Origin of the sequence: Psychrobacter phenylpyruvicus DSM 7000 = NBRC 102152 (assembly GCF_000685805.1) — a bacterium.
Classification (GTDB): Bacteria; Pseudomonadota; Gammaproteobacteria; order Pseudomonadales; family Moraxellaceae; genus Psychrobacter; species Psychrobacter phenylpyruvicus.
In genome coordinates, this window is the sequence record NZ_JMKP01000014.1 from 1 (window position 1) to 57,671 (window position 57,671).

Below are 57,671 nucleotides of genomic sequence, written 5' to 3' on the forward strand. Positions count from 1 at the left end.
TCACTGTATCTCTTAACTTTCTTAGTCATGGTAAACTCCTATTTGTCTTCTTTAGTTTACCAAGTTTTTGTCTACGGTTTTTTCAGCATACATCAAATGTTTTATATATTAGTAATACAAGTAAATCTATTCAATTATCTATTTTCTGGTCTTATTTTAATAAGGTGATATCTAAAAATGATTTAAGGCAGGCTGTTATGTATAATCTATATATAGGAAGCATAGATTAAAGACTATTGGCTTTATTACATTGGAAGTATTAATAACACTTAAGATAGGGATAGATGACATCATGGAAGATGATACTGTATTAAATGTAAAAGGAAATGTAACTCAACAAGAATGGCAGATGAGAGTCAATCTTGCAGCTTGTTATAGGCTTATCGCGCTATATGGTTGGGATGATTTAGTATTTACTCATATCTCGGCCCGAGTTCCAGGTACCGAAGATGAGTTCCTAATCAACCCATATGGTTTACTATTTGAAGAGATTACTGCATCAAGCCTTGTTAAGGTTAATCAATCCGGCGAAAAGATACTACCCTCAAATTACGACATAAATCCAGCAGGATTCACCATTCATAGTGCTGTCCATGAAGCTCGCAGTGATGCTCATTGCGTTATTCATCTACACACTAGTGATGGTGTTGCCGTCTCCACTCAACTGCAGGGCTTATTGCCTATTTCACAGCAATCACTGTTCCCGTTGTCTAACTTAGCCTATCATGACTATGAAGGAGTGGCTTTAAACCCTGAAGAGAAGGTACGCCTAGTCGCTGACTTGGGTGACGCTAACTTTATGATTCTACGTAATCATGGCTTGCTAACTTGCGCAAGTACCGTTGCTGATGCATTCTTATTTATGTATATAATGCAGAAAGCGTGTGAAGTGCAAGTAAAAGCACAAAGCGGCGGTAATGCCTTAATAAATATATCACCGCAAATCTTAGCAGGTATTCAAGCGGCATCAAAAGAAGTTACTAAAGAGGCTAATGGTGAGATTGCCTGGCCCGCTTTATTAAGAAAATTACGTCGTATAGATCCTTCATTTGAGGAGTAATAGTAAATGATTACTCTGAGTGAATGGAAGGAGCAAGGACAGTTCGAAACTATTAACAATCAGCAAATATTCACGCGTCAAGGTGGTGATAAAAATTCCTCTGTATTATTATTAATTCATGGCTATCCTAGCGCAAGTTGGGATTGGGAGGGCATGTGGAAGGCTTTGACTCAGTGTTATTACGTTATCACACTTGATATGTTAGGTTTTGGCTTATCAGCTAAACCCAAAAACGCACGTTACCTTATTACTGAGCAAGCCGACATTTTTCATAGTTACTTGAAGAAGCTAAATATTAGCCACTATCATATTCTGGCTCACGATTATGGAGATACAGTAGCTCAAGAGATGCTGGCAAGACAGGTCACCGTTAATAATAGTGCCGACCAGGATAGGCCGCGCATTGATAGTGTCTGTTTTTTAAATGGCGGTTTATTTCCTGAAACACATAGACCATTATTAATTCAAAAATTACTGTTATCACCATTAGGAGTTTTAGTTTCAAAATTGACTAATAAGCAGAGATTTGAAAAAAATTTACAGCGCATTTTTGGACCAGACACACAACCAACTTATGAAGTAGTTGATACATTATGGCAGCTACTGAATCATAACAACGGTTCAGCAGTGATGCATAAATTAATAAATTATATTCCTCAACGAAATCAACATCGTGAACGTTGGGTAGGGGCAATTATTAACAGTAATGTTCCCGTTAAGTTGATTAATGGCACTCAAGATCCTATTTCAGGTCAGCATATGGTCAATCGTTATCGCGAACTAATTCCCAATGCCGATGTCACAGAAATGCCAAAACTGGGACATTATCCACAGATTGAAGATGCTGAAGCTATTTGTGAAGTGTATCTGCAATTTAGAAAAACTATTCGTTGAATACTAACCTTTATTAGCAATATCACTTAAGAGAATAAACTTGATTTTATTAAATAAGTAAGTAATAGAATATATCAAGTAGTCAACTAGTGCTTCTTTACTTGAGTACAAGACAGCAGGATATAGTTCTAGTAGCTTGCGATTTCAGCTAACTGATACCAAATTTTAACACAGATTAATTATGGAATAACGTTCAGACCTCGACTATTTTAGGAATTTTAATGTTAATAAAAAACGTGAAATCAATTTTCAGAGGTCTAAGTCGAATCTGTGAGCTAAAAGCTGATAATAGACGTTTAAATGGAGTTGTTGAATGTTTGGAGCACGGGGAAATAATCAAGAAAACCAAATCTTACCATGAAAATAAAGTTGCTATTTTATTGTATGACCTATGCTCGATATTACTACACCCTGCGTCGTATAATCCAAAGAGTATTAAAAACTTTAGTTTTTCAAAATTATGGAGTTGTATCTCATTTATACCAAGATTAGTGATGAGCTTACTTAAAATGTTAGTAGCGAGAAATTAACTAGGTGTGTGTTTGATCTTCGTTTTATTTAAAGAATCAATAGGCTAGGATTCTACAGCTTTACTTTTATGAATTGCTTACAAGTAATGACTAACATTGATTACTGCGTCAGTTTAATGTTATTTTTTATCCAGAGTATACACTGCGTATATACCAGCATGATAAGTAAGCGATTGCTACTTTATTACAGACATTAAAAAACCCCTACAACCGTTTAGTTGTAAGGGTTTGAATTTGGTGGGCCCAGCTGGACTCGAACCAGCGACCAAAGGATTATGAGTCCTCTGCTCTAACCAACTGAGCTATGGGCCCTAATAACAAGCTGTTTAACTAGCTTCATTAGACGCATTATAATACCTGAAATTTATAAATTTGCAAGCGTAACTCGCTAATATTTGCCAGTTTTTTTTATTTTATTTCAGCAATAGCCTGCACTCTAGCTTGATGTATCGCCTCACCAATAGCACTACCTTTTAAGCCCTCATCGACATCATTAATGCTAATTCTGTTAAATGCTTGGACATACTGGTTAAATTGTAGCTGTTGATAGCTTAGCTCGACCACCTTATGCACTTGTAATAGCTCACCAAATTCAACCTCGCTTTTATCTGCTTTAGTTATAGTAATAAGCTTGGCTATATCCTCTGCGCTAAGCTGCGCGTAGTGAGTAAAATACGCAAAGCAAGTGATATAGGTCTGAGTAAACTGAGCAATTTTCTTAGGTACTTTTAATAATTGAGCCAAAGCTTTGGATTGATCAAGCCAATACTGGCAACTCTCCAAGTTTTTAGTATTGAAGTTTTGAGTTTTAATACTAGTGGTATGAGTATCAATATTTTCTTCTAACTGAGCTGAGCTTGTCAGTTGGGGCATAGCTTCTGCCGAGAAGGCCAGCATCAAAATAGCCCAGCGCTGAGCTAAATTTAAGTTCTGCTGTCCCGCTACCTGCAAAGCGTTAAATACCAAGTCCTTAACAGCCGTATTGGTCAATACTTCAGCCAAATTAGGCATGACATAGGGTAGGGAGCCGACATTCATCAAACAGTCGATATAGGCTTGAGGTGAGTTTTGCAATAAAGCCCGACTGGTTTCTTGCCATACCCGCTCTGCGGTTAAATGCTTGAGCTCGTTACTGTCATTTATGTCCCCAATCAAGGCAATGGTCTCAGGAGCAATAATAAAGTTGTGTTCAATATTAGGGTCATAAAATCGGCCATAGAAGCGAGCAATTCTTAATACCCTCAGTGGATCTTCGCTAAAGGCTTCAGAGACGTGGCGCAAGACTTTGTCTTTGATATCTTGTTGGCCGTTATATGGGTCAATAACTTCTCCAGTAATAGGGGTGTCATCCATTAATCCTTTGACTTCTATTGCCATAGCATTGATTGTCAAATCTCGGCGTAATAAATCTTCTTCGATAGTCACTTCAGGCGAGGCGTATACCTCAAAGCCTTTATAGCCTTTGCCTGATTTGCGTTCAGTACGGGCCAAGGCATACTCTTCTTTACTTTTAGGATGCAAAAATACTGGGAAATCTTCACCCACTTGTATAAAGCCTGCTTGCAGCATTTGCTCAGGCGTAGCACCTACTACCACGAAGTCTTTGTCCGTGTAAGCTCGATTAAGCAGCTTATCACGCACTGCGCCACCAACAATATAAACCTGCATAGTATTCCTTAATTTGTTATTTATAATTGTGAAGTTTACCAATAAAATTAGAGTACGGTGTACCTTAAATCCACAGTGTTCAAATATCCGCTATAGTCAATAAAATCTTAAACATCAAGCTGTAGAATTGATTATAATGCCTAACTTTTTAGTGATTTAACTACATTGGTATGGTTTCAATAAAGTTATTTATCTGCGTTTTATTTCACCCAATCACTATCGCCAAGCTAGAGTTTACAACTCTTGCCTAGTGACTCATAGCGGAGTTCTATGGAATGATTATTGCAAGTTATAACCACTTAACACAAGCATTGAGTGATTTTGAGGATGACGCCTTAATTAGACTTGTCTATGTCAGTAATATTAACAAAAAAAGCAAACTAGATCCCTCGCTGTTCGAGCATATTCGCAGTCATGCAGAAGACTACAATCGACAAAATAATATTAAAGGTATGCTTTGCAATAATCAGAAGTACTTTTTGCAGTGCTTAGAGGGCACCAAAGGGGCTTTATTACCATTAATGGATAGAATCTTTAAGGACAAAAGGCATAAAAAACTTAGAGTCATATTGTTAAAGCCTATTGATAGCTATAGTTTCGATGATTGGCGCATGCGGAGCTTAAATTTAGATAACAGACTGTGGTCTAAAGACTCACTTCAAGCTCAATCTCCGGAGCTAATAAAGTTTTTGCCTTTTAAGCCTCTTAAATGGTCAGAATGGTTTTTGGAGCATTTTTTAGAGACCATGCAGAAATTTGATGATGTTGATCAAAGCTATGAAGCACAGCAAAAAAGCTACAACGTAGTGCAAGACCCAAATACACAGGTAGCCCTGCTGTTGGACTCAAACCTATTGCATGCTTTTTTATTGGTGTTGGTGGTGACTGTGTTGTTAGCTGTATTAAAGATGAATGCTATTATTTAGCCTAAATGGCAATAGCTGACGAGTATATGATGTCAGTATAGTTCAGCTGCCCGATAGAGCTAATAATAGAGACAATAATTCTAAATACAAAAAAAAGCCAGCATAACGCTGGCTTTTTTATGGAGTGATAAATAAATTCTATTGATCTAGCTATTACTCGGCTTTTTGAGCTTCGATATCTTGAGCCTCAGTTACTGCTAAAGCGGTCATGTTTACGATACGACGCGCGGTAGCTGATGGGGTTAAGATATGAACAGGTTTGCTTGCACCCAATAAGATTGGACCGATAGACGCACTGCCAGTAGCAGTTTTCAATAAGTTAAAGGCAATGTTTGCCGCATCTAGTGTTGGCATAATCAATAAGTTAGCTGGACCATTCAACACACTGTGTGGGAAGTCTTGAGTACGAATACGGTCATCTAAGGCCGCATCGCCATGCATTTCACCATCAAATTCAAAGTCTACGTCCATTTCAGTCAATAGCTCATATACTTTACGCATTTTAATCGCACTATCACGATTTGAAGTACCGAAGTTTGAGTGTGAAAGTAGGGCAACGCGAGGGGTAATACCGAAACGGCGCATCTGATTTACGGCCAATACCGTCATTTCAGCCAGTTGTTCTGCAGTTGGGTCTTCATGGATATAAGTATCAGCAATAAATAGATTGCGGTTTTGCATTAATACAGCGTTCATCGAGTAGAAGTGCTTAACCCCTTCTAACTTATCAATTACTCTCTCAACGTAGTTTAAGTGCAAGTTGTAGTAGCTGAAGGTACCACAGATCATACCATCTGCATCGCCTTTTTCGACTAATAACGAGCCGATTAAAGTGGTCTTACGACGCACATCACGACGGGCAAGCTCAACACTTACGCCTTTACGCTTATTCTTCTCGTAGTAAGACTGCCAGTAATCTTTGTAGCGTGGATCATTATCTTGGTTAACAATTTCGATGTTATCACCAGTTTTAAGACGTAGGCTTAAAGCATTGATTTGTGACTCAATAATACTTGGACGACCCACTAAGATCGGCTTAGCTAAGCCTTCATCCACTACTACTTGTACCGCACGTAATACATCTGGATCTTCACCTTCACAGAAGACAATACGCTTAGGATCTTCTTTAGCACGAGCAAACAGAGGCTTCATAACGAAGGCTGAGTTGTATACGAATGCTGAAAGCTTTTGACGATAAGCAGCAAAATCTTCGATAGGTAAAGTGGCGACACCGGTATCCATAGCCGCTTTGGCTACCGCAGGAGCAATTTCAATAATTAGGTTTGGCTCTAGCGGTCCAGGGATTAAGTACTCTCTACCGAAGCTCTTGCTGGTATCTACATATTTTTGACCTTGTAGAGGCGTAGCTTCTACGTGTGCCATCGCTGCAATAGCGTGTACACAAGCAATCTTCATCTCTTCGTTTACCATGGTTGCGCCCACATCTAGAGCACCACGGAAAATGTAAGGGAAACATAGAGCGTTGTTAACTTGGTTTGGATAGTCTGAGCGACCGGTTGCCATGATGACGTCGTCACGCACCGCGTGAGCAAGCTCTGGCATAATCTCAGGAGTAGGGTTGGCTAATGCAAAGATAATTGGGTCACGCGCCATACGAGTGATCATATCTGGAGTTAGGATACCTGGCATTGATAGGCCTAGGAACATATCCACATCATCCATCACTTCAGTGAGAGAGGTGGCTTCAGTATCACGAGCATAGCGCTGCTTGCTTTCGTCTAAGTTTTCACGTTTGGTAGAGATGATACCGCGTGAGTCTGATACGATGATATTAGATTTTTTTACACCTAAGGCACAAATCAAGTCTAAACAAGAGATAGCCGCTGCACCTGCACCAGAACAAACTACTTTGATGTCTTCAATTTTTTTATCGATTAATTGTAGAGCGTTAATTAAAGCAGCACCAACAATGATTGAGGTACCATGCTGGTCATCATGGAACACAGGAATGTTCATGCGCTCACGTAATTCGCGTTCGATTTTGAAACATTCTGGGGCCTTAATATCTTCTAAGTTAATACCCCCAAAGGTTGGCTCAAGAGAAGCCACCGCTTCAATGAACTTATCAGGATCGTTTTGAGCAACTTCGATATCGAATACATCAATACCCGCGAATCTTTTGAAAAGAACGCCTTTACCTTCCATAACTGGCTTTGAAGCTAAGGGGCCAATGTCGCCTAAGCCTAATACAGCGGTACCGTTGGTGATAACACCTACCAAGTTATTACGGGCAGTATATTTTGCTGCAAGCTTTGGGTCTCTTTGAATTTCTAGACAAGGAACGGCGACACCTGGAGAATAAGCTAGCGCTAAATCGTGTTGGTTAGCAATTTGCTTAGTTGGAGTAACAGATATTTTACCTGGGATGGGATGCTCGTGATAGTGCAGCGCGGACTGCTCAAATTGCTCTTTATTCATCGCATTGATGTCATTGATTTCAGTGGAGTTTGGATTAGAAGTATTATCGCTCATGTTTAAGACCAATTATCTTTAGAAAAAGGAAATCCGCAAACGGGAGACTCAAAATTGTGGCATTTTACCCCGATATATTAGCACTTTATGGCACTAATTTTAGGGGCTTTAGTCACTTAATATTTTAACGTTATTAATGACGTGTGCAATGTTTAGATTTGTCTATTGCGTCAGTAATACTGTGATTATACAGATTCAGAGCACATATAGCTTGTATTACAGGCTTTGAACCTAGTATTTTGTATGAAAAATATTTGGTAAAGCCAAAAATAATTATGATGAACAGCTGATAACCAATGGTTTGGCGTCTTTGTCAGGAATAGCCGTGTCCTCAGATTTTGCTTGTTCATGCTGCTTGTAAGGCGTGGTTAATATTTGGAACACTCTATCTACCTCAGTAAAATCACCCGATTCAGCCTTAGTAATGGCACGCTGCGCCATACTATTACGCAGCACATAAACGGGATTGGTATCTTTGAGGCATTGAACAACCTTAGATCTGTTGGCGCTTATATTATCAATATGAGTCAAGTAGCGCTGCTGCCACTGACTCCAAACCGCTTGCTGCTCATTGTCCAGTTCAGCGTCTATTGCTTGTAGTAGCTCGGCTTCATAAGGGTTACTAGCGCTATCAATGATCGTCACTAAGGCCCTAAAGCTATTGGTGTAATCCAGCTTATTGGATTCCATAAATTCAAGAAGCTCAAAGGCTAATTTTAAGGTATTGTTAATAGTTTCAGTTACCGCAGTTACAGTTTCAGTGGTCGCGGTACTATTATCTAAACTGCCCCAAGGCAAGCCTAGTTTTTTGCAGATACCTTGCTGATAGTGACCCATAAAGCTTGATTCATATTTGGCAAGACACTGGGCCAAGACTTCGCGGCTAATGGTTTCTTTTTTGTCATTAAACAAAGCTTTGCCAGATAATTGCATGAAGTGCATCATCCACACATTTAAGTTCCAGTGACCAATGGCGGGCTGGTTTTGATAAGCATAGCGGCCTGAATAATCTGAGTGATTATTAATCCAAGCAGGATCAAACCTTTCTAAGAAGCCAAACGGACCATAATCTAAAGTGGTCCCGGTAATAGATAGGTTATCGGTATTCATCACCCCATGAGCAAAGCCAATCAGTTGCCAATCTGCGATCATGGTAGCGGTGGCAGTTACTACTGCAGTGATAAAGTCGGCGACAGGAGTCTGTGAAGTAGTGAGTTCAGGATAGTAAGTTTCTATCATGTATCGGGTAAAACTTGGCAATAAATCGGGAGCGAAGCTGGCAATCCACTCGACGTGACCTAAGCGAATGTGAGTGTCTGCGACGCGCATAAGTGCCGCACCTTGCTCTACAGTTTCACGTCTTACTGGGGTATCAGAGGTGACGAACCCTAAAGAGCTTGAGGAGCGAATACCCAGACAGGACATGGCATGACCACATAGATACTCTCGGATGGTACTTCGTAATACGGCACGACCATCGCCCATTCTAGAGTAAGGCGTTAGACCAGCTCCTTTTAAATGCAGGTCTATTAACTCGCCTTCGTTATCAATAACTTGTGCCATTAATAGCCCACGACCATCCCCTAATTGTCCGGCCCATTGTCCAAACTGATGACCTGCATAAGCCATGGCTAAAGGCTCAAATCCTTCAGGCACATATTGACCTGATAATATTTGCACCCAATTTTGCATTAAATCCGGATCTTGGTCCCAGCCTAAGCGTTTAGCGACAATTGGATTGAAGTGTCCCGCTCTTGGGTTGCTCAGTGCAGCAGGAGGCTGTAGGTTGTAAAGACGAGGATCTAATGTGGCATAACTGTTTTGATAATTCATGATTTTGGCTTTTTTTATTTTAAGGAGTGAAATTAGTCATATTCAAATTTAGCATGGTGTTTTTGAGTGATAGATTGTATCAAATAGTAGGATAAACCATTGTGGCTTCAATGTTGTTACAAAGGTTGTTACTGAGAGTATTACCTAGAGAACATAACCTAGGTAGTTAAGTATTAGCTAGATAGTCAAGACAGGTAAATAAAAAAATCCCCCTGACCAGAGGTAGGGGGTGGAGAAAACTTAGCGTTATTGTTACGAGGATTATGCGGATTATTTAAGTTTTGGTTCACAGCTTAGCTTAAGCGGTTTTAAAGCTTATCTCTTTAAATGCCTGCTTAAGATTATGATTGTGTTTTAGAATACGCTTTTCAATCATCTGGTATTGATCTTTTAGCGCCTCATCCACTTCATGTAAGCGCTCAGCAAATTCAGTTTTTTTCAGTTGAATGGCTTTTGCTTTAAGGGCTTGCCACTCTTTAACGGTTTCATTAAATAGCTGGTATTCAAAATGAACACGGTCACTAAAGTTTTGCAGACTACGCGATAAGTTGCTGTCAGTAATTAGCCCTTGCTCATCACTGAATTTTGCAATTTTATTTTGGGCGCGTTTAAACATCATATTCACTTCAGCATGCTTGATGGTCGCATCGTCTACTGTACGCAGGTCGGAGGCTAGCCCCACTTTTTCTAAAGCTGCAATTAACCATTTGGTTGGGTCATATTGCCACCATTTAACCCCATTACGATAATCGTATTGGAAGAAATGATGGTAGTTGTGATAACCCTCACCCCATGTCGGAATCGCCAATAAGAAGTTGTCTCTGGCGGTATTGGTATCAGTATAAGGACGCGTACCAATCATGTGACATAACGAGTTGATAAAGAAGGTAAAGTGGTGATTAATCACCAAACGTACCAAACCGGCTAATAATAAAGTACCCCACACATCACCGATTAACCAACCGATAGCCCCTATTAAACCTACATTAGCAACGACTACCCAAGCCCCATAATATTTGTGCTGAATTTGAAGGACTTTGTCTTTGGTAAGATCAGGGATATTCTTGTAATCAAAGTTACCGCTAGGATAGTTCTTTAACATCCAACCAATATGACTAAACCAAAAACCGCGTTTGGCTGAATAAGGATCATCCATAGGGTCATCAACATGTCTATGGTGAGTTCTGTGTCCAGAACACCAATCAAATGCAGAGCCTTGCACCGCAAGTGTGGCGCCCACTAAGAAAAAGTTACGTACTGCAGGATGCGCCTTATAAGCGCGGTGTGACATCAATCTATGATAGCCGGCGGTAATGCTCAAGCCGGTCCAAACACCAACCGCACCAAACGTTAACCATACTGGAGCGCTGACCTTGTGGGTGGCTAAATACCAAGGGGTAATCAGTGCTGCAGCAATCGGCGTGGCGACGAGAACTGCGGCTGGGATCCAGTTAATTGGAGCACGCTTAAAAGCAAGCTCTTTGGCCAGCTGCTGTTCTTCAACAGTTAATGAATCTTCCACAGTGATACTAACTGGATTGGTAGATAAGCCTTTTATTTTTTGACGCTCATCTTTAACAGTCTTTATAGAAGTAGCTGGAGAGATAGAGCTATCAGAGTTTAGCTGTTTATTAATCAGTTGAACTAAGGGCAAACGAGTCAGTGCCTCCGCCACTTTTTTGCTGGATTGAACCGCTTTGTGGGCGTTATGTACAGATTTTCGTCCGACAGCACGCAAGGAAGACAAAAGACTTCCATTTCTTATTTGCATTACTAAAGTATCCTTACTGAGATAAGTTTGGGAAATGTTGATATAAGTAGAATACCTTAAATAAATATTAAAGTGAACACTTATGCACTAAATTATTGTGGAGAAAGTCAGATTTTCGCTGATTTTTACTTTTATATAACAGTTAATTAATAGGGTGGAAACAAAATTAGAAACGGTCCTGTTATTGCTGGACTGGTAGGGTTTGAATTGGCTTTTTAAGCCGTTATTTAGGCATATAAAAAAGTGGCAGGGTAGTCTGTAATAAGGTAGTTAACCCCAAGCTTGGTAAGCTGTTTGGCAGAGTCAATATCATTAACAGTCCAAGCGGTGGTAGCAAGGCCATATCTTCGACATTGAGCCATAAAGTTTGAATCAAATAGAGGATAAAATAGCCCAATAGAGGAGCAGCCTAATCGTAAAGCAATTTGCACCGTATTGGCAAAAGGCTGCTTAGTGCTCATTACGGCATTTTTAATATCATTTGTGGTTATGCGGTCCTTAGTGGCAGGGAGGTGTTCAGAGTCATTGAAAGCTGGATTTGACATAAGCTTAAGGGTTAGCTGCGGGCAGGCAGGCTCAACCAATAAGCCTCGTTTAAATTGGCTAAGTACAGTATCTGCTTGTAGCCTCTGCAGCAAATGAATATCGAAGCTGGTTAAGGTAAAAGGCAGGTTATAAAGCTGTGGATCAACTAAGCACTGCTTTAATGATTGAATCAGTTGTTGATAGTTAGTGCGGTCGCAAGTTTTAACCTCTAGTTCAATGTGGCTGTAATCTTTAAGATATTCTGGCATCTGTTGTAGCAGTAGAATGGACTCGCTTTGATCGGTGCTTGCACAGCGACTGACACACCGTATTTGGTCAGCTGTTAATTGGTCGACTCTAGCTTGATGACCAAATAGCCTAAGCATTGTATCGTCATGGAATACCACTAACTTGCCGTCGAAAGTTAACTGCACATCGAACTCTATACCCGCCAGTTTGTTTTTTTGCCAAGTGTTAGTTGAAAGCTGACTTAGTTGCTGAGTATAGACAAAGCCGGCTTTACTGTTTTCTAATTGCTCACCACGAGCGCCCCTATGACCAACTAGGTAGCAATTGTGAGTGTCGAGTAAAGAGATCAACGAAGTCATAAAGTCTCTGTAAAAAGTTTCTTTTAGATAAATCAAAATCATTAAGCTGCATAAAGCAAAAAATATGGGTATAAGAGGGTTGTTTGAGGACGTTAGCTAAATTAAATTCTATATCTAAATAAGGGCAGTATGTCTAAATAATGGCAGATAATAGGCAGGATGAATAGCGGTTAATTAATCTACTTTACAAAGTATAGATATAAATTATGATAAGACTTCATTAGAATGCAATAACTTTAATATGAATTAACAAATATTTATGCTTTGGCGTATAATACGTAACAATAAGGGCTAACAGTTTTTAGGACGTATTTTTAAAAAAACCTATCATTTCTTTTTAAAAATATGGGTTGCCGTGCGATAGCCAAAGCGAAGCGGGTTTTATAAGAGGTTATAATGAAGTTAAGTTTTGATCGTGTTTCTCGTCCTACAAGTTTGGTAGGGGTGATGTTGCTATGCGGATTAACCGCTGTGGGTTGTAGCAAAAAAGAGGAGCCTACTGATAAATCAGATGAGGCTAAAGTTGAAGTAGTCACGACTGAACCAGCGGTGCAGTGTGATGATCAAGTTGCCTTAACTCAGTTGACACAAACTGTGCAGTCTACTTTAGGGACTCAATCACAAAGACTATTTAATGCTTATGCCGAGAGCAATGGTGAAAGCTTAAGTTTGACCAATGTCAACAATGCGGTGGGTTCAGTATTGATTGATGTTGCAAATCCAAGAGTGATGCAGCCAGCTAATGCCCAAGGTATGGTCACCTGTAGTGCTAGCCTAAGCTTAACTTTACCAAACCAAGATGTGAGTCGTGCCAATCGAGTATACACTCAGGTGGAAGACCGCACTTTGGCTGAATTATTACGCTCTGAAGGCATTGTGTTGAACAACAACATGCTGGTTAGCGATAACTTTAGCTATGTGGTAGGCATGCAAGGCGGTCAGTCTATTGCCCGAGTTGTGGGTCAGCCTGCTATCTTGATGGCAGCGTCAGACATTATTGCTAAGTCTCAGTACCAAGCTGTTATCGATGCGCGTCGTGCGGCTCCAGTTACCAAAAATCCAAGACCCGCTCCGGCTTTACCAGCTGAGCCAAGCCAACCTACGCAGCCTCGCGTTCGTCCTGAGCCAGAGCAAAAGCAAAGAGCCCCTGTGGATCAAACTCAGCCTGCACGTAAATCTGAAGCACAACCTGAAGCTCAACAAAAGCCAGCTGCTAAACCTGTTGAGCCTGCTGCTGAGGGCACAAACCAAACCGCTACTAAGCCAGTTGAAGCCCCAAAAAAGCTGAACGCTCCGAAAGATGAGAATATTGAAATGGTCATCATCGAAGAAGAAGGTACTTACTAAAGAAGGCACTTACTAAGGGCTATACCCTTAAGGTAAGTAAACTTCTGAGATAGTAGCCTATTAGTAAGCTCACAAAAAAAGGTCCAACAAACTGTGTTGGACCTTTTTTTATTGCTAACCGTTATCAGCTGTTAGTAAGTTATCTAGCTAAGTAAGTCGTCGAGTTCTTATAAATAGTTTATAGGACAAGGTTAGCTATCAAATTTATCCAGGATGGCTTTATTCCATAATACCTCTTTTGAGCCTTCAACTTTGGCGCAATATCTTGATAGAACAAACAGCCAGTCTGATAGGCGGTTTAATAGTTTAAGTGCACTTTTGCTAATGGCTTGATCGTTAATTTGATATAGGTTAACCGCTTGACGTTCAGCACGACGGCAGACAGTGCGAGCGATATGAACTTGACTCACTAAGGCAGAGCCTGCTGGTAAGATGAAGTCCTTTAGGGCAGGTAAATCTTGGTTAAAGGTATCAATTTCAGACTCAAGCCAGCTAATATGACTCTCAGTAATGCCTTTATATTCGGGCATAGCAAGTTCACCACCGATATTGAATAATAAATGTTGAACGGTGCTTAAGCTGTCAGATATCGCAGCAAATTTTTGAGATTTGTCGGCAGCTAGAGCTGATATCTGTGCCAAGATCATGCCGATATGGGCATTTAATTCGTCAACATCACCCATCACCACGAAGAGGGCATCTGCTTTACTGACACGACTACCATCTGCCATACCGGTGGTCCCATCATCTCCAGTGCGGGTGTAAATTTTGGTTAATCGATGGCCCATAAGGGGAGCTCCATTAAATTTAAGAGGTTTTTATTAAAATACTTAAGTTGTCATCATATCCTATGCCGATGAAATATAGCAATTTTAGCCAAGCTTAGGTAATATGAGCCTCGCTAAGAATAATACTTGATGTCATCATCCATCAGTTTTCATTATAAGGTTTTAATATGTCTATATCCGCCAAAATCACACAAACCCCTGAATTCCTATCAAAACAGCTGGCCGAAAGTCAGGCCACGTTGAAGATTTATGATTCTATGACCACCGAAAAAAGAAAGTTTCAGCCGCTACAAGCAGGTAAGGTAGGCATGTATGTGTGTGGTATGACGGTTTATGACTACTGCCATATTGGTCATGCTCGGGTAATGGTTGCCTTTGATGTGGTGTCACGCTGGTTACGTCATTTGGGCTTTGAGGTGAATTATGTACGTAATATCACCGATATTGATGACAAGATTATTGCTCGTGCTAATGAAAATGGCGAAGAAATTGGCGACTTAACCGAGCGCTTCATTAAGGCAATGCATGAAGATGCTGCGGCTTTAGGCTGTGCAGATCCAAACTCAGAGCCACGCGCTACGCAGCATATTGATGAAATGCTGCAAATGATCGATACCCTAGAACAAAAAGAGCATGCATACGCTGCGGCAAACGGCGATGTTTATTATGCTGTTGAAACCTTTGAGGGTTATGGCAAGTTATCAAAACGTAAATTAGAGGATTTGCAAGCTGGGTCACGTATCGATGTAGATACGGATAAGAAGAACCCATTTGACTTTGTGTTGTGGAAAGCAGCAAAACCCGGTGAGCCACAGTGGGATTCTAACTGGGGCGGTGGCCGTCCAGGCTGGCATATTGAGTGTTCTGCTATGTCGACTAAGTGCTTAGGTAACAGCTTTGACATTCACGGTGGGGGTCATGACTTACAGTTCCCGCACCATGAAAACGAGATCGCCCAATCAGAAGCTGCGACCGGCTGTACTTATGCCAACAACTGGATGCATGTTGGTTTTATCAATGTCGATGGCGAAAAGATGTCCAAATCTTTAGGTAACTTCTTTACCATTCGTGAAGTGATGGAGAAGTTTCATCCTGAAACCATCCGCTTCTTTATTTTATCCAGTCATTATCGCAGTCAAGTTAACTTCTCAGATGCAGCGTTAAAAGAGGCTCACTCAGGGTTAACTCGAGTTTATCAAGCATTAAAAGCAGCCGAAGTGGCTTTAGAAGTAGCAAGCGATCTGGATGAGTCAGTGCAAGCCCCAACAGAGGTGATTAATGACATCAGTGGTTATAGTGCTAATTTCATTAAAGCCATGAATGATGACTTTAATACGCCGCAAGCCATTAGCGTTTTATTTAGCTTAGCAAAAGAGGTCAATAAGCTGGCACGTGAGACAGAAAATGACCAAGGTATCGTTAAGCTACAAACGGCTGTAACAACCTTAAAAGCACTGGCTGCTACCTTGAATATTGGTCAAGTGAATCCGACAGAGTTCCTGCAGGCTCAAATTGGTGCAGTAAATGAAGATCAGATGAGCGATGAGCAAATTGATGCGCTTATTGAAGAACGTATCGAGGCTAAGGCCAATAAAAACTTTGCTCGTGCTGATGAGATTCGTGATTTATTGCAGCAAAACAGCATTGAGCTTGAAGATAGTAAGCAAGGTACGACTTGGAGACGTATCTAGCCTAGCTGAATGTTATCGAAAGCTCACAGTCAACAACAACACAATCGACAAGCTTAGTCTAGATGGGTAGTGTCTGTGTTTTTACACATAATGCTAGGGACTGGCAACCAAAACGACATGGAGTGTGCATGAATAACTTCTTAGCATACAAAAATAAAGAGGCCCGTACTTCCTGCTTGACGAGGTCTGAAAGCTTGTCGAGGCCTGTTACCGGGCCATCTGCTCTACAAAGTAGCGTAATTTACCAGCCGGCCATAACTAAATGGGGTAAGCATCTACTTAGGGTGCTGCATTTAGCCGTGGTCTTGTTGTTTGTGTTTTTTGCGTCAGTTTCAGCTCAGGCCAACGCCTCTGTTGAGAACACACAGACAACTCAGCAGTCTCAAGATATTGAACAGGCCGACAATATCATCGACTACGCCATTCAGAAGGTTAAACAGGACAAGCCTGAGGCGGAGGATGAGAAGCAGGAGGTTACCCGCCCTTTATTGGCTGATAACGAGCTTACAGGCGAGTTTAATGAAGCCTATTATAAGTTAAATAAGCTTAACTCTGGCCTACCTGAATTGCCTACCTCTCCTAACCTTGAAACGCCTCTGGCTACGCTTGAGTTCTTTAATAGCGCCGTCATGCAAGAAAACTTTGCATTAGCCGCTTATGCCTTAAACCTTAATTTATTACCTGAAGCTGCCCAAAAGAATCAAGCCACAGATCTGGTAAAGAAGCTAGATTACTTAATGACCGAAAAGGGTCTGTATGTTTTCGATGATCTGCCCGATCGTGCAGACGGCTTAATTGAACCGGCACTAGGAACGGACAGTCCCATTCATGGGGTAGCAAGACGGTCTATAAAACTGGGTAATATTAAATACAAGGATAGAGTTGTCCCCCTATACTTAGAACGCGTTCGGGTAGGGGGACAGGCTCCAGTTTGGGTTTTTTCTGCTCAAACGGTAGGTAATATTAATGCTCTATATGACATACACAAGCCGGCAGAGTTTGAACGTTTTTTACCACAGCCAATGAAGGCGAAGATTTGGGGTATTAGTGTATGGGAAGTGCTAATCCTGATTTTGTTTATGTTTGCTACCTTGGGAATCAGCTTTACTCTCAGTAAAGGGGTGACAAAGCTAGTCAGTCTGTATTCTAATGTTATTACTCGCCGTACCGAGAGTGACGAGCTGTCTTTGGGTAGCAAAGGCTTGACTGACTTCTTTTCTAAAATAACAGTACCTCTCACTGTCACTCTAAGTTTCTCTATGATGTTTGCTTTAGTCTCTGGCAGCTTACCTAGAGTGGATGCCATTGCTACCTCCACCCGGCCCATTATTTGGTTGTGTTTGGTTATCAGTGGTCTATGGCTTGGGATTAGGGCAATTAACTTTTTTGCCAACCGTTATCAAGATTATCAAATTGATTCGTTGACCGAAGAGGAGTTTAACACCCAGCGCATTCGAATGACTTATGTCTCAATATTTAGACGTATTTTCATTTTTGTCATGGTGTTAGGGGGAATTTGGATCGGTTTGGCTGAGTTCACCGACTTAGAGGGGCTGGGTACCACATTATTAACCTCAGCCGGTATTGCTGGGGCCATTATTGGTATTGCTGCTCAGCCAACTTTGGGCAACATTATTGCCGGATTTCAGGTAGCGATTACTCAGCCGGTCAGAATAGGAGACACCATATTTGTTGAGGATATTTGGTGTGAAGTTGAAGATCTGCGTTATACCTATGCCGTTTTGAAAACTTGGGACGATAGACGACTTATTGTGCCGATGAAGCATTTTGTGACCGAGATTTTGGAGAACTGGTCACACACTACTGGTCAACAATCTACCGCAGTATATTTATATGTCGATTATGGAGCGGACATTGAGGCAATACAAAACAAGTTCTTTGAGCTAGCGTTGGCACACGAGCTTTGGGATGAAGATTTTAAGCCTGAAATGATGGTAACCGAAGTCAATAAGGACGGGATTACTCTTAGAGGCAAAGTAAGCTCAGATAGCCCCTTAAATGCTTGGTACTTAGAATGTGATATTCGTAAGCAAATGCTGGATTATTTAAATGAAAATCATCGAGGTTATTTGCCGACTGACCGCATTACTTTTGCACCAAGAAGCTAAAAAACAACATAGCCAAAGTGATTATTATTAACAATTACTTAAAGCGTATTTAAAGCAGGAAACTCTTTAAATTCAAGTGCTCACAAAGCCAATAATTTTGTTATAATAGGTTGCTTATTTTCCCTAGCCAAGAGGTCTGTATGTTGCGAATCGTAGATGATGCCCTAACTTTTGATGATGTTTTACTCCTGCCTGCATATTCAAATGTGCTTCCTAAATCAGCTTCATTGACGACGCGATTAACTGAAGATATCTCATTAAATCTTCCTCTAATATCGGCCGCAATGGATACAGTAACAGAATCAGAAATGGCAATCACCATGGCTCAGCTTGGTGGTATGGGTATTGTACATAAGAATATGGACATTGACCGCCAAGCGATGCAAGTACGTCGTGTAAAAAAATTCGAAGCCGGTACAGTGGTAGATCCTATTACAGTAACCCCAGATATCACTGTGGGTGAGCTGCTGCGTATTACTCATGAAAATAACATCTCTGGGGTGCCTGTCGTAGAGTCAGGTAGTGGTCAAGTTGTGGGTATTGTTACTCACCGTGATGTGCGTTTTGAAACCAATCACGACCAGCCTGTTAGCAATGTCATGACCCCACAAGATAAGTTGGTAACGGTAAAAGAAGGCGAAACCAACGAAAATATTAAAAAGCTGCTTCATGAGCACCGCATCGAAAAAGTGTTGGTGGTAGATGATAACTTTGGTCTAAAAGGTATGATTACCGTCAATGACTTTAACAAAGCTGAAAACAACCCTAATGCCTGTAAAGACTCACAAGGTCGCTTACGTGTGGGCGCAGCTGTTGGAACCGGTGCAGATACTCAGGCCCGTGTTGAAGCTTTGGTTGAAGCAGAGGTTGACGTAATTGTTGTTGATACCGCACACGGTCACTCACAAGGTGTTATCGATAAAGTAAGCTGGGTTAAAAAGAATTTCCCACACATTCAAGTCATTGGCGGTAACATTGCTACCGGTGATGCAGCTTTAGCTTTACGTGATGCAGGTGCCAACGCAGTGAAAGTAGGTATCGGTCCAGGTTCTATCTGTACTACTCGCATTATCGCTGGTATCGGTGTACCTCAGATTTCAGCCATTGATAATGTGGCTTCTGCCTTAAAAGACAGCATTCCGCTAATCGCTGACGGTGGTATTCGTTACTCAGGTGATATGGCCAAAGCCATAGCTGCTGGTGCCTCATGTATCATGGTTGGCTCATTATTGGCAGGTACTGAAGAAGCACCAGGTGATGTTGAGCTGTTCCAAGGTCGCTACTACAAAGCTTACCGTGGTATGGGAAGCTTAGGTGCTATGTCAGGCTCCAACGGCTCATCTGACCGTTATTTCCAAGATGCCAAAGATGGTGTTGAAAAATTAGTACCAGAAGGCATTGAGGGCCGTGTGCCATATAAAGGTCCAGTTAATGGTATCGTAAACCAATTAGTAGGCGGTCTACGTTCATCAATGGGTTATACTGGCTGTGCTACCATTGAAGAGATGCGTACCAAGCCTGAATTTATCAGAGTAACTTCTGCAGGTATGAAAGAGTCGCATGTGCATGATGTCCAAATTACCAAAGAAGCTCCTAACTATCGTATTAGCTAATGGTAAACCATTGAATAGATAAAGGTTGTTTTGTTGGTTAACCTGTTATTGGACAGCCAAAAAGACCAAAAGACAATATCTTTTGGTCTTTTTTTTGTAGTATATTAGGACATAATAAATTTATTAGTTATTGATTTAATGGTTACCTATTTGATTACTATTTTAACTACTATTTAATTGCTATCTAGTTGAGGGATATATGAGCTATTTCGGTACAGACGGTATACGTGGACTTTTTGGAAAATTTCCAATTACTCCAGATTTTGTTTTAAAACTAGGCTATGTAACAGGTCAGGTTTTGGTAGAACATCACGTTTCTTCAAAAAAGAAGCCGAGTGTGGTAATTGGTAAAGACACACGTTTATCCGGTTATGTTATCGAAGCAGCTTTACAAGCAGGATTTAACTCAGCAGGGGTTGATGTACATATGGTAGGTCCTTTGCCAACTCCAGCCATTGCTCACTTAACCCGTAGTTTCCATGCCGATGCTGGGGTGGTGATTTCAGCGTCTCACAACCCTTATTATGATAACGGCATTAAGTTTTTTGCCGCTGATGGTCGCAAGCTGAGTGATGAGATGCAAGACGCCATTAATAAAAAATTAGAGGGCATTGTGGAAGGCCATGCAGATTACACTCAAGATGATCCTGCCAACCTTGGTAAACACTTTAGAATCAATGACGCTAAGGGTCGTTACATCGAATTTTGTAAAGGCAGCTTCCCCTACCAATATGATTTATCCAATCTCACCATTGTTATTGACTGTGCGAATGGTTCAGGCTATAGCGTAGGTCCTCGTGTGCTACGTGAGCTTGGGGCAGAAGTTATTGCCATTCATAATAAGCCCAATGGTATCAACATTAATGACAAATGTGGCTCTACTTATCCAGAAGCCATTCAGCAGGCTGTGGTTGAGCACAAAGCTGACTTAGGTATTGCTTTGGACGGTGACGGTGACCGTATCATCATGGTAGATGAAAATGGTGAGTTGGTCGATGGAGATGGTATCTTATACATTCTAGCCACTAAGTCTGAAACCAAAGCCACTGGCGTGGTGGGCACTCAAATGAGTAATATGGGTTTGCAGTTGGCACTTGAAGCTGAAGGTATCGCTTTAGAGCGAGCCAAAGTAGGAGATAGATATGTGATGCAGGGCTTAGAGGCCAATAATTGGATTTTAGGTGGTGAGCCATCAGGTCATATTCTATGCTTAGATAAGAGTCGTACTGGAGATGCTATTATCGCAGGCTTACAGGTATTGGCGGTGATGGCACAGACCAAACAAAGCCTAAGTCAATTGACTGAGGGCTTCAAGCTACTGCCACAGACCCTAGTTAATGTGCGCTTAGAGCAAATGGCAGACCCGTATGATTTCCCAGAATTGGTGCAAGCTTTTGATGAAGCATCAACAAGCATTAAGGGCCGCGGTAGGTTACTAATCCGTAAGTCAGGTACTGAGCCTGTTATCCGTGTCATGGTTGAGCTAGACGATGCTGAGCAGTGCGATAAGCTAGCCAATGAGCTGGCTGCTAAAGTGAAAGCGGTTATGGGTTAAAGCCTTATATCTTGGGTTTTCAACGGTTTTATTAAATGCATTACTCCCCTTGTAGCATACAGTTGCTTTTAGACTAAGATAACCAATACAGTTTAAGACCATAAAGACAGATTAAGACGGTCAAGGCATTTGCTATCGGGGAGGTATTGGGGGTTATATGGATTTTAGCGATCAAAGAATTTCGTACGAAAAAGGCGAGCTTCATGAAGAGGTTTTGTTAGAAAGCCCTTTTGAGCTGTTAACGTTATGGGTGAATGAGGCGCTTCAACAAAAAGCTCCTGAGCCATATGCCATCAGTTTAGCCACTTGTGGTTCAGACAATATGCCAGCGGTCAGAACGGTTCTAGTACGAGAGATTAATGACGAAGGGATTGTTTTTTATAGCAATTACTTAAGCCATAAAGGTCAAGATATCGACCAAAATCCTCATGCTGAAGCTCTGTTCTTTTGGCATGATATGCAGCGTCAAGTCCGAGTTCGAGGTACTATTGCTAAGATAGACCGCAAAAAGACAGAAGCTTACTTCCAAAAACGCCCTTATGAGAGTCAAATAGGAGCTTGGGTTAGCCAACCCCAAAGTGGCCCAGTAGCGAGTCGTCAAGCAATGGATGATAAATTTGCTGAGCTAAAGCAGCAGTATCCTGAAGGCAAGGTGCCGACGCCTGAGTTTTGGGGTGGTTATCAGATTACTGCTACGGAGATAGAGTTTTGGCAAGGCAGACCCAATAGGCTACATGATAGAATTATCTACACCAAAGCTGATGCAGGTGATCAGTGGCATACTAAGCGCTTGCTACCATAAAATTTAGCCTGCATAACAACAGCTAATATCTTATGTGTTATTAGCAAGTAGCAAGATTAGGAACCAGTAGCAAAGCTACTAAAATAGTAAAACTGCTAAAAGAGCAGTAAAGCTATTAAATAAATAGTATAAAAACAATTAGCAATTCACTTTTTACCTTGGGATATTTAGGTTTATGATCCGTTTTGTAAGTTTTAACATCAATGGAATTAGAGCACGTCAACATCAACTAGAAGCTGTAAGAGACATCATAGATCCAGATGTAATGGGTATTCAGGAAACCAAAGTACATGATGAGCAGTTTCCTTTACAAGATGTAGAGTCACTGGGTTATCATGTAGAATACTTCGGTCAGAAGGCCCATTATGGGGTGGCTCTAGTCTCAAAGCAAAAGCCTATTTTTGTACAAAAAGGTTTTCCAGGGGAGGCAGAAGACGCGCAAAAGCGTTTTATTCATGCGCGTTATGTGTTTGATGGAAAAGAAATTGATGTGTTAAATGGCTATTTCCCTCAAGGGGAGAGCCGAGATCACGAAATCAAATTCCCAATGAAAAGAGAGTATTACGCCTCGTTAAATGTCTATATTGATGCTTTAAAAGATGAGGGGCGTACTTTGATTATCATGGGCGATATGAACATTGCCCCAGAAGATAATGATGTTGGTATTGGTGAAAAAAATGCCAAGCGCTGGCTGAGAACCGGCAAAACCTCATTCTTACCAGAAGAGCGAGAGTGGTACAGTGCTTTAATGAGCCGCAATCTCTTTGATACTTACCGCATTCATAATCCAGACTGTAATGAGAAGTTTAGCTGGTTTGATTATCGTAGCCGCGGCTTTAATGATGACCCTAAACGCGGGCTTAGAATTGACCATATCTTATGTACCGAAGATATTAAAGACAACTGTATTGATGCCGGCATTAGCTATGAATTGAGAGCGATGGAGAAGCCATCAGACCATGCGCCAATTTGGGCCTCTTTCCGATTTTAAAAAACAGTCTAAAAAAATAGCCTAAGCAAATAAAATCAACTTAAATAAAGACTGCACTGACAGCTTTTAACCAATAAGTAAGGGATATTTATGCCAGTAGGAAACATAGCACCACCAGACATCATTCATGCCATTGAAGGCGTTGAAATTGGCATCACTGCTGCTGGCGTGCGCTACAAAGATCGTGATGATTTGGTTGTGTTTCGTTTAAGTGAAACCGCTTCGGTGGCTTGTGTCACTACCACCAATAAGTGCTGTGCAGCCCCTGTGTTGCTGGTGCGTGAGCATTTACAACAGCTTGCCGGCATTGATAAATCAGCACGATATCTGCTAATTAATACCGGTAACGCAAACGCTGCAACAGGCGAGGAGGGCTATCGCCGTGCGCTGCAAACTTGTAAAGCTTTAGCTGACAAAGTAGAGGTAGAGGTCAATCAGGTCATGCCTTTTTCTACAGGTGTCATTGGTGAAGTAATTAATAGTGAAGCCATTATTAATGGATTGAATAACTGTTTGGACAGTCTGTCACAAGATAACTGGTTATCTGCTGCCAATGCTATTAGAACCACAGATACTATTCCTAAAGTGGCCAGTACCAGCGTTGCGGTAGATGAAACTATCAGCTACAAAGTGACCGGTATCTCAAAAGGCGCTGGCATGATTCGTCCTAATATGGCCACCATGTTAGGTTATGTGGCCACAGATGCCCCTATTGCTCAACCACTACTACAGCAGATGCTAGTAGAGTTGACCAATCAATCATTCAACCGTATTACCATTGATGGGGATACCTCAACCAATGACTGCTGTGTGTTAATTGCTACCGGTGATGATAAGGCCAATTTAATTGATTCAACACAGCATCCGCATTATGAAGCTTTATATCAAGCGCTAAAAGAAGTGTTTTTGCGTTTGGCGACTTTGATTGTCAGAGATGGGGAAGGGGCGACTAAATTCATTACGGTTAAAGTAACTGGCGGCAAGACCGTTGAAGATTGTTGTGATGTGGCGTACGCTGTTGCGCACTCTCCTTTGGTGAAGACAGCCTTTTTTGCCAGTGATCCAAACTGGGGTCGCATTGTAGCCGCAGTAGGCTATTCAGGCGCTGAAAACCTGGATGCCAATCAAGTGAGTGTGACACTTGATGATGTGGCTATTTGTACGCGTGGTCAATTAGATCCGAGCTATACTGAGGAGCAAGGGCAAGAGGTCATGAGCCGTCCTGAGATTACTATTAATATTGACTTAGGTATGGGTGAGGCTACTGATACCGTTTACACTTGTGATTTATCGCATGAATATGTCAGCATTAATGCCGACTATCGCAGCTAGTTAGACCTAACATCGCTTGTAGTTAAGCATAGCTAATAGTAGAAAAATACTGTAGCCTCTTTATAGCCTTGAAAGGCAGTCATTGTTATCGATGACTGCCTTTTTTTAACGGAAATGCTCAGCAAATAAATCAGCCAAATAACGAGCTAAGGTATCTGGTATATCATGACCAAGTCCTGGAATCAGCCTAAAATCAGCGTGCGGGATAGTTCTCGATAGGCTATGACCATGAGCAGGAGGCAGTAGCCTGTCTTTTGAGCCATGCACAATTAATGTTGGTTGTTTGATTTTTTTATCTATATCTACTAAAGAGCCTGTCGCTAATAGTGCCAATAATTGACGACTTACTCCTTTGGGATAAAAGCGGCGTTTGTAGAGTAGCTTAGTGCGCTTTAAGGCCCGCTTTTCATCAAAAAAGTCAGGAGAGGCAATAACCCGTTGTAAGTGCAGGTTGTTTTCAATAACCTCAGTAGCATCTTTACTCTGTGGGATAGGCTTGGTCAAAGCCCTAAGGGCATCAATCCTAGGCGGCGGTAAAAAAGGTTTGTTATTGCTAGTGGCTAGCAGACCTAGCTTCTCGACTCTATCTGGATGCTCAGCGGCTAGAATTTGAGCAATCATACCGCCCATAGACATCCCGATCACATAACACTTCTCAATTTGTAACGCATTTAACAGCTGATGCACATCCTCAGTCATATCAAAAAGGGTATAAGGGATACTGTCTTCTTCAATATGAATGGGTAAGCCAAGCTTAAATCGTGATAATAAAGCCAGTTTTTTGGAGACTGATTTATACTCTTTGGTGAGTTTGTTTTTGTGCTTAAGCTTGCTTGATTTGCCTATATCACGATTATCAAATCGAATCACTTGATATCCTGAGCTGATTAACTGTTGGCAAAACAGGTTTGACCAAACCAAAGACTGAGCGCCGAGCCCCATAATTAATAAAATAATAGGATCACCCTCATCACCACCACGCTCTAAGTAGAACTTATACTTTGGTGTTTTTATCTTATAGGCTTGCATAAAATGCGCATACTTTGAGGGTTTGGTCTTAATTTTGTACTGATTATCTACTGTTGTTTCGGACATGAAAAACCTAGTCTTCTTAGTTGATTACTCAATGAGAGGCTATCATCACAGAAGACTAGTGTATTTGAATGTCAGTTTGATGACAGTTAACTGACTTGCAACATATGCTTTTTTAGCTCAGCGACGATGAAGGGTTGGAAGTAGTCGGGTAAGTCGTGCGACATGCCTTTGATGAGCTTGAAGGTAGCATTGGGGATGTCTTTGGCGACCGCTTTGCCATGTGAAGGCGGCAAGAGTCCATCATTGCTGCCATGCATCACCAAAGTAGGTGCTTTAATCTCTTTACTATAAGGCTGCACCGAGCCGGTCATTAAAATAGCCTTTAGTTGCTGGACGCTACCCACTGGATAAAAGCAGCGCTGGTACCTTAATTTAGCGACCTCAGCCACAGCTTCTTCATCGATATGACCTTGTGAGCCTACAGTTCTTATAAACCATTTGCCATGCGCAACGATATCTTCTTCTTTGTAACTGTTGGGGCGTTTGATTAACGTATACAGTTGTTTTGGGCGAGGGGGCGCTAATAAAGGCTTATTATGAGTAGAGAATACTAAGGCCAAGCGGTCTACTAAATGCGGATGCTTGGCGGCCAAAATCTGGGCAATGATACCGCCCATCGAGGCACCTAGTACATGCACTTGACGAAAGCCTAAAGCTTTAATCAAACCTGCAGTATCCTCTGCCATATCATCTAAGCGATAGGCAACGGGAGTTTTTGAGTTGTCCAGCCCTAGCTGTAGTTTTATCATGGCAGCAAGGGTATTGGTTTTTGGAAGATCTGAGCGTGAAATCTTGGTAGATAGACCAATATCTCGATTATCAAAGCGAATGACAAAGAATCCCGCCTCAATAAGGCGTTTTACAAAGTTCTCAGGCCAAAAGATAAGCTGTGAGCCTAACCCCATAATCAACAGTAACGGAGGGTGTTGCGGATTACCACCCACTTCGACACAAAGCTCAATATCCTCGGAAACTGGAATTATGGCTTGTTGCATCATCTCTGAAACAGGCGAGGGATACCAATCATACTGGTTGAGAATAGAGTTTGGCATGATATGTTAAATCCTTTTATTGGCTTTGAGTCATAACTATTAAAATAAATTACACCTCTAGCATTTCAAAGTCTAATTTACCGACGCCGCATTCAGGGCAGGTCCAATCATCAGGAATATCTTCCCATTTGGTTCCCGGTGCAATTCCTTCTTCTGGGCAACCTAACTCTTCGTCATATATCCAGCCACAAATTATACATTCCCATTTTTTCATTATAAAGCTCCCTATAAAGCACAAGGTTAATGTTTAAATTTGGGCATTGATTATAGCAAACAAGCTTAGTAACAGGTATTCGATTTTCAGTAGTCTATCTGTAAGACTCAAGGAGGAGGATATGGTAAAATAGGTGTTTTGTTAAACAATAGCCCTCTCTATATGTTTATCTTACCTCTTCGACCCTAATTTTGATGGAAAACTTATGAGTGACAACCCTCAAAGCCTCTCAAGCGTACAAGAGACAGGTACTGCGCCACTGAGCAATGAAATTTTACAAAGCCGCAGACAGCATGACTTGTGGAAAGCCATTCGCACTGTTCCTGACTTCCCTAAGCCCGGTATTGATTTTTATGACATCACGCCACTACTGCTGGATCATGTGGATGAAGTCATTGATGCTATGCTAGCCGCTTTACCAGATGGTCTATTAGAGCAGATTGATTGTTTTGTGGCTGTTGAAGCCCGTGGTTTTGTATTTGCTAGTCTGTTATCGGGACGCTTGGGCAAAGGTATGGTGTTGCTGCGTAAGCCTGGCAAACTACCGCCTCCTGTGGCCAATAAGTCATATGCGTTAGAATATGGCAGCGATACCTTGGAAATCCAAGGCGGTATGGCCCCGCGCAAAGTATTGTTGGTGGATGACATCTTAGCGACTGGGGGCACTTTAAATACCGCTTATCATTTGTGCCAAGAAGCCGGTCATGAAGTGGCAGGGGTGTTGGTATTGTTAGATTTAGTAGACTTACATAAGCCATTCCCAGTACCAGTATATACGGTATTAGAAGGCTAAACTCTTAGCAATAATGGATATGGCAGATAATAAAAAACTCTACGCAAGCGTAGAGTTTTTTGGTTTAAAGACAGTTAAAGCTAAGGTGCTGGATAGTTATTGATACAGCTGTTACTTGTCTTAACGCTATTTGTTTAATTGTTTTAAAGCCTTTGCTAGCTCATCACGGGCATTGATAAAGCCCTCAATACCTTTAGGTAATAAATGCTGAGTAATGCTGTCTTTTTCATATTCAGCACTGAACTGCTCTTCAGTTAGGCTTACCTTGGGCATAGTTTCGCTTGCCATGTCGGCTGAGAGTACTTGTTCTACGTTGGTGTCTAAAGCCGCCAACTCATCCAAAAGATCTGGTGAGATGGTTAGTAGGTCACATCCTGCCAAAGCTAGAATCTGATCAACACTTCTGAAGCTGGCACCCATAACCTGAGTTTTATAGCCGTGCTGTTTGTAATACTGATAAGTACGCTTAACTGACTGAACACCCATGTCTTCACTGACAGGAATGTTTTGACGGTTTTGTTCGCGTTTTTGCCAGTCAAGGATACGGCCAACAAAAGGAGAGATTAGCGTCACGCCCGCTTCGGCACAAGCCACAGCCTGGTGCTGACCAAAGATTAGAGTTAGGTTACAGTGGATACCCTCTTTTTCTAATTGTTCAGCGGCTTTAATGCCTTGCCAAGTGGCAGCGATTTTAATCAAGATGCGGTCTTTGTCTACGCCGGCACGCTCATAAGCTTCCATAAATTCGTGGGCTTTGGCAATGGTGCCTTCAGTGTCATAAGACAATCTAGCGTCCACTTCAGTTGACACACGGCCATCAATTAACTTTAGTATGTCACAGCCTACTTGAACCGTTAAATCATCAATCACTTTATCAATCATGTCATCACCATGATTGGAGTAACGGTTCAGGGTATCAGCCAACATGGCCTGCTTATCTGGGTGGGTGAGTGCTTTGGTGATTAGACTGGGGTTAGTCGTGGCATCAACTGGCTTTAAGCGAGCAATGGCACTTAAGTCTCCAGTATCAGCAACAATAGTAGTCATGGTTTGTAATTGTGATAAGGCACTCATCATCTATTCCTAATTTATTTCTATGGGATTAAAAAATATTAAGGGTATCATCACAGTTGTATATGCTAAGTTATAGTAAATTAATACAGTAACTTAATATAAAAGTGCGGACCCTCTAGCGTTAATTTTTGCAGAGTATTAAACTAGCTTAATACCATTAAAAATACACTTTCCTATCCACAAATCGACTGAAAAGGGGAGGGAAGTGTATTTACAACTTAAACGACGCTATCTTAACAGGGCGTAAGTTTGTTATAGTTACTTTATTATGACTTGTAACATACCTAACTATCATAACATGACCCATAGGCTTTTTTATGACTTCGTCAACAAATAACGATAATAACGCTAATAACAATACCCAAACAGGGGCTACTGAACAATTTTCAGCTCCTGAGAATGTATTGGTTGAATTACGCCAAAAAATTGACCAAGTGGATGGTGAAATTTTACAGCTCATTAGTAATCGTGCCAAACTTGCGCAAGAAGTGGCTGTTTTCAAAAAAGAACACGCAGATGAGGTGGATACCAACCCCATCTTCTACCGCCCAGAGCGTGAAGCGCAGGTTCTAAAAAATATTATGAAGCGCAACCAAGCTTCAGACAGTCCTATTAGTGATGAGAAGATGGCGCGCTTGTTTCGCGAAATTATGTCGATTTGCTTAGATTTAGAAGCTCCGCAAAAAATTGCATTTTTAGGTCCTGTCGGCACCTTTACTCATGCCGCGGCATTAAAGCACTTTGGTAAGGCTTCTACTACGGTACCCTTAACCACTATTACTGACGTATTCCGTGAGGTTGAAGCAGGTTCTGCTATGTATGGTGTGGTGCCGGTGGAGAACTCTTCAGAGGGGGTGGTAAACCATACCCTTGATGGCTTCTTAACTTCCTCACTGAAAATTATCGGTGAAGTAGAGCTGCCTATCCATCATAACTTCTTAGTGGCAGAACACACCAAAGTTGACAGCTTGAGCCGTATCTACTCGCATCAACAGTCATTGGCCCAGTGTCGTCATTGGCTGGATGTGAACTATCCTAATGTAGAGCGAGTTCAGGTCTCAAGTAATGGTGAAGCGGCACGTAGATTAAAGAATGAGTGGCATTCGGCGGCCATTGCTGGTGATGTGGCTGTAGCTGAGTATGGTTTATATAAGCTGCATGAAAATATTGAGGACAACCCAGGCAATACCACTCGATTCCTAATCATTGGTCATGAAGATATCGCGCCTTCAGGTCATGACAAAACCTCCATCTTAGTCTCAGCGCATAACAAAGCAGGGGCGTTGATTGAAATTCTGAAGCCGTTGTCTAAGTATGGGGTATCTATGACCAGTATTGAGACCCGTCCTGAACGTCCAAACAAGTGGGCATACGTGTTCTTTATCGATATGGAAGGTCATATTGAAGATGAGAATGTTAGAGCCGCTATTGAGGAGATTCGTCCTTTAGTCCGTGATGTTAGAATTTTAGGCTCTTACCCTCAAGCCGTTATTTAGAGCCTTAAGCTATTATTAAGCCTTAAGCTGCTGTTTAAAGCTTAAGGCTTAAAGCTAAAATGTTGTTAATCCGCCAGTATCAGTTACCCATTGGCTATTTGTCACAAAATTAGGTAAAACCATGACCGAAAAAACATTTTTAACCCCAGCCTACGATAGCATCCTAAAACTAAAAGCTTATCAAACCGGTAAATCTGTTGAGGATTTAAAGCGTGAGTATGAGGTTAATGATGTCCTAAAATTAGCTAGTAACGAGAACCCTTTGGGATCGTCTCCTTATGTGACCCTCGCGATTACCAAGCAGTTGGATCAGCTGGCTCGCTATCCAGATTGTAACGGTACGAATTTAAAGCAAGCGGTGGCAGACTTTAATGATGTGCATAGCAGTCAAGTCACTTTGGGTAATGGCTCTAACGACTTATTAGATATCATCGCTCGGACGTTTGTTAGTCATAACGATGCCATAGTTTATAGTGAGTACGCCTTCATTGTGTACTCTATGTTGGCCAAAATGATTGGAGCTACTGGGATTGAAGTGCCTGCTAAGCGCTATGGGCATGACTTACAGGCGATGCTTGAGGCCATTCAGCAAAGCGGTAATGTGCGTATGGTATTTATTGCCAACCCCAATAACCCAACCGGTACTTTATTGAGCAAACAAGAGATTCGAGAGTTTGTAGAGCAAGTACCAGCACATGTTTTGGTGGTATTGGATGAGGCTTATATTGAATACTGCGAAGAGAGTAATAATCGTCAGTTAATTGATGAGTTTGATAACGTTATATTGGTAAGAACCTTCTCTAAAGCATATGGGCTGGCGGGTCTGCGTGTCGGTTATGCCTTAAGTCATGCGAATATTGCGGATATGCTGAACCGTATCAGACAGCCATTTAATGTCAGTTTATTGGCGCAATCAGCTGCGGTAGCTGCTTTGGCCGATCAAGATTTTATCGCCAAAGTTCATAAAATAAACGATGGTCAGATGCGCTGGATCTGTAAGCAATTTGATGCGCTAGGCCTAGGCTTTGTTAAGTCGTATGCCAACTTCGTCATGGTGAATGTAGGCGACGCTGATAGCATTAACCAAGCTTTATTAGAGCAAGGTATCCTAGTACTTCCTTTGGCAAGTTATGGGCTTGATGAGTGGCTACGTATTACGGTAGGAACTCCAGAGGACAATACTCGGCTAATAGATACTCTTCGCGACACCTTGGAATCTATGTAAGTTTGCTATACTACATTGTTTTGGCAGTTGTGATGAAGCGCAAAAGCCAGTCAAAGCACTTTAATAAAGCAATATAAAATTGATATCCTCATTATTAATATAATACTCATTACTAATATAATAAAAGTAGGTTAATAAAAAATGCTGTTTGAACAGGTTTGTATAATAGGTTTGGGCTTAATTGGTGCAAGCTTGGCTCAAGCTATCAGAGACAGACAGCTGGTTGGAAGGTTGGTAGCGGTAGACAAGCATGCTGCTAGTATCGAAACCGCCATAGCAGACGATGTGATAGATGCAGGCAGTGATTCATTATTTGATGTGGTAACAGGCAGTGACTGTATCATTGTGGCAGTCCCAGTTAAGACTGTCGGTGCTGTCTTCAAGGATATCGAACAAGCCATGCAACAAGGCTTAATTGAAAAAGATTGCATCATCAGTGACGTCAGTAGTACCAAGCAAAATGTGGTCGAGGCTGCCAAAGAAGTCTTTCAACAGCTGCCTTCAGGTTTTGTACCGGCGCATCCCATCGCTGGAGCCGAGCAGTCTGGCTATAATGCCCGCCGTAGCAACTTATTTGTCAATCATAGCTTAATCATTTGTGAGCTAAAGTCCACTGACCCTAACGCCATTGATAAGGTGGCTAAGCTTTGGGAGGGTGTGGGTGCCACCATTATGAAAATGGGGGTCGAGCATCACGATGCAGTACTGGCTTACACTAGCCATTTACCGCATTTACTGGCCTTTAACTTAGTAGAACAATTGGCCAGTCATGATGATAATATGGATATTTTTCGCTATGCAGCCGGGGGTTTTCGAGATTTCACCCGCATCGCCGCCAGCGATCCAGTCATGTGGCATGATATTTTTATTGCCAATAAACCAGCTTTAATCAATGCTTTGGATGAATACAGCAAATATTTATCAGAATTACGCAGTTTAATTATTAATGAGGATTCTACTCAACTATTAGGTTTACTGGGCCGGGCTCAATCCGCCAGAAAACATTTCGGTCATATGCTGACCAGCACTCCTTATACAAAAAAACTAACGGACCCTTCTAATACGGACAACTCTATGGCAACCTCAAATCAAGCCTCTAGCGCATACATTATTACCCCAAGTACCACTATTAATGGCAGCATGACTGTTCCAGGCGATAAATCTATCTCCCACCGCAGTATTATGTTTGGCAGTTTGGCTGAAGGGGTTACCAAGGTCACTGGATTTTTAGAAGGAGAAGATGCCTTAGCAACCCTACAAGCTTTTAGAGATATGGGGGTCACTATTGAAGGTCCAGAAAATGGGGAAGTAACCATTCATGGTGTGGGGATTAATGGACTTAAGCCCAGTAAAACGCCTTTATATATGGGCAACTCTGGTACGACCATGCGTTTGTTATCGGGTATTCTAGCAGCTCAGCCATTCGATAGCGTGTTAACCGGTGATGCCAGCCTATCGAAGCGTCCTATGGAGCGTGTGGCGAAGCCATTACGTGAGATGGGCGCTACACTACAAACCACAGGTGAGCGCGGCACCGCACCTATTAGTATTACTGGTAGCGATAAGCGAGGCAGTAAGCTACAAGGCATTACTTATGATATGCCAGTGGCTTCGGCACAAGTTAAATCATGCTTGTTGCTAGCCGGCCTATGGGCAGAAGGCAAGACCACAGTGATTCAGCCTGAAATTAGCCGTGACCATACTGAGCGTATGTTAACTGCCTTTGGTTATGACGTCGAAGTTGAAGACAATAAAATCAGTGTGGTTGGCGGCGGTAAGCTGACAGCGTGTGATATTGCGGTGCCTGCTGATATCTCTTCTGCAGCTTTCTTTATGGTAGCGGCTGCCATTGCCAAAGACAGTGAAATTACCATTACTAAGGTCGGTATGAACCCCACACGTACCGGGGTTATTGATATCTTAAAGCTGATGAATGCTGATATCACTATTAGTAATGAGACCTTTGTTGGCGGTGAGCCTGTCGCTGATATCACAATTAAGTCTTCACAATTAAAAGGCATTCAAATCCCTGAAGAGCTAGTGCCACTGGCCATTGACGAGTTCCCAGTATTGTTTATTGCTGCCAGCTGTGCTGAAGGTCAAACTGTGCTTACCGGTGCCAAAGAATTGCGTGTCAAAGAGTCGGATCGTATCGCAGTGATGGCGGATGGTCTAACTCAGCTAGGCGTGGACTGCACTGTGACAGAAGATGGTATTATCATTGAAGGTAAAGGTGGCGATAATTCAGAAGCGGTATTTGGCGGCGCAGAGATTTATTCACATCATGACCATCGTATTGCCATGAGCTTCTCGGTAGCCAGCTTAAGAGCCTCAGATACTATTAAAATTGAAGGGGTTGAAACGGTAAATACTAGCTTCCCAGGATTTGCTGAGCTGTGTAATAGACTGGGTATGAATATTGAAGTGAAGTCGGTATAGCTCTCACTATTGATTACAGATCTAGCCTCAGATATTCAGCAGTAAATTTTAATAAAGCAAAATAAAAGTGTGATAAAAAAGATAGATATTAAAAGACAAAAATAAAGCCATCCTAACCAGGGTGGCTTTGCTCTTTTTATGCTAATAAAGATAATACACAGTTGTCCGCTAGCAGCCTATATAATGGACAGCCAATATTCAGCAAACAAATAGACTCACTCACACATCGCAAGCCGTATTCTGGATTGTTTATATGTCTTTATCCACCTCAAACAACAGCACACCCAGCAAACCCAAAACCGCAGTAGTGCATACCACCAGCAAGGGTATTCTCACAGCTTTAGCCGCCTTTAGTATCTGGGGTAGCTTCCCGTTTTATTTTAAGCAACTAGGAGAATACAATGCGGTTGAAATTATTGGGCACCGTATTGTCTGGACTTTTGCCTGTTTGGCGGTGTTTTTGGTGGTGACCAAACGCTGGCAGTGGATAAGCACTCTGAAATCAAATCCTCGTCTAATCTGGATTACTTTTTTATCGGGTATTATTATTGCCATTAACTGGCTCACTTATGTTTGGGCGGTCAATGCCAATCTGATATTAGAGGCCAGTTTGGGCTACTTCATTAGCCCTTTAATCGGTATTTTATTATCCCTAGTGTTTTTGCAAGAAAGATTGCGTCCGCTGCAGTGGATTGCTGTGTCACTTGCCTTAGCTTCGGTGTTAATTCAAGTGGTGATGCTGGGCAGTATTCCCTGGGTATCTTTGGTGTTGGCCTGCTCCTTTAGTGTGTATGGAGTCATGCAAAGACGCACCCCACTGCAAGCAGTAGATGCGATGTTTATAGAGACAGCTTTGCTAGTGCCCATTTGTATCTGGTGGTTTATGAGCTCTGATGTGGCCAGCTCATCACTGTCATTTTGGCTGAGCAATAAGATTTGGTTTTTGATGCTTGCCGGCCCCATTACTTTGATACCTCTATTGTTATTTAACAAATCAACCAAAATGGTGGCTTTTAGTATTTTAAGCTTTATGAACTATCTGACCCCGACCATTATTTTCTTATTGGCTATCTTCTATTATCATGAGCCGTTTGATAGCCAAAGATTAATGATCTTTAGCCTGATTTGGTTTGGGTTATTTTTATTTAGTATTGATTTGTGGCAAAACAGACCCTCTAAAATGCTAAAAAAAGAAACACTTAGTAGCGAATAAGTCCATTAACTACCTTTATCTAGCCAAGTACAACCTAGCCAAGTATAAGTTAAGCCAATAGAGCCAAGTAATAGCCAAACTAGGACTAACTACACTAATTATTAGTTTTATAAGATGAGAATATTGTCATGAGAGAGCCACAAAAAAACACGGATTTTGTTAAGGTTAAAGGACTGAAAGTTAATGCGGTAATAGGGGTATTTGATTGGGAGCGTGAAATTGAACAGCCCCTATTAATTGATGTATCTATGGCCACAGATATTAGTAAAGCGGGCAAAAGCGATGATATCGAAGATGCCATTAATTACAAAGAAGTATGTGATGATATCACTGAGCTGTGTCAGCAAACCAAAGCCATGCTGATTGAGCGACTGGCTGAATTAATTGCAGAGCATATCTTAGCCAAATACAACACCAGTCAAGTTGAAGTTAGTGTAGCCAAACCCACTGCCATTAGAGAGGCCGATGCGGTTGCCGTCCAAATTATTAGAACTTCTGCTGCAAGCTAGATTTGAGTTATAGACCTACAGCTATGGAATCTCAAAAAACCGTGAGGGGTTAACTATTGATGTGTAGCCATAAACTATCAGCACAATGCTCTATAAAAGAGACTGATGAAAATAGCCTAAGCAGTTCAAAACACATAACTGCCTTAAGTCATTTAAGTTACTTAGACAGCTCAAGCTCTATTCAAGAAAGTATTCAACAGCAAATTATTTCAGAGATTCAGCCTTTATTACAGATTGCTGATATCACTCCTGCAGGCTATATTGTCGAGCTCGGCAGTAACCAAAAGGCAAGTTATCATTTGCAGCAAAGTAGGGAAGTGCTTGAAAATCAGGCGAGTCACGCATATTGGTCGACTGAGTTTATTAATCCAGATTATACAGCTACGGCAGCAAACCCTAAGCCTGACTATACCAATCAGTGCGGTTACTTGCAGCTAAATAACGCCGATCAGCCTAGATTAAATTTAGGGGAGTTGGTAAAAGCGAGCAAAGTGATTGAAAAACAGATTCAACAAGATTGTTATGAGGCCGAAAAGATCAATCGGCTTGAAGTCGATGAATTATTGCAATCTATCACCGAGCCTAAAAATAGAGTGGTTATTATAGATATCGATATCTTAGCTATTGTGACTGATTCAGGTGAGATCATTGCTGTTGAAGAACGCTACCCATTCAAAAATCATGAATGGGTAGGTTTAATTGAGCTTTATGATAATAAGTGTCTATCTTAAACTGCAGTGGCTATCTTAAGCCCCAGTTATTACACTCTCAGTATTTTAATTGTTTAAGCGCTTTATAGATGTCATTCATGATTAATTATTCATCATGTCAATCTCATCTACCGAGATTTTTTCACAGTCTTTGGGCTTAAAGGTTGGGTCTAGTTTGCACAGTGCTTTTTGCAGTTCATTAATACGGGCCTCAGACTGCTGAATGTGACTAAGCACTTTGCTAAAGGCTTCAGCAACCGGGTCTTCTGAATCTGGGTTTAGGCCATAAGCACTAAAGTCAACTCTCTCCGATAAGCGTTTGCCATTAACCTGCTCATAATTTTTGGAGCTGTCTGGGCAGTCTGGATCTTTAGCTGATTGACTGGCTTTTTGGTTGGTATTGACCGTCTCAGTCTCAGTGGGAGCATTGATCATTCTGGCAGCGCTACCCACCATAGTTGCTTCAGCAGGAACTTCTTTTACCACAACGGCGTTAGAGCCAATTTTGGCATTTTTACCCACAGTGAAGGGGCCTAGAACTTTGGCACCTGCACCAACAATAACCCCGTCTTCTAAAGTAGGGTGACGCTTGCCTTGTCCTAAGGAGACACCCCCTAAGGTTACGCCATGGTATAAGGTAACATCATCACCAATCTTGGCTGTTTCCCCAATGACAACCCCCATACCGTGGTCAATAAAAAAACGTCTGCCAATTTTCGCTGCCGGATGAATCTCAATGCCGGTAAGCATGCGAGAGCCATAAGAGATGGCTCGAGCAGAGAATTTATAGTCCTTGTTCCACAGGTAGTGAGCACCGCGGTGTAACATCAAAGCATGGATGCCAGGATAGGTTAATAAAACCTCTGTACTGTTTCTGGCAGCTGGGTCACGTTCGAATACCGCAGCGATATCCTCTTGCAATGAGGCTTTGGCTTTTTTTATGGCTTTAAGTAGTCTCATAGGATTGTCTTATTTTATGGTCAGTGTGGGTTAAACATATAGGTCAGTATAACGTTACAGCTTTCTTTTAATCTTAGCAATAATAGAGCTTACAATCTCAAATTCTTTTTGATCCAACTGCAGTCTTGATAGTAAGCGTGATAGGCGGCTCGGTAGCTCCCTTAGTTTATCAGCTTCTGTGGTTTCTACTAAGTCTAAATGCTGCATCAGCTCAATAATTCGGGTCTGTAGTTGGTTTTTTTGTTGTTGGTCGACAGCTGGCATGTCCCAACTTTGCCTCTGTAATATCTCAATCTCAGTATCAGTATCATTAGCAGTCGGCTTAGCCTGTAGATCATGTTGTAGAAAACGACTGTAAATAAAGCTGGCTATTACCTGTATCGCCGAGGCCACATTAAGTACAGGATAGTCGGGATTGGCGTCTATTTGAATATGATAATCAGCCAAGGCCAACTCTTGGTTAGTCAGCCCTCGGTCCTCACGGCCAAATAAGATAGCGACCTTGGTCTCATCAATCGGTCTAGCTACAATGATATCAGCTGCTTCAGTGGGAGTGACCACAGGGCGGGGAATGTGTCGTTGACGACTGCTAGCGGCAAATACCAGATGGCAATCTGCCAAGGCGTCCTCTAAGCTTTCTACCACAGTACAGTCAGCTAATACCGATTTAGCCCCTGCAGCATGCGCCACACTGTTTTCATCGATAGGCAGCTTAGGGTCAACCACTACTAAATCAGTTAATCCCATAGTTAACATGGCTCTTGCTGCTGAGCCAATATTGGCAGGCAGGGTAGTATTAACCATCACTATTTTAATGTTCTTTAGGCGTTGACTCAGTAAAGAGTTAGGCTGTAAAGCTTCAGTGCTAGTGGAATTATGTTTTGTAGAGGGAGAAGTAGGGGCGGTCATAAAATATCTTAGGCTTATGTATTGCTAATTGAAGCGTTAAGTGTAATGAAAGTTGGGCTGAAAATCTATCAGTGCTTTTTTTGAGTTAGGTTGAACCCTCTATTGTACCTTTTAATTTTACTCTAAGCTTTGTATATAGCTCGAGCATAGTTCAGAAAAGACCTGTACTTGTGGAGATAAGGTTCTATTGGCAATACTGAACATACCTATCTGGCGCTTTATATCAGGGTCTATAAGCGGTATCCAAATTAAATGGTTGTCGTATTCTGGGAAAGCTAATTTAGGTAAGGTTGTCACCCCCAGCCCATTTCTTAGTAGAGAAAATAGGGAGGTGATATTACCTACCTCATATCTAGGTTTGATATTGATTTCATAAGCTGGCGTATGATTAAGGAGATGACAAGTACCGTTATAAATAAAAGGTTCGTCTAATAGCTCCTGCCAGACTACGCCCTGTGTAAACTGGGCAAGTCGGTGGTTTTTGGTACAAACGACACCTATGGGATCAGCAAGTAAAAATGAAAATACCACTTCCTCTTGATGCGTAGTGTCTAAGTTGCCTAGAGCAATATCTACTTCACCAGTGAGCAGTCGGTTACAGACACCTACCGAATTGTCATCGACTAAGCTTATCTCTACATCCGGATAGCGTTGTGAGAACTCTGCTAGAACGTCAGGAAGCAGCTTGGTCGCAATGGAGGGAACAGTAGCTATTCTAATCTTACCGTATTTACCTAAGGCTGTGGACTGTAAGTCAGTCTCTAAACGGTGATAAAGCTGCATAAAGCTTTTTATTTTGGGAACACACTCTTCTCCGAAAGGAGTTAATGTTGAGTTGTTACCTGGTTCAAACAAGTTTCTTCCCAGTTCATTTTCTAATGCTTTTATGGAGGAGGATAAGGTAGCCTGAGAACGATTGGCTTGAGAAGCCGCTGCACGAAATCCGCCTTCCTCTACAACATATAACAAATGACGTAATTGTTGCAATTTAATATTCATACTAAACAACCTCCCTGTTGCTCTCCTACATTGTAGTTAATGATAGTGATAGATTAAATCTATCATATATAAAATATTACTTGTTAGAATTATCATTTAAATTTACTTAATATATTAGTTATTAAATATAGAAACTATTAAATATAGTAACTAATGAAATAGCTTTAGGATGAGCTAATTAGACTCCTCATCTCTTTTCAATACTTGGGGGGAGACACTCCATAAACTACAAAACTTTATACCCTAATTTATTTTATTTAAAGTTTGCAAGGATGCAATTATGGCTACTTCACCAACCAGTAATGCGCTTTATATCAATGGAAAATGGCGTACAGGCACACATACTATTACCAATATAAACCCATCAGATATCAGTGAAACTATTGGTGAGTACGCACAAGCTGATGAGTCACATGTGCAACAAGCCATTGCTGCTGCAAGATGTGCTCAGCCTGAGTGGGCTCGTGTGCCGATGGAGCGTAAACAGGCTATTTTGCAATCTATTGGTGATGAGTTGATTGCTCGTTGTGATGAATTGGGCAGTCTGCTTTCGCGAGAAGAAGGCAAACCTTTTGCTGAGGGACGTGGAGAGATCTATCGTTCAGGTCAATTCTTTCACTATTTTGCGGCTGAAGTTCTGCGTCAAATGGGAGATATAGCTGATTCAGTACGCCCTGGTGTGAAGATTGAGGTGACACGTGAAGCCGTTGGTGTGGTAGTTATTATTTCACCTTGGAATTTCCCCACGGCTACTGCTGCTTGGAAAATTGCACCTGCTTTAGCTTTTGGCAACAGTGTAATTTGGAAGCCTGCGAATTTAACCCCTGCCAGTGCTGTAGCTTTGACAGAGATTATCCATCGTCATGGCTTGCCGGCAGGAACCTTTAATCTGGTCTTAGGCAGGGGTGATAGTGTGGGTGATGCCTTGGTTAACTCAGCTGATATTGATGCCGTAAGCTTTACCGGCTCTGTACCAACGGGGCGTAAAGTGGCAGCAGCAACTGCACCAAACTTTGTGCGCTGTCAGTTAGAGATGGGAAGTAAGAATGCCTTAGTAATTGCTGATGATGCTGATTTAGATATTGCGATTGAGGCGACTATTGCAGGTTCTTTCTCTAGTGCCGGCCAAAAATGTACCGCCTCTTCTCGGTTACTGGTTATGGACAGTGTTTACGATGAGTATGTCGAGAAGCTTGTGCAGCGTATGCAAACATTGAGAGTAGGTCATGCGCTACAAGAAGGGGTTTTTATGGGTCCTGTGGTAGATGATAAGCAATTGGCTTCAAACCTTGATTGGGTACAAAAAGCTAAGCAACAGGGGGCTGAAATTGCTTTAGGGGGTGTGCGTTTAGATATGCCAAATGATGGGTATTATATGGCGCCAACCCTTTTATTAGGCACCCAAAACGATTGGGAAATTAACCAAGAAGAGATTTTTGCTCCCGTAGCGTCAGTGATTCGTATCAGTGATGATATTGAAGAAGCTATCGCCATTACTAACGCTACTCGCTTTGGTCTGACTGGCGGAATTATCACTCAAAGCTTGGGTAATAGCGCTTTATTTAAAGAGCTGGCGGAGGTCGGCTGTGTCATGGTGAACTTAGCTACTGCGGGTACCGATTATCATGTTCCGTTTGGGGGTCGTAAGTCATCAAGCTATGGCCCACGTGAACAAGGCCAGTATGCCAAAGAGTTTTATACCCTTGTTAAAACCGCTTATCAGCGCGCCTACTAAACGCATAGAACCATTAAAAAGGATGTTTTCTTTAATAAGTTACAAGGATAGACGTACCATGTTTAACGATCAAATGGTTATAGATGGGTTGCAGTACAGCAACTGGAATAGGGATTACTTGTTGATGCTAAAAGCCAGTGGTATTGATGCTGTACATGTCACCTTGGTTTACCATGAAGATGCTCGTGCCACGTTGACTCGTTTTGCACAATGGGAACAACGTTTTGAACAGAATTCTGACCTTATTATGGCTATAAGCCATGCTCAAGATATAAAAGAAGCCAAAGAGCTTGGCAAAGTAGGTATTTTATTTGGCGCCCAAAACTGCTCATCAATTGAAGATGAGATTGGTCTAGTAAGTGTGATGCGTAAGCAGGGATTAGCCATTATGCAGCTAAGTTATAACAATCAAAGTTTGTTGGCAGCCGGTTGTTATGAAAAGCATGACCCAGGCATTACTCGTTTTGGTGAGCAAGTTATCAAAGAGATGAACCGTGTAGGCATGATAATCGATATGTCACATAGCGCTGAAAGATCAACGCTTCACGCCATCGATTTATCAGAGCGTCCTATTTGCATCAGCCATGCCAACCCAACCTTTGCCTATGAGGCACTGCGTAATAAGTCAGATACAGTTATAAAAGCTTTAGCGGCTAATGAGGGTCTATTAGGCTTTAGTTTATACCCTTTGCATTTACCTAATGGTAGCCACTGCAGTTTAGAAGACTTCTGTGAGATGGTTGCTAAAACTGCAGAGATGGTCGGTGTCGATCATTTAGGTATTGGTAGTGATTTGTGTCTCAATCAACCTCAGTCTGTGCTTGATTGGATGCGTAATGGACGTTGGTCGAAGAAGATGGATTATGGTGAAGGCTCTGCCGGTATTTCAGGTTGGCCTGATACTCTGCCTTGGTTTGCAGGCGAAGAGGGCATGCGAAATATTTACCAAGGCTTATTAAAAGTTGGCTTTACTGACCCTGAAGCGGGACAGGTTATTGGAGGTAACTGGTATAACTTTTTACAAAACTCACTTGAGCCCATGCCTGAGCTTAATAGCAGTTATGAAACAGTCAGTAAGTCCTCTGAAGAGTTGGTGTAATAGATCCTTTAGATTGAGATTTTAGTTTATCTGCTTACTTATTTAATAGTCTGTTTTATGCAACACATGCATTTGGTTAACAACAGTAGTTTGTAACTATGAAAGTGAGTTGATGGTAGGTGGTGATTGTTGATTAAGTTGCCAGCAGTAACCATAGCTTTTTTTCGCATCGTGTGGTTATAAGTATAAATTGGGCAGGACGCCCTAGACGCTTAGCCTACCTAGGCTTGTCGTCGAAGCGTAAATACTAAACAGATATAAGGAAGTAGGATTATGGCTAATATGGATATCATCCCCGGCACTGAGACCGGGTTGGAGTCAAACTCAAACAAAATACCGCATCCTCAATTAGAGTCAAAAGATACATTGGGCTTAAAGAACCCGGCTTTATGGTATAGCGGTGGTTTTATCATCTTATTCGTGCTGATGGCTATATTTAATCAGCAGTACTTAGCTCAAGTAGTTGAGGTTGGATTTAATTGGTCGGTGAAGTTTTTTGGCCCTTTTTGGCAGATACTGTTAATGGCCACATTTGTGATTGCTATGGCGGTTAGTGCAGGTCGCACAGGCCGGGTGATCTTAGGTAACATGGCAGAGCCTGAGATGGATAGCTTCAAGTGGATGGCTATTTTATTCTGTACTTTGCTAGCAGGGGGTGGCGTATTTTGGGCTGCTGCTGAACCCATGGCACACTTTGCATCGCCGCCTCCATTATTCGCTGAAACTACAGACATCCAGCAAAGAGCTGTAAATGCCTTATCACAATCTTTCATGCATTGGGGGTTTTTGGCCTGGGCAATTGTAGGCAGCTTATCTGCAATTGTCATTATGCATCTGCACTATGACAAAGGTCTGCCTCTAAAACCTCGTACTTTCCTTTATCCTGTGTTTGGAAAGAGGGTCTTAACCGGTCAAACAGGAGCCATTATTGATGCCTGCTGTATTATCGCAGTGGCCGCAGGAACCATTGGTCCCATAGGGTTTTTAGGACTACAAATCAGTTATGCCTTAAATGCTTTATATGGTATTCCAGATACTTTTATTACTCAGGCGATCATCATCGTTCTGGCTATAGTGTTGTATACGATATCAGCCATTAGCGGTTTAAGCCGTGGTATGCAATTTCTTAGCCGGGTAAATGTGATTTTAGCCTCGGGTTTAATGCTATTTATTTTGGTCTTTGGTCCTAGTAGCTTTATTATTAACGGCTATATCCAAGGCGTTGGCAACATGGTTAATAACTTTATACCTATGGCTACTTTTCGGGGTGATGAGGGTTGGTTAAGTTGGTGGACGGTATTTTTCTGGGGTTGGTTCTTAGGTTATGGGCCTATGATGGCGATTTTTATTGCCCGTATCTCACGGGGCCGTACTATTCGTCAGTTGATAACCACAGTATGTATTATTGCTCCTTTGGCCACTTGTTTTTGGTTCACCATCGTCGGGGGATCAGGTCTGGCTTTTGAAATTGCAAATCCAGGGAGTGTCAGTGCAGCTTTTGAGGGTTTCAACTTCCCTGGAGCCTTGTTGGCTATTACCCAGCAACTTCCATTCCCCACAGTAATGTCAATATTGTTTTTGATTTTGACCACAATTTTTATAATTACCACCGGTGATTCGATGACTTATACCATCAGTGTGGTAATTAGTGGAGAGCGTGAGCCCAATGCCTTAATACGTACTTTTTGGGGGGTAATGATGGGTATGACCGCCATCGTACTAATCTCTATTGGATCAGGGGGTGTGACCGCACTACAGTCATTTATCGTAATAACTGCAGTTCCTGTCTCCTTCATTATGTTGCCTTCATTATGGAATGGTCCACAAATTGCGAAGCAAATGGCAAAAGAGCAAGATTTATATCGACCTAATAGCTTAATAATAGCGAAGCCTGTAGTGCCAGCCGTTGTTGAGTCGGAGGTGGTAGCTGGAAGCTTAGAGCCCAAGGCAATTATTAAAGAAAAACAGTCATAAAAGTTAAACAATAGCTTTTAATCAGCATTACTAGGAGCAATAAGAATATGAGCATAACTATTGATAATAGCGACAACCGAAGTAGTTGGCTACATGACCTTAAGACTTTGAGCTTGCGTGACCCTAGTGATGTTATGAACCCTGATAGATTAGGAGCAATGCAGCAAACTAGAATTAGCTTTGTAAGAACTTTGCTAAGAAAGATAAGCCGAGAACAATGGCAACTGAATAAGCAAAGCTGGTGCATATCAGATGAGGGATATGGCCATGCTATTTATCGTTTAACCACTAATAATGGTGTCTATCATTTGGTGGTGTTCTGTGATCAGATTGCAGATGAAGATCGAAACGACCGGGTGATTGCAGAACGGTGGGATGTGGCATTTTGTTTAGTATTAGGTGAGGTACCTGATGATTTATTACAACAATTACACGCCAATATCCCATTACAAGAGGCCGGTAGAAATTGTAACAAAGTTATTGTGCTGGCTCGAGCAAATAAAAGTGTTCGTGTTTTTGAACATATTGTTGAGCGTCTAGCCAGTGGCAAGCAGCCCTCTCCTGAGGTGTTGGCGCAAGTAGGCTATATTCTTCGGACCACAGCAGTCTATGGTAACGGAAAATTTGGTATTCATGACTTTAAGCCATTAGAAAAAACCATCGACTTTGGTCAATCGTTTAGTGCCCAGATGTGTGCAGTCTATCTGCTACGTCAGTTCAGCTTGGATTGGGTTGAGTTCTTAGCAAAGGTCAGAGGTGGGGACAAGGCGGTAAGTCTTCATCCTAAGTTGCAGCGGTATCTAGGTGTGGGTAATGCGACAGGTCTGGGTATGGCGCCTTATCTTATTAATCATCCTAGTATCGTGGATCAGTGGTTAACTGCTAGAGAGCATGCCTTAGCCACAGTGTTAGATGAGAGGATTGAAGCCAGTAAGCTCATTTTATTACAAGGATATCTGAGGCGTGCGGTACAACACCTTCAGCAAGTAGTCACAATTAATGAGGCGCAGCAGCAGAAGAATGAAATAGCGGTATTAGAGCTTGATACATTACTTCAGCATCTAGAATCGACAGCCTCTAAATTAGGCACTTGGCGAGAGTTACTAAAGCTTTATCAGTACTTGAGCTTTGAAGCTCAAGAAGTGTTGATAGCCTGTTTAATGGAGCTATACCCTGAGAAAGTCGATATATTTGAGTCTTTTATGAATACTGATGAAACCATGGAGGTACCTTTAGGTAAAAAAGTAGAGGATATAATTTCTATTTTAGAAAATCGTTATCAGTGGGCAATTTATACAGATTTCAATGAGCCACAAAATATATATTGGTTTTGGTATCGTTCAGAGGATAAAGAGGAGCCAAGACTTGGTATTCGGGGTGTAGAGCAAGGTACTGAAAAAGAGTTGCCTTTAGATATTGGCCGGCAGGTACTGAATCTTTATCTAGCATTACAGCAGGCTGATAGTGAGCAAAAACTATCTGAGTTTATCTTAGAAAATCCAAAGTACCGTGGGATTATTCGCCGTGTCTGGAATATGGGTAATAAATTAATGGGAGATATTCAAATGAACGTGCTGCATAAAGAGGCGTTACCCATGAATTTACTACGGTGTAAATTATCTATGTTTGGAGCGACTAAGTTCGACCCTCGTTCAGACAGATGGGTACGTATTACTTTATTCCAAGGTGCTCCTTTATTTAATGAGGTTCATGAGGGAGAGTGGCTATTTCCTTTGTTACCGACAGAAGAGGAAATACAGCAAGGACTGGAAATATGATAGTCTCACATAACGAAATTATAAGCTTGGTAAAAAAGGCCTTTCTTGGTACGCACAATGAATATGGTGAGTCAGATCTTATTGCCAATATGGTAGCCGAGCTACAGATGGCTGGGCTTGATGGAATTCGCCAATTTAATAAAGCCAATGAATATCTATTTAGTGAAAAAGAGGTTGAGATAGATATCATAAGTGACCAGATTATTGATAAGGTGATATTAGATGCAGATGATAAGTACTCTAAGTCGACGCTAACTTTGAAGTTTGATTTTCATGGTAATAGTATTGTCTATCATCTGCCTGCAGTGCTAGATTATGCGCTAGAGCACTTTGCAGAGGGTCCGCACCATCATATTAAGATTGAGCTAAAAAACTGCCATAATCGTTGGTTGGCTTATGCAGAGCTAGTTAGACTTGCTGCAAAAGGTATTGCCTGTATGGCTAGATGGGATAATGGCACAGACCCTAAGCATACTTTATATATATTGAATTTAGGTAGTATCTACCCCGAGCTTTATTTCTTCGATGAGCAAATTGATGAAGTAGATGCACCTCAAGATATGATTATTGAGCTTGCGGATAATGACTTTGTACAAGAGTTCTATGCTAAAAATCATACAGGTTCTCTTAGCTCAATAGAAATACTAAAGAGCCATCAGTTATCATGGGATTTGGGGATTGAAGTTGATCCTGAACAATGGAATGTCCTAAAAAAAACTGCTCAACATATGTTAGTCAAAAATAGCGAGCAGTCGGTGAGAGGTGCTGGTGGAGTATAGAGCCTATAACAACAAGTTGTTTATGTTCAGTTTATACTTATAGGTCTTTGAATTCTCAAGTTTAATAAAAAAAGAAGCCTACAGCTATCTGCAGGCTTCTTTTTTATTGTATTTTTATATGGTATTAATTTAGTCCTAATATAAAATTGGTTTTTTTATCTACCCTGATACGGTTAAGAGTAATGAAAATAAAGATTATCCTCAGGTACCACAATACCTAACTGCATTAAGTTCTCATCAGTTGGGTAAACCCGCCAATCATCATTTAAATTAACACTGGCAATGGCAAAGTCGGTATAGACGTTTAAGGCAACGGGAATGCAGCCATCATTTTGATTGAGGGGTACCGGCGAGATACCCATACCGTCTTGATCATTATAATAAGCCTCCATTGCATCATTGTCATCAGCTTCTTCTTCAAATGAAGGGGCAGCAATGCTCGGAATGCTATCAAGCTGAGCAGGTTTTAATAAAGGCTTTAAGGAGTCTAAAAGTCGAGTGTCTTCACTGTGAATCTTAATGCTAATCTTCTTCACCCAGCGTTGACGGCATTCAAGGAGAGTATAAGCGTTGTCTAAACGGGCAAACAGGCGACCGTCACGGTCTCTAATACCGCCTTTAATGACAATGACCTCGTCAACCTTGAGCTTGTCTTTAATGCGGTTGTAACGCTCAGCATAACAGCTTACCTCAAGCCGCGCCGTTCCATCATCCAAGGTAATTACACAGCGGTTTCCGAAGTTAGCAATGTCCATAATCAGGCCAGCAAACAGAGTGCTGCCGTTATAGCCAGTATCAGATAGGCTATCTAGACGGGCATTGCTGGTATAGACCGCTACCTCTTTGCGGTATTGATCCATTGGGTGCCCAGTCAGGTACAGACCCAGGGTGTCTTTTTCAGCTTTAAGGCGGTGTTTATCTCCCCAAATCAGTTCAGGGCCAGTAGGCAGTGGCGGGGCAGTGGTAGCGTTATCCACTTCACTAAATAAGTCCATCATGCCCATTTCGTTATTTTGACGCTCTTGCTCAGCTGCCTGTACCGCACTGGGCAGCTGCTCCATCAAGGCACCGCGAATTTGGTGATGTTGGTCATCGGCTAAGTCAGGACGTAAGGTAATGGCAAAGTCATCAAAGCAGCCAGACTTGATTAGTGCCTCTAAAGTGCGCTTATTAACTTTCTTAATATCTACCCGGCGACAGAAGTCATAGAGATCGGTAAATGGTCCGCCCATATTTCTTGCGTGGACGATAGATTCGACCGCACCTTCACCGACCCCTTTAATTGCACCAAGACCATAAATGATATTGGTGGGCTTATCGGCGACAAAGTGCCATTCACTGCGATTAACAGAGGGGTTATCGACAGTTAGGTTAAAGTTCTCACGGCAGTCATTGATAAAGAACACCACGTTTTCAGTGTGATGCATATCAGAGGTTAATACCGCGGCCATAAACTCAGCGGGATAGTAGTATTTTAGATAAGCAGTCTGATAAGCTAAGACACCATAAGCCGCCGAGTGAGATTTGTTAAATCCGTAACCGGCAAACTTCTCCATCAAGTCAAACACACCGCCAGATACCACAGGATCAATGCCTTGTTTGGTCGCCCCAGTGACAAAGATATCCCGCTGCTTGGCCATCTCTTCTGGTTTTTTCTTACCCATAGCGCGGCGCAGCATGTCAGCCCCGCCCAAGCTGTAACCTGCCATGACCTGCGAGATTTGCATAACCTGCTCTTGGTAGACAATAACCCCGTTGGTGTTCTCAAGGATAGGCTCAAGGTTAGGGTGGTCATATACCACCTCTTCACGACCATGCTTACGGTCAATGTACATCTCAACCATTCCGGCATCTAGCGGGCCTGGGCGATATAACGCACACATGGCGATAACGTCTTCAATGTTGGTAGGTTGCAGCTTTGACAGGTATTTTTTCATACCCGAGCTCTCTAGCTGGAATACCGCTGTGGTCTTAGCTTCTTGCAACAGTTTATAAGCATTCTTGTCATCTAGCGGTAAGTCTTCTAGCTCAAGTGCTGGCTTTTGTTCCCGAGCTCGGCGCTCATTAATGTTCTTAACCGCCGCATTAATAACGGTTAAGTTTCGCAGACCTAAGAAGTCAAACTTAACTAGGCCGACAGATTCCACATCGTCTTTATCAAATTGACTGACTCGGTGACCCTCTTCATCACAATAGATGGCACTAAAATCTGTAATTTTATTTGGAGCAATCAATACGCCCCCAGCGTGCTTACCAACGTTTCGGGTTATGCCTTCAAGTTTAAGCGCCATTTCCCAGATCTCATTGGCATCCTCATAATCCATATTATCTGGGTTTGAAAGCAATTCTTTTAGTTGTGGCTCCTCAAGCACTGCATCTTGTAGTGAGATACCTGGAGTCTTGGGAATCAGTTTTGAGATTTTATCGGCCAAACCATAAGATTTACTTTGAACACGCGCCACGTCACGGACCACAGCTTTTGCTGCCATGGTACCGAAAGTGATAATCTGCGATACCGCTTCACGGCCATACTGACTGGCCACATACTCAATCACGCGGTCACGACCTTCAATACAAAAGTCGATATCGAAGTCGGGCATAGACACACGCTCTGGATTTAAGAAGCGCTCAAACAGTAAGTCGTAATGTAAGGGGTCAAGGTCGGTAATATTTAGGGCATAAGCCACTAAGGATCCGGCTCCTGAGCCACGACCTGGGCCTACCGGTACGCCATTGGCTTTGGCCCAGCGAATGAAATCCATTACGATTAAGAAGTAGCCTGGGAATCCCATTTCCAGAATAATATTTAGCTCATGCTCTAGGCGTTCATCATAAGGCTTTCTAACCTCAGGCCAAGTGTCATCTCGATCGGCAACTGGATATAGCTTATCTAAGCGGGCATCAAGTCCTCGCTTCGATTCAGCACGGAAAAAAGACTCAATGGTTTCGCCTTCAGGCACAGGGAATTCAGGTAATACGTTGATACCTAGAGTTAAAGTCACGTTACAGCGCTTGGCTAGGATAACGGTATTATCTACCACTTGAGGAATATCTGAAAAAAGCTCAACCATCTCAGCTTGAGTTTTTAAGTATTGTTCACTTGAGTAATCATGAGGACGGTTGGGGTCAGCCAGAACGTGAGAGGAGGCAATACACACTCGTGCTTCATGAGCGTCAAAGTCATCTTCTACCAAGAATCGTACGTCATTATGAGCCACGATGGGGATGCCATGACGCTGACCTGCCAAAATGGCTTGTTCAATAAAGGTGTCTTCACCCACACGTCTAGTGCGTTTTATAGCAAAATACAAGCGGTCTTCAAACACAGACTGATACTCAGCTAGCAGCTCATGGCCTCGCTCAGGGTTTGAGCCCATTAAAGCCTGTCCGACATCTGACTTCTCGGTAAATAAGATAATAACCCCGTCACTATTGGCCATTAAATGCTCTTTATTGACAATAGGGACGCCTCTGTTCTCAGGATTCATACGCCCATCTGTAAATCCTAGCGACACAATACGGGTAATGCTTTGGTAGCCCTCATTGTTCATTGCCAATAAAGTTAAGCGGGTGTTTTCGTCATCCAAGATAATCTCAGCCCCGATAATGGGCTTAATTCCTGCATCTAGGCAGGCACGATAAAACTTTACAGTGGCATATAAGTTAGATAAGTCGGTTAAAGCTAATGCCATTTGGCCATCAGCTGCTGCCGCTTTTACCAAAGGTTTGATACGAATAATGGAGTCGGTAATTGAAAACTCGCTGTGGATGCCTAAATGTACAAATGCCATAAACGACCTGATTTTAATAAACGGATTAGAACAAACAAGCAAGATTGTGGGCGAGACAACTGCTTCTGAAACTATAGAGTTTGTTTAAGTAAACTTTAGAGAAAAGCTATATTTTATCAATAACTTAATGAAAGGTTTTCTGCTTTGAGTATTGTGATTTTAATACGCAGATATAGGGTTTAATTAGGGGTTAACTATAGCATTTTTACGCCCATTTAGGTATCCAAGTTGCAAAATTAAGATTGTAACTTAGTGTGATTATTTTTGATTTTTATGTAACTAATGTTAGCTAAATATGTTTTACTATGGAGAGCTTTAAAAAAAATTACACAGTAATTTAATCAAGGATAGAGAATGCAGGATAGTAAAGCAACTACAGTCACTATTTCTCAAACGAAAGAAATAAAGAATTCTGAGGCAAAAGAGATAGGGGCGGTTCAAGTATCAATCACCAATACTGTAGATAGTGTCAATGAAGCAGAGGCCTTTAAATTTTGTATTGGATTGACAAATAGCAACGATGAACCAGTATTGGCGCATAAAGATGTGGCAATTAATGTCATTTGTACCGGCATAGCAGCAAATGGGGATGAGTACATTGGCAGTAGCATTATTATCATTGCTTCAGGATCAAGCAGTACTAACTTTTATCCTTTTACAGAAAAATATCTTAATGTAGAGCAGATAGATAAGTTAGGTATTGCCTTAACTGCTATCAAAGAAAGTGGATTTGCAGACATAACTATTGACCCCAATCACAACTTTGTAGAGCTGGCTGTTGTAAATTATCAGCAGGATTATTTTAGTGTGACAGCGTTAACGGTAGATGGGGTAGCAGGTGTCGTAGAGTTCACAGTTTCATTATCTAGAGCACCTATCACCCAAGAAGCCTCGGTAGATTATTTTTTAGGTAGGATAGGTGCAGCGAATATAAACTCTTATCAAGTAGATTCAGGGACTTTAGCTTTTAGCCGAGGTATTACTTCACATACAGTTACCCAATCTTTCTCTAACGTTGACTGCACACAATGTAATAGTAACTTTGAGGTAGTATTAACTAATAGTGTCAATGCTCAAATTAAAGACAGTTCTGAGTGGGTTTATAATAGGCATAACCCAAATACACAACCTGATTTAGCGTTGGTTTCTATTGTAGATAGTAGTGATCCAAACTGTGAAATGCAGCAGTTTCACGCCGACGGTGGCTCATTTGCCATCGAGCTACGAGACAACAAGGGAGATCTAAATATTGCCAATACTGATGTGACAGTTGAAATTCATTACTGGGGAACCATGACAGATGAAACAGATTTCGTAGGAAAAACAAGTTTAATAGTCCCTGCCAATAGTGCAAGTTTTGATTTTGATATTGCAGCTTTAGATGAGTATATTGTTAAGCATTCAGAGGCTGTCAATATTAAATTAAGTCAGGTTTATGGCGGTGGTTTTAAAACCATTGTCATTGATCAAAATAAGTCAGCAGCAGCAAATATGAGTATTAGGGACATAGGATAATTTCAAATAAATGGCCTGAATCACTGTATTGTATATAGCAAGAAATTTTTAATAGATCATATTTAATAAGACATTTTTTATAAGCCACACTCTTAAGAGTGTGGCTTATTTTTTTGTCTTTAGTTATTAGCTCAGCTAGCTCTTGGCTTAATTGATTCATTTTTGAATAGAGGATTTAGTACGTTTATACCATTACCTCAATGAAGCACGAAAAGTACTATCGGTATAGAGCCATGGAAGTATTGTGGGTGTTTTAAGCATAAAAAACTATATTTACTAAGAATTTTTTGAGGCTTTACGCTTAATAAGTTTGTAAAGGTTGTAAAACAAAAGTCATGTCTCTGATTAATTTGCATGAGCCTATTAGTTAACAAAACTTATTAGTAAATACTAATGTCAGAATTTTAGTCGATGGGTAGGAAAAAGGATTTGCTTAACAGCTTTTAGTAAAAAGACAAATCAATAAAAAAGTTGTTGTCTCCTTCGATGTAATCATTTAGCTAGCGTAAATTAAGGATATCTTCAATGAAAACAACAGTTAGAACACTTATAGGTACATTACTAATAGCGACATTATTACAGGGATGTGCTACTCAAAATGGAATGGTCAGAGTAAACGATGTTGCTTGGCATCCCAGTGAAGAGGTAGATGTGGATGCTATTTTAAATACAGCTACTCCTGAGGGCACAACCCGACTGGTGTTTTATCGTCCGATGGATAAGGATGACTCCCGAACAGGAGTCAATATCGCGATAAACGATGATTATCAGGTCAGTCTTCATCCTGGAAGCTTTACTGCAGTTTATTCTTGTATCGGGGATAACCGGCTGAGCAGCAAATCCTCTGAACTACATACCAATGACTTATTACTAGATCATAAAGTTTCAAATATCAAAAATAAGGAGACTCAATATTTCGAAATAAATGTCAATGAAAACCGTGTTGCAACGTCAAAGCGTGTATCTGAAGACCAAGCTCGTGCCGCTATGGCAGGTATGTCTTATCAAACTCATCAAATAAGCAAGGTCATTCCACACTGTGCCCTTCGCCCACAACCCAAACCTCAGCCCCCTAGCGCCCCTATTTTAGAAGAAAAAGTAACCATAAAGCTTCAAGTTCTTTTTGATAATGACAAATCAGTGGTTAAACCTCAATATCTGAGCGAACTGTCTACTGCCGCCGAATTCATGCAAAAGTATTCAGATACAACGGTTGTTATTGAGGGTCATACCGACAGTAATGCTAGTGATGCTTACAACATTGCTTTATCAGAACGTCGTGCTCAGGCAGTGAAAGAGGTGTTTATTAATCAATTCGGGATTAGTCCAGCTCGGATTCAAGCGATTGGCTATGGAGAATCACGGCCAATTGCCTCAAACGCAACTGCAGAAGGAAGACAGATGAACCGTAGAGTAGTCGCTGTATTACAACAAAAATAATATTAAAAGGCCTAGCTGAACAAGATTTAGCGGGTCGACCCAAATAATTACCTAGCAAAAATAATCTGGATGTAATTAAAACTATAAATCATTTAAAAATTCAACAAGGAAAGATAATGAAAAATATCATTGTAACAACAGTAGATTCAAGTGGAGTAGTTGCAAAAAACGCTCTTTCAGACAATGGGCCAACGGTAATCAATGCCACAAAAGACGCTAATTATGAGTTTTTTGACAATGTTAAAGGATACGGTCCCGACCATATAATCACTCGGCGTGTCGATAACGATTTAAAGGTTTCCTTTGATCGCACCGGTACAGAAGAAGACCTTATTATCAAAGATTTTTATCAAGAGAACAGTAACAGTGCGCTTATAGGCGCGTCAAAAGAGGGTGAGCCTTACTACTACATTCCTGATAGTGCGGAGCAAGCGGACTTTGTATCGCAGCTTCAAGACGGTGCTGTACAAGGTAATGCATTAGGCGGCGAAGAATTTGTACAACCGTGGTGGATAGGCGGATTGCCCGTTTTAGCCGCTTTAGGTATTGCTTCAATTGGTTCTGATGATGCTGAACCTCCTACTGTTGATACCGTCATTAATCCTCCAACTGTAGAAATTACTGAAGATGCTAACAATGATGGCATAATTTCAGCAAGCGAGCTGGATGGGACTGTGGGGGTTTTAATCACAGTGCATCCAGAGACAAATGTTGGTGATACTTTAGTCATAACCAACCCTGATGGATCCATGGATATAGTTGTTATTACCCAAGATATCAAAGACAACGGCTTGGTATTAGAATATCCAGCGCCTGCTAACGGTGAGACTATCGAGGTTACCGCCTATGTTGCCGATCAACAAGAGAATATTTCAGAGCCTAGTACTGATTCAGCTGTTGTAGAGTCTCCTGCGATTGTCTCCTTATCTGGTGATAGCAGTATTAATGAGAACGCTGGCCCAGCCACTTACACCATTACTTTAGATAAAGCTTCTGATACCGATACTGTGGTTACTTATGAGGTACAAAATCAAACTACCGACAGTAACGATTTTACAGGTCTCACCACGGCTACAGTTACCATACCGGCAGGTGAGGTGAGTGCGGTTATCGAGGTGGGTATAAATGATGACGGCGTCTATGAGGGCGATGAAAACTACAATGTGGTTATTACTGAGGTAACAGGGGGTGCGCAGTTAGGTAATGATGATACGGTTAATACGATCATTATAGACACTGATATGATGCCAAGTGTGAGTGTTGATGATGTCACTGTGAGTGAAAGTCTCATGGGAGAAGACGTTGTGGCAACATTTACGGTTACTTTGTCACATCCTAGTTCTGAAACGGTCGAAGTTAGCTTTAATACCGATGCAGGTACAGCAGTGGATGGTGCGGACTACACCGGGGTCAGCGGAACAGTAACTTTTGCGCCAGGTGAGACTACCCAAACTATTGAAGTGCCTATTTTGGATGATGTTTACGATGAAGCAGATGAAACTTTCAATGTGGTTCTAAGCGCACCTGTCAACGCTACATTAGGTAATAACGGCATTGGTACTATTACTGATGAAGAGCAGTACCCTGATTTAGTCGAAGTATCTATCGTTGATAACTATGATGCTGTGAATGAAGGTGACACGACAACCTTCCCAATAGAGCTTCGTGATGAAGCGGGTAATTTAATAGTAGCAGCTACTGATGTAACTGTTACGGTTGAATATACAGGTTCGGCAACTAATGGTGATGATTACACTACAGTAAGTACCACAGTAACCATTCTAGCAGGCACAAGCTCAGTCAATCTTGATATTGCAACGCTTACTGACTTATTAGATGAAGACTTAGAAGATGTGGTTATTACTATCACTGAAGCGACTGGCGGTGGTTTTGAAGCCATTGGTGTTGATGCTGATCATAGCGTTGCAGACGTTGACATTATTGACAGCTCATACACCACTATTGAAATCAACGACGTAACTGTTGACGAAGATGCCGGTAATGCAGTATTCACAGTAACTTTAACCGGCGATGCCCCAACAGCTGACGTAACTGTCAACTACGCGACCGGTGATGTTACTGCTGTGGATGCTTCCGATTATACCGGTGTAACTGGTACTTTAGTATTCCCAGTCGGTACATTTACGCAGACCATTACGGTGCCTATTTTAGATGACAATATTGCTGAAGCACCTGAAACGTACACTGTGACCCTAAGTGATGCGGTTAACGCCACAATTTTAAACAATGGTGTAGGTACTATTACTGATGAGTGTAATACTGATTTAGACTCAGTTTATGTGTCAATTGTGGATAATGTTGATTCAGTTTATGAAGGTGAGGTTGGCAGCTTTACGGTAGAGTTAAGAGATGCTGATGGCAACCTTAATGCAGCTATAACGGATGTCATTGTCGATATACATTATAGTGGTGTGGCCATTGATGGAACGGATTATGTAGGGGTGGCAAGTGTCACTATACCTGCTAATAGCTCGAGTGTAGTTTTTGATATCACAACATTGGATGATTATATCGCTGAAGGCTCAGAGATTGTAAACATTGAATTAAGCAGTGTAACTGGTGGTGGTTTTGAAGCTATAGCCGTTGATCCCACTAAAGCCACAGCAGATATGGAAATAGTGGATGAATGCTGTGATACCGAAGCGGTGATGGTTTCAATTCATGACTACATGGCTGATGTTATTGAAGGTGGTAATGGGGTATTCCCAATCGACTTACGTGATCAAGATGGCAATCCTATAAGTGCAATTACCGATACCACGGTAGATGTTCACTACAGTGGCGTAGCCATTGATGGTACAGACTTTACAGGCGTTGCTACTGTGGTTATCCCTGCAGGCAATCAATCTACAGTCCTTGTATTAGAAACAATTGATGATAACTTTGCAGAAGGTTCAGAGCTGGTAAATATTGAACTTCACAACGTATCAGGAGGAGGTTTTGAGTCTATAGAAATTGATCCAGATCATAGCACGGCTGATATGAATATTGTCGATGATTGTGATTCAGTTTTTGTATCCATTCTAGACTTCACCACTGATGTTGTAGAAGCTACTAGTGGTCTATTCCCCATCGTGCTCAAGGATGCTGATGGCAATGCTATCAATGCAGTCACTGATGTCACAGTAAATATTGAATATAGTGGTGTTGCCATTGATGGTACTGACTTTACAGGGATTGCCAGTGTTGTAATTCCTGCAGGCGCTCAAAGCACCAATCTGATTCTACAAACTTTGGATGATAATATCGCTGAAGGGTCAGAAATTGTTAATATTGAGTTGACAAGTGTTTCAGGTGGTGGTTTTGAGGCCATAGCAGTTGACCCAGTAATGTATGTCGCTGATATGAACATCGTCGATGACTGTGATCCAGGTGACCCAGTTACTGTTTCTATTTTTGATAATGTGGATTCAATTTATGAGGGCGAGTCAACTTACTTCCCTATTTCTCTTACCAATGCTGATGGTGATCCACAAATCGCAATTACTGATGTCACAGTAACCATAGAATATACAGGTTCGGCAACTAATGGTGATGATTATACCGGTAGCTTTACAGTTGTTATTCCTGCGGACTCAAGCTCAGTTAATTTAGACATTAACGCGTTAGAGGACCTGTTACCAGAAGGTAATGAAATCGTTGATATAACCATCACTAATCCTGTTGGCGGCGGTTTTGAAGACATCCTCGTCAATCCTGCGGCTAATACTGCTAACGTAACTATTATTGATAGTACTGTTGAGATTGTAGAGGTTAGCCCAGCCCAAGCTACTGAAGGCACTGATTTAGTTCATACGGTCACACTTAGTAGTGCCAGTAGCAGCGACAGTGTTTTCAGCTTTAACTTAGCAGAAGGCACAGCCACCGAAAATGTGGATTATTCAAATGTTGTTAGCTTCAGTGATGGGGTCACCTTAGATCCAGTAACAGGTGATATTACTGTACCAGCGGGTGTTACCAGCTTTACTGTAACCTATCCAACGATTGATGACAGCTATGCAGATGATGGGGAAACTACCACATTGTCAGTAGGCGGTGTGACAGGTGAGGGTACTATCAATGACGAACTTGATCCTCCCTTCGATCCTGAAAACCCACTTGATCCGGTTACTGTATGTATTGTAGATGATGTCGATTCGATTAATGAATGGGCTGTTAATCCTGACAATATCGGCAGCTTTCCAATTGAAATACGCGATCAAAACGGTGATTTAATAGTTGCAGCGACAGATGTCATGGTTGATGTGATTTACTCAGGCACAGCTAACAATGGCGATGACTTCACTGGTGTTCTC

40 protein-coding genes and 1 tRNA gene (1 of these 41 running past the window's edge) are annotated in these 57,671 nt (G+C 41.6%); 26 read left to right on the top strand and 15 right to left on the bottom strand.

From position 1 onward, the window contains the following. Positions 1 to 292 precede the first annotated feature (292 nt). A complete protein-coding gene (locus G561_RS0107020) occupies positions 293 to 1,060 on the top strand; it encodes a class II aldolase/adducin family protein (protein ID WP_028858901.1) in 768 nt (255 codons plus the stop codon). Between the two features lie 6 nt (positions 1,061 to 1,066). After that, entirely contained in the window at positions 1,067 to 1,954 is an 888-nt protein-coding gene (locus tag G561_RS0107025) for an alpha/beta fold hydrolase (protein ID WP_028858902.1), read from the top strand. 765 nt (positions 1,955 to 2,719) lie between these two features. Here G561_RS0107025 and G561_RS0107035 read toward each other — a convergent pair. Together G561_RS0107035 and G561_RS14210 are read right to left on the bottom strand one after the other, a co-directional pair. Next, a tRNA-Ile gene (locus tag G561_RS0107035) sits at positions 2,720 to 2,796 on the bottom strand. A gap of 96 nt (positions 2,797 to 2,892) precedes the next feature. Then, positions 2,893 to 4,152 (bottom strand): tRNA nucleotidyltransferase/poly(A) polymerase-related protein, encoded by a 1,260-nt coding sequence (locus G561_RS14210; RefSeq protein WP_037031926.1) that lies wholly within the window; start codon positions 4,150 to 4,152, stop codon positions 2,893 to 2,895. A 275-nt stretch (positions 4,153 to 4,427) separates the two neighbouring features. On the opposite strand from G561_RS14210, the gene G561_RS0107045 reads away from it, so the two are divergent. Further along, the gene (locus G561_RS0107045) at positions 4,428 to 5,078 is read left to right on the top strand and encodes a BLUF domain-containing protein (protein WP_028858904.1); all 651 of its coding nucleotides are present in this window, start codon (positions 4,428 to 4,430) and stop codon (positions 5,076 to 5,078) included. Positions 5,079 to 5,231: 153 nt separating this feature from the next. Here G561_RS0107045 and G561_RS0107050 read toward each other — a convergent pair whose 3' ends face one another. The 4 genes from G561_RS0107050 to G561_RS0107065 all read right to left on the bottom strand — a co-directional run bounded on the left by G561_RS0107050 (position 5,232) and on the right by G561_RS0107065 (position 12,308). Beyond that, positions 5,232 to 7,571, bottom strand: coding sequence for an NADP-dependent malic enzyme (locus G561_RS0107050; RefSeq protein ID WP_028858905.1), 2,340 nt, complete (start codon positions 7,569 to 7,571; stop codon positions 5,232 to 5,234). Positions 7,572 to 7,844: 273 nt separating this feature from the next. Next, entirely contained in the window at positions 7,845 to 9,404 is a 1,560-nt protein-coding gene (locus G561_RS0107055; RefSeq protein ID WP_028858906.1) for a protein adenylyltransferase SelO, read from the bottom strand. 298 nt (positions 9,405 to 9,702) lie between these two features. After that, a complete protein-coding gene (locus G561_RS0107060) occupies positions 9,703 to 10,893 on the bottom strand; it encodes an acyl-CoA desaturase (protein WP_028858907.1) in 1,191 nt (396 codons plus the stop codon). A 509-nt stretch (positions 10,894 to 11,402) separates the two neighbouring features. After that, positions 11,403 to 12,308, bottom strand: coding sequence for a glycerophosphodiester phosphodiesterase (locus G561_RS0107065; protein ID WP_162165205.1), 906 nt, complete (start codon positions 12,306 to 12,308; stop codon positions 11,403 to 11,405). A gap of 396 nt (positions 12,309 to 12,704) precedes the next feature. Here G561_RS0107065 and G561_RS0107070 point away from each other — a divergent pair, with 396 nt between their 5' ends. Then, complete coding sequence (locus G561_RS0107070) at positions 12,705 to 13,655, top strand: hypothetical protein (protein WP_028858909.1); 951 nt, start codon at positions 12,705 to 12,707, stop codon at positions 13,653 to 13,655. A gap of 191 nt (positions 13,656 to 13,846) precedes the next feature. Here G561_RS0107070 and G561_RS0107075 read toward each other — a convergent pair whose 3' ends face one another. Then, positions 13,847 to 14,443, bottom strand: coding sequence for a cob(I)yrinic acid a,c-diamide adenosyltransferase (locus G561_RS0107075; RefSeq protein ID WP_028858910.1), 597 nt, complete (start codon positions 14,441 to 14,443; stop codon positions 13,847 to 13,849). Between the two features lie 257 nt (positions 14,444 to 14,700). On the opposite strand from G561_RS0107075, the gene cysS reads away from it, so the two are divergent. From cysS to argJ, 7 genes are all read left to right on the top strand, one after another. Beyond that, on the top strand, positions 14,701 to 16,134 hold the full coding sequence (gene cysS, locus G561_RS0107080; RefSeq protein WP_425271681.1) for a cysteine--tRNA ligase: 1,434 nt from the start codon (positions 14,701 to 14,703) through the stop codon (positions 16,132 to 16,134). Positions 16,135 to 16,262: 128 nt separating this feature from the next. After that, complete coding sequence (locus G561_RS14215; RefSeq protein ID WP_081794407.1) at positions 16,263 to 18,263, top strand: mechanosensitive ion channel family protein; 2,001 nt, start codon at positions 16,263 to 16,265, stop codon at positions 18,261 to 18,263. 140 nt (positions 18,264 to 18,403) lie between these two features. Further along, on the top strand, positions 18,404 to 19,876 hold the full coding sequence (gene guaB, locus G561_RS0107090; protein ID WP_028858912.1) for an IMP dehydrogenase: 1,473 nt from the start codon (positions 18,404 to 18,406) through the stop codon (positions 19,874 to 19,876). Between the two features lie 199 nt (positions 19,877 to 20,075). After that, a complete protein-coding gene (gene glmM / locus G561_RS0107095; RefSeq protein ID WP_028858913.1) occupies positions 20,076 to 21,431 on the top strand; it encodes a phosphoglucosamine mutase in 1,356 nt (451 codons plus the stop codon). Positions 21,432 to 21,588: 157 nt separating this feature from the next. Continuing rightward, positions 21,589 to 22,233 (top strand): pyridoxamine 5'-phosphate oxidase, encoded by a 645-nt coding sequence (gene pdxH, locus G561_RS0107100; protein WP_028858914.1) that lies wholly within the window; start codon positions 21,589 to 21,591, stop codon positions 22,231 to 22,233. A 175-nt stretch (positions 22,234 to 22,408) separates the two neighbouring features. Beyond that, the gene (gene xthA / locus G561_RS0107105; RefSeq protein WP_028858915.1) at positions 22,409 to 23,224 is read left to right on the top strand and encodes an exodeoxyribonuclease III; all 816 of its coding nucleotides are present in this window, start codon (positions 22,409 to 22,411) and stop codon (positions 23,222 to 23,224) included. Positions 23,225 to 23,314: 90 nt separating this feature from the next. Then, positions 23,315 to 24,556, top strand: a complete 1,242-nt coding sequence (gene argJ / locus G561_RS0107110; protein WP_028858916.1) for a bifunctional glutamate N-acetyltransferase/amino-acid acetyltransferase ArgJ — start codon at positions 23,315 to 23,317, stop codon at positions 24,554 to 24,556. Between the two features lie 105 nt (positions 24,557 to 24,661). Here the strand turns inward: argJ and G561_RS0107115 are convergent, their stop codons facing one another. The 3 genes from G561_RS0107115 to G561_RS0107125 form a co-directional block, all read right to left on the bottom strand. Next, a complete protein-coding gene (locus tag G561_RS0107115; protein WP_028858917.1) occupies positions 24,662 to 25,651 on the bottom strand; it encodes an alpha/beta fold hydrolase in 990 nt (329 codons plus the stop codon). 86 nt (positions 25,652 to 25,737) lie between these two features. After that, positions 25,738 to 26,703, bottom strand: coding sequence for an alpha/beta fold hydrolase (locus G561_RS0107120; RefSeq protein ID WP_037031928.1), 966 nt, complete (start codon positions 26,701 to 26,703; stop codon positions 25,738 to 25,740). A 49-nt stretch (positions 26,704 to 26,752) separates the two neighbouring features. Then, positions 26,753 to 26,917, bottom strand: coding sequence for a rubredoxin (locus tag G561_RS0107125; RefSeq protein ID WP_028858919.1), 165 nt, complete (start codon positions 26,915 to 26,917; stop codon positions 26,753 to 26,755). 205 nt (positions 26,918 to 27,122) lie between these two features. On the opposite strand from G561_RS0107125, the gene G561_RS0107130 reads away from it, so the two are divergent. Continuing rightward, positions 27,123 to 27,710, top strand: a complete 588-nt coding sequence (locus tag G561_RS0107130) for an adenine phosphoribosyltransferase (protein ID WP_037031929.1) — start codon at positions 27,123 to 27,125, stop codon at positions 27,708 to 27,710. 126 nt (positions 27,711 to 27,836) lie between these two features. On the opposite strand, the gene G561_RS0107140 is transcribed toward G561_RS0107130, so the two are convergent. After that, positions 27,837 to 28,784 (bottom strand): transaldolase, encoded by a 948-nt coding sequence (locus tag G561_RS0107140; RefSeq protein ID WP_028858921.1) that lies wholly within the window; start codon positions 28,782 to 28,784, stop codon positions 27,837 to 27,839. A gap of 317 nt (positions 28,785 to 29,101) precedes the next feature. Here G561_RS0107140 and pheA point away from each other — a divergent pair, with 317 nt between their 5' ends. The 6 genes from pheA to G561_RS0107170 all read left to right on the top strand — a co-directional run bounded on the left by pheA (position 29,102) and on the right by G561_RS0107170 (position 36,397). Further along, positions 29,102 to 30,280 (top strand): prephenate dehydratase, encoded by a 1,179-nt coding sequence (pheA, locus tag G561_RS0107145; RefSeq protein ID WP_028858922.1) that lies wholly within the window; start codon positions 29,102 to 29,104, stop codon positions 30,278 to 30,280. Positions 30,281 to 30,401: 121 nt separating this feature from the next. Next, positions 30,402 to 31,505, top strand: coding sequence for a histidinol-phosphate transaminase (gene hisC, locus G561_RS0107150; protein WP_028858923.1), 1,104 nt, complete (start codon positions 30,402 to 30,404; stop codon positions 31,503 to 31,505). Positions 31,506 to 31,646: 141 nt separating this feature from the next. Continuing rightward, a complete protein-coding gene (locus G561_RS0107155; RefSeq protein WP_028858924.1) occupies positions 31,647 to 33,944 on the top strand; it encodes a bifunctional prephenate dehydrogenase/3-phosphoshikimate 1-carboxyvinyltransferase in 2,298 nt (765 codons plus the stop codon). Positions 33,945 to 34,197: 253 nt separating this feature from the next. Continuing rightward, positions 34,198 to 35,157, top strand: coding sequence for an EamA family transporter RarD (rarD, locus tag G561_RS0107160; protein ID WP_028858925.1), 960 nt, complete (start codon positions 34,198 to 34,200; stop codon positions 35,155 to 35,157). 128 nt (positions 35,158 to 35,285) lie between these two features. Continuing rightward, positions 35,286 to 35,666 (top strand): dihydroneopterin aldolase, encoded by a 381-nt coding sequence (gene folB, locus G561_RS0107165; protein ID WP_028858926.1) that lies wholly within the window; start codon positions 35,286 to 35,288, stop codon positions 35,664 to 35,666. Between the two features lie 59 nt (positions 35,667 to 35,725). After that, positions 35,726 to 36,397 (top strand): hypothetical protein, encoded by a 672-nt coding sequence (locus G561_RS0107170; protein WP_028858927.1) that lies wholly within the window; start codon positions 35,726 to 35,728, stop codon positions 36,395 to 36,397. A gap of 81 nt (positions 36,398 to 36,478) precedes the next feature. On the opposite strand, the gene cysE is transcribed toward G561_RS0107170, so the two are convergent. From cysE to G561_RS0107185, 3 genes are all read right to left on the bottom strand, one after another. Beyond that, entirely contained in the window at positions 36,479 to 37,336 is an 858-nt protein-coding gene (gene cysE / locus G561_RS0107175) for a serine O-acetyltransferase (protein ID WP_037031931.1), read from the bottom strand. 54 nt (positions 37,337 to 37,390) lie between these two features. Next, positions 37,391 to 38,245 carry an RNA methyltransferase gene (locus G561_RS0107180; protein WP_028858929.1) on the bottom strand — a complete coding sequence of 285 codons (855 nt, stop codon included), beginning with the start codon at positions 38,243 to 38,245 and terminating at the stop codon, positions 37,391 to 37,393. Positions 38,246 to 38,362: 117 nt separating this feature from the next. Next, entirely contained in the window at positions 38,363 to 39,244 is an 882-nt protein-coding gene (locus G561_RS0107185) for a LysR family transcriptional regulator (RefSeq protein ID WP_028858930.1), read from the bottom strand. A gap of 280 nt (positions 39,245 to 39,524) precedes the next feature. On the opposite strand from G561_RS0107185, the gene G561_RS0107190 reads away from it, so the two are divergent. The 5 genes from G561_RS0107190 to G561_RS0107210 all read left to right on the top strand — a co-directional run bounded on the left by G561_RS0107190 (position 39,525) and on the right by G561_RS0107210 (position 46,609). Further along, entirely contained in the window at positions 39,525 to 40,979 is a 1,455-nt protein-coding gene (locus tag G561_RS0107190; RefSeq protein ID WP_028858931.1) for an aldehyde dehydrogenase family protein, read from the top strand. Positions 40,980 to 41,037: 58 nt separating this feature from the next. Next, the gene (locus G561_RS0107195; protein WP_028858932.1) at positions 41,038 to 42,078 is read left to right on the top strand and encodes a membrane dipeptidase; all 1,041 of its coding nucleotides are present in this window, start codon (positions 41,038 to 41,040) and stop codon (positions 42,076 to 42,078) included. 282 nt (positions 42,079 to 42,360) lie between these two features. Further along, entirely contained in the window at positions 42,361 to 44,052 is a 1,692-nt protein-coding gene (locus G561_RS0107200) for a BCCT family transporter (RefSeq protein ID WP_228707616.1), read from the top strand. Positions 44,053 to 44,099: 47 nt separating this feature from the next. Next, a complete protein-coding gene (locus G561_RS0107205) occupies positions 44,100 to 45,830 on the top strand; it encodes a hypothetical protein (RefSeq protein ID WP_028858934.1) in 1,731 nt (576 codons plus the stop codon). Continuing rightward, complete coding sequence (locus G561_RS0107210; RefSeq protein WP_028858935.1) at positions 45,827 to 46,609, top strand: DUF3726 domain-containing protein; 783 nt, start codon at positions 45,827 to 45,829, stop codon at positions 46,607 to 46,609. Before G561_RS0107205 ends, G561_RS0107210 begins: the two co-directional genes overlap by 4 nt. A gap of 173 nt (positions 46,610 to 46,782) precedes the next feature. Here the strand turns inward: G561_RS0107210 and dnaE are convergent, their stop codons facing one another. Continuing rightward, positions 46,783 to 50,400: a DNA polymerase III subunit alpha gene (dnaE, locus tag G561_RS0107215; RefSeq protein ID WP_028858936.1), complete on the bottom strand. Its 3,618-nt coding sequence runs from the start codon at positions 50,398 to 50,400 to the stop codon at positions 46,783 to 46,785. A 354-nt stretch (positions 50,401 to 50,754) separates the two neighbouring features. Between dnaE and G561_RS0107220 the strand changes: the two genes are divergently transcribed. From G561_RS0107220 to G561_RS0107230, 3 genes are all read left to right on the top strand, one after another. Next, complete coding sequence (locus G561_RS0107220) at positions 50,755 to 51,915, top strand: hypothetical protein (RefSeq protein WP_028858937.1); 1,161 nt, start codon at positions 50,755 to 50,757, stop codon at positions 51,913 to 51,915. A 525-nt stretch (positions 51,916 to 52,440) separates the two neighbouring features. Further along, positions 52,441 to 53,355, top strand: a complete 915-nt coding sequence (locus G561_RS0107225; RefSeq protein ID WP_028858938.1) for an OmpA family protein — start codon at positions 52,441 to 52,443, stop codon at positions 53,353 to 53,355. Between the two features lie 116 nt (positions 53,356 to 53,471). Then, positions 53,472 to 57,671 carry the 5' end (the start) of a Calx-beta domain-containing protein gene (locus G561_RS0107230; protein WP_028858939.1) on the top strand. 4,539 nt of this gene lie beyond the right edge of the window, so only the first 4,200 of its 8,739 coding nucleotides appear in the window; the start codon lies at positions 53,472 to 53,474; its stop codon lies beyond the right edge, outside the window.

Excerpts from the sequence above, each read along its gene's own strand:
- G561_RS0107020 (WP_028858901.1), top strand. The coding sequence starts at position 293 with ATGGAAGATGATACTGTATTAAATGTAAAAGGAAATGTAACTCAACAA.
- G561_RS0107025 (WP_028858902.1), top strand. The coding sequence starts at position 1,067 with ATGATTACTCTGAGTGAATGGAAGGAGCAAGGACAGTTCGAAACTATT.
- G561_RS14210 (WP_037031926.1), bottom strand. The coding sequence starts at position 4,152 with ATGCAGGTTTATATTGTTGGTGGCGCAGTGCGTGATAAGCTGCTTAAT.
- G561_RS0107045 (WP_028858904.1), top strand. The coding sequence starts at position 4,428 with ATGATTATTGCAAGTTATAACCACTTAACACAAGCATTGAGTGATTTT.
- G561_RS0107050 (WP_028858905.1), bottom strand. The coding sequence starts at position 7,571 with ATGAGCGATAATACTTCTAATCCAAACTCCACTGAAATCAATGACATC.
- G561_RS0107055 (WP_028858906.1), bottom strand. The coding sequence starts at position 9,404 with ATGAATTATCAAAACAGTTATGCCACATTAGATCCTCGTCTTTACAAC.
- G561_RS0107065 (WP_162165205.1), bottom strand. The coding sequence starts at position 12,308 with ATGACTTCGTTGATCTCTTTACTCGACACTCACAATTGCTACCTAGTT.
- G561_RS0107070 (WP_028858909.1), top strand. The coding sequence starts at position 12,705 with ATGAAGTTAAGTTTTGATCGTGTTTCTCGTCCTACAAGTTTGGTAGGG.
- G561_RS0107075 (WP_028858910.1), bottom strand. The coding sequence starts at position 14,443 with ATGGGCCATCGATTAACCAAAATTTACACCCGCACTGGAGATGATGGG.
- cysS (WP_425271681.1), top strand. The coding sequence starts at position 14,701 with ATGACCACCGAAAAAAGAAAGTTTCAGCCGCTACAAGCAGGTAAGGTA.
- G561_RS14215 (WP_081794407.1), top strand. The coding sequence starts at position 16,263 with ATGAATAACTTCTTAGCATACAAAAATAAAGAGGCCCGTACTTCCTGC.
- guaB (WP_028858912.1), top strand. The coding sequence starts at position 18,404 with ATGTTGCGAATCGTAGATGATGCCCTAACTTTTGATGATGTTTTACTC.
- glmM (WP_028858913.1), top strand. The coding sequence starts at position 20,076 with ATGAGCTATTTCGGTACAGACGGTATACGTGGACTTTTTGGAAAATTT.
- pdxH (WP_028858914.1), top strand. The coding sequence starts at position 21,589 with ATGGATTTTAGCGATCAAAGAATTTCGTACGAAAAAGGCGAGCTTCAT.
- xthA (WP_028858915.1), top strand. The coding sequence starts at position 22,409 with ATGATCCGTTTTGTAAGTTTTAACATCAATGGAATTAGAGCACGTCAA.
- argJ (WP_028858916.1), top strand. The coding sequence starts at position 23,315 with ATGCCAGTAGGAAACATAGCACCACCAGACATCATTCATGCCATTGAA.
- G561_RS0107115 (WP_028858917.1), bottom strand. The coding sequence starts at position 25,651 with ATGTCCGAAACAACAGTAGATAATCAGTACAAAATTAAGACCAAACCC.
- G561_RS0107120 (WP_037031928.1), bottom strand. The coding sequence starts at position 26,703 with ATGCCAAACTCTATTCTCAACCAGTATGATTGGTATCCCTCGCCTGTT.
- G561_RS0107125 (WP_028858919.1), bottom strand. The coding sequence starts at position 26,917 with ATGAAAAAATGGGAATGTATAATTTGTGGCTGGATATATGACGAAGAG.
- G561_RS0107130 (WP_037031929.1), top strand. The coding sequence starts at position 27,123 with ATGAGTGACAACCCTCAAAGCCTCTCAAGCGTACAAGAGACAGGTACT.
- G561_RS0107140 (WP_028858921.1), bottom strand. The coding sequence starts at position 28,784 with ATGAGTGCCTTATCACAATTACAAACCATGACTACTATTGTTGCTGAT.
- pheA (WP_028858922.1), top strand. The coding sequence starts at position 29,102 with ATGACTTCGTCAACAAATAACGATAATAACGCTAATAACAATACCCAA.
- hisC (WP_028858923.1), top strand. The coding sequence starts at position 30,402 with ATGACCGAAAAAACATTTTTAACCCCAGCCTACGATAGCATCCTAAAA.
- G561_RS0107155 (WP_028858924.1), top strand. The coding sequence starts at position 31,647 with ATGCTGTTTGAACAGGTTTGTATAATAGGTTTGGGCTTAATTGGTGCA.
- rarD (WP_028858925.1), top strand. The coding sequence starts at position 34,198 with ATGTCTTTATCCACCTCAAACAACAGCACACCCAGCAAACCCAAAACC.
- folB (WP_028858926.1), top strand. The coding sequence starts at position 35,286 with ATGAGAGAGCCACAAAAAAACACGGATTTTGTTAAGGTTAAAGGACTG.
- G561_RS0107170 (WP_028858927.1), top strand. The coding sequence starts at position 35,726 with ATGTGTAGCCATAAACTATCAGCACAATGCTCTATAAAAGAGACTGAT.
- cysE (WP_037031931.1), bottom strand. The coding sequence starts at position 37,336 with ATGAGACTACTTAAAGCCATAAAAAAAGCCAAAGCCTCATTGCAAGAG.
- G561_RS0107180 (WP_028858929.1), bottom strand. The coding sequence starts at position 38,245 with ATGACCGCCCCTACTTCTCCCTCTACAAAACATAATTCCACTAGCACT.
- G561_RS0107185 (WP_028858930.1), bottom strand. The coding sequence starts at position 39,244 with ATGAATATTAAATTGCAACAATTACGTCATTTGTTATATGTTGTAGAG.
- G561_RS0107190 (WP_028858931.1), top strand. The coding sequence starts at position 39,525 with ATGGCTACTTCACCAACCAGTAATGCGCTTTATATCAATGGAAAATGG.
- G561_RS0107195 (WP_028858932.1), top strand. The coding sequence starts at position 41,038 with ATGTTTAACGATCAAATGGTTATAGATGGGTTGCAGTACAGCAACTGG.
- G561_RS0107200 (WP_228707616.1), top strand. The coding sequence starts at position 42,361 with ATGGATATCATCCCCGGCACTGAGACCGGGTTGGAGTCAAACTCAAAC.
- G561_RS0107205 (WP_028858934.1), top strand. The coding sequence starts at position 44,100 with ATGAGCATAACTATTGATAATAGCGACAACCGAAGTAGTTGGCTACAT.
- G561_RS0107210 (WP_028858935.1), top strand. The coding sequence starts at position 45,827 with ATGATAGTCTCACATAACGAAATTATAAGCTTGGTAAAAAAGGCCTTT.
- dnaE (WP_028858936.1), bottom strand. The coding sequence starts at position 50,400 with ATGGCATTTGTACATTTAGGCATCCACAGCGAGTTTTCAATTACCGAC.
- G561_RS0107220 (WP_028858937.1), top strand. The coding sequence starts at position 50,755 with ATGCAGGATAGTAAAGCAACTACAGTCACTATTTCTCAAACGAAAGAA.
- G561_RS0107225 (WP_028858938.1), top strand. The coding sequence starts at position 52,441 with ATGAAAACAACAGTTAGAACACTTATAGGTACATTACTAATAGCGACA.